General features: G+C 34.3%; 50 protein-coding genes, 1 other RNA gene and 1 riboswitch (2 of these 52 running past the window's edge). Of the genes, 37 read left to right on the top strand and 14 right to left on the bottom strand.

The genetic code is table 11. The annotated features are described in order from the left end of the window. From nusA to OA86_RS15645, 13 genes are all read left to right on the top strand, one after another. Positions 1 to 807: the 3' portion of a transcription termination factor NusA gene (gene nusA, locus OA86_RS04745; RefSeq protein ID WP_039349589.1), read on the top strand. The gene continues 441 nt to the left of window position 1, outside the view; the window shows 807 of its 1,248 coding nt (coding positions 442-1,248); its start codon lies beyond the left edge, outside the window; it ends in the stop codon at positions 805 to 807. 73 nt (positions 808 to 880) lie between these two features. Further along, positions 881 to 3,796 (top strand): translation initiation factor IF-2, encoded by a 2,916-nt coding sequence (gene infB, locus OA86_RS04740; protein WP_039349588.1) that lies wholly within the window; start codon positions 881 to 883, stop codon positions 3,794 to 3,796. 273 nt (positions 3,797 to 4,069) lie between these two features. Further along, positions 4,070 to 7,036: a SusC/RagA family TonB-linked outer membrane protein gene (locus tag OA86_RS04735; protein ID WP_052257387.1), complete on the top strand. Its 2,967-nt coding sequence runs from the start codon at positions 4,070 to 4,072 to the stop codon at positions 7,034 to 7,036. 19 nt (positions 7,037 to 7,055) lie between these two features. Next, positions 7,056 to 8,534, top strand: a complete 1,479-nt coding sequence (locus OA86_RS04730) for a RagB/SusD family nutrient uptake outer membrane protein (RefSeq protein WP_039349586.1) — start codon at positions 7,056 to 7,058, stop codon at positions 8,532 to 8,534. 142 nt (positions 8,535 to 8,676) lie between these two features. After that, entirely contained in the window at positions 8,677 to 10,686 is a 2,010-nt protein-coding gene (locus tag OA86_RS04725; RefSeq protein ID WP_311316316.1) for a putative porin, read from the top strand. A 5-nt stretch (positions 10,687 to 10,691) separates the two neighbouring features. After that, on the top strand, positions 10,692 to 12,278 hold the full coding sequence (gene bshC / locus OA86_RS04720) for a bacillithiol biosynthesis cysteine-adding enzyme BshC (protein ID WP_039350477.1): 1,587 nt from the start codon (positions 10,692 to 10,694) through the stop codon (positions 12,276 to 12,278). A gap of 38 nt (positions 12,279 to 12,316) precedes the next feature. Then, complete coding sequence (locus OA86_RS04715; RefSeq protein WP_126340455.1) at positions 12,317 to 14,290, top strand: LysM peptidoglycan-binding domain-containing protein; 1,974 nt, start codon at positions 12,317 to 12,319, stop codon at positions 14,288 to 14,290. 115 nt (positions 14,291 to 14,405) lie between these two features. Further along, positions 14,406 to 15,281 carry an ACP S-malonyltransferase gene (gene fabD, locus OA86_RS04710; protein ID WP_039349584.1) on the top strand — a complete coding sequence of 292 codons (876 nt, stop codon included), beginning with the start codon at positions 14,406 to 14,408 and terminating at the stop codon, positions 15,279 to 15,281. Positions 15,282 to 15,284: 3 nt separating this feature from the next. Beyond that, on the top strand, positions 15,285 to 16,190 hold the full coding sequence (locus OA86_RS04705; protein ID WP_039349582.1) for a GYDIA family GHMP kinase: 906 nt from the start codon (positions 15,285 to 15,287) through the stop codon (positions 16,188 to 16,190). 128 nt (positions 16,191 to 16,318) lie between these two features. After that, positions 16,319 to 17,923 (top strand): phosphoenolpyruvate carboxykinase (ATP), encoded by a 1,605-nt coding sequence (gene pckA, locus OA86_RS04700; protein WP_039349581.1) that lies wholly within the window; start codon positions 16,319 to 16,321, stop codon positions 17,921 to 17,923. A 254-nt stretch (positions 17,924 to 18,177) separates the two neighbouring features. Further along, the gene (locus OA86_RS04695; protein WP_039349580.1) at positions 18,178 to 18,987 is read left to right on the top strand and encodes a M48 family metallopeptidase; all 810 of its coding nucleotides are present in this window, start codon (positions 18,178 to 18,180) and stop codon (positions 18,985 to 18,987) included. A 409-nt stretch (positions 18,988 to 19,396) separates the two neighbouring features. Then, complete coding sequence (locus OA86_RS04690; RefSeq protein WP_039349579.1) at positions 19,397 to 19,990, top strand: hypothetical protein; 594 nt, start codon at positions 19,397 to 19,399, stop codon at positions 19,988 to 19,990. Between the two features lie 159 nt (positions 19,991 to 20,149). Continuing rightward, complete coding sequence (locus OA86_RS15645) at positions 20,150 to 20,335, top strand: GldL-related protein (RefSeq protein WP_039349577.1); 186 nt, start codon at positions 20,150 to 20,152, stop codon at positions 20,333 to 20,335. A 337-nt stretch (positions 20,336 to 20,672) separates the two neighbouring features. Here the strand turns inward: OA86_RS15645 and OA86_RS04680 are convergent, their stop codons facing one another. The 4 genes from OA86_RS04680 to OA86_RS04665 form a co-directional block, all read right to left on the bottom strand. Next, positions 20,673 to 21,389 (bottom strand): hypothetical protein, encoded by a 717-nt coding sequence (locus OA86_RS04680; RefSeq protein WP_039349570.1) that lies wholly within the window; start codon positions 21,387 to 21,389, stop codon positions 20,673 to 20,675. An 86-nt stretch (positions 21,390 to 21,475) separates the two neighbouring features. After that, positions 21,476 to 24,349 (bottom strand): type I restriction endonuclease subunit R, encoded by a 2,874-nt coding sequence (locus OA86_RS04675; RefSeq protein WP_039349567.1) that lies wholly within the window; start codon positions 24,347 to 24,349, stop codon positions 21,476 to 21,478. 6 nt (positions 24,350 to 24,355) lie between these two features. Next, positions 24,356 to 25,546: a restriction endonuclease subunit S gene (locus OA86_RS15250; protein WP_052257386.1), complete on the bottom strand. Its 1,191-nt coding sequence runs from the start codon at positions 25,544 to 25,546 to the stop codon at positions 24,356 to 24,358. Between the two features lies 1 nt (position 25,547). Further along, the gene (locus tag OA86_RS04665; protein WP_039349564.1) at positions 25,548 to 27,236 is read right to left on the bottom strand and encodes a type I restriction-modification system subunit M; all 1,689 of its coding nucleotides are present in this window, start codon (positions 27,234 to 27,236) and stop codon (positions 25,548 to 25,550) included. A gap of 455 nt (positions 27,237 to 27,691) precedes the next feature. Between OA86_RS04665 and OA86_RS04660 the strand changes: the two genes are divergently transcribed. The 6 genes from OA86_RS04660 to OA86_RS04635 all read left to right on the top strand — a co-directional run bounded on the left by OA86_RS04660 (position 27,692) and on the right by OA86_RS04635 (position 32,625). Continuing rightward, positions 27,692 to 29,035: a site-specific integrase gene (locus OA86_RS04660; RefSeq protein WP_039349561.1), complete on the top strand. Its 1,344-nt coding sequence runs from the start codon at positions 27,692 to 27,694 to the stop codon at positions 29,033 to 29,035. Beyond that, on the top strand, positions 29,035 to 29,331 hold the full coding sequence (locus OA86_RS04655; protein ID WP_039349558.1) for a helix-turn-helix transcriptional regulator: 297 nt from the start codon (positions 29,035 to 29,037) through the stop codon (positions 29,329 to 29,331). The genes OA86_RS04660 and OA86_RS04655 overlap by 1 nt, the downstream gene beginning before the upstream one ends. Before the next feature lies 1 nt (position 29,332). After that, positions 29,333 to 29,438: riboswitch (SAM-I-IV-variant riboswitch) on the top strand. A gap of 123 nt (positions 29,439 to 29,561) precedes the next feature. After that, a complete protein-coding gene (locus OA86_RS04650; RefSeq protein ID WP_039349554.1) occupies positions 29,562 to 31,085 on the top strand; it encodes a hypothetical protein in 1,524 nt (507 codons plus the stop codon). 1 nt (position 31,086) lies between these two features. Next, positions 31,087 to 31,608: a hypothetical protein gene (locus OA86_RS04645; protein WP_039349550.1), complete on the top strand. Its 522-nt coding sequence runs from the start codon at positions 31,087 to 31,089 to the stop codon at positions 31,606 to 31,608. Between the two features lie 7 nt (positions 31,609 to 31,615). Then, positions 31,616 to 32,413, top strand: a complete 798-nt coding sequence (locus tag OA86_RS04640; protein WP_126340454.1) for a hypothetical protein — start codon at positions 31,616 to 31,618, stop codon at positions 32,411 to 32,413. A gap of 2 nt (positions 32,414 to 32,415) precedes the next feature. Beyond that, positions 32,416 to 32,625, top strand: coding sequence for a hypothetical protein (locus tag OA86_RS04635; protein ID WP_039349544.1), 210 nt, complete (start codon positions 32,416 to 32,418; stop codon positions 32,623 to 32,625). Between the two features lie 304 nt (positions 32,626 to 32,929). On the opposite strand, the gene OA86_RS04630 is transcribed toward OA86_RS04635, so the two are convergent. The 5 genes from OA86_RS04630 to ssrA form a co-directional block, all read right to left on the bottom strand. Beyond that, positions 32,930 to 33,937 (bottom strand): retropepsin-like aspartic protease family protein, encoded by a 1,008-nt coding sequence (locus OA86_RS04630; protein WP_039349542.1) that lies wholly within the window; start codon positions 33,935 to 33,937, stop codon positions 32,930 to 32,932. 54 nt (positions 33,938 to 33,991) lie between these two features. Continuing rightward, entirely contained in the window at positions 33,992 to 34,411 is a 420-nt protein-coding gene (locus OA86_RS04625) for a hypothetical protein (RefSeq protein ID WP_039349539.1), read from the bottom strand. A 314-nt stretch (positions 34,412 to 34,725) separates the two neighbouring features. Continuing rightward, positions 34,726 to 35,115, bottom strand: coding sequence for a hypothetical protein (locus OA86_RS04620; RefSeq protein ID WP_039349536.1), 390 nt, complete (start codon positions 35,113 to 35,115; stop codon positions 34,726 to 34,728). Between the two features lie 67 nt (positions 35,116 to 35,182). Next, on the bottom strand, positions 35,183 to 37,504 hold the full coding sequence (locus tag OA86_RS04615; protein WP_039349534.1) for a T9SS type A sorting domain-containing protein: 2,322 nt from the start codon (positions 37,502 to 37,504) through the stop codon (positions 35,183 to 35,185). Between the two features lie 457 nt (positions 37,505 to 37,961). Then, positions 37,962 to 38,360, bottom strand: a transfer-messenger RNA (tmRNA) gene (ssrA, locus tag OA86_RS15510). A gap of 645 nt (positions 38,361 to 39,005) precedes the next feature. On the opposite strand from ssrA, the gene OA86_RS15245 reads away from it, so the two are divergent. From OA86_RS15245 to OA86_RS04585, 5 genes are all read left to right on the top strand, one after another. Next, on the top strand, positions 39,006 to 39,803 hold the full coding sequence (locus OA86_RS15245) for a hypothetical protein (protein WP_052257385.1): 798 nt from the start codon (positions 39,006 to 39,008) through the stop codon (positions 39,801 to 39,803). After that, positions 39,803 to 40,567: a carboxypeptidase-like regulatory domain-containing protein gene (locus tag OA86_RS04600; RefSeq protein ID WP_052257384.1), complete on the top strand. Its 765-nt coding sequence runs from the start codon at positions 39,803 to 39,805 to the stop codon at positions 40,565 to 40,567. Before OA86_RS15245 ends, OA86_RS04600 begins: the two co-directional genes overlap by 1 nt. 74 nt (positions 40,568 to 40,641) lie before the next feature. Continuing rightward, positions 40,642 to 41,373, top strand: a complete 732-nt coding sequence (locus tag OA86_RS04595) for an SIMPL domain-containing protein (RefSeq protein WP_039349513.1) — start codon at positions 40,642 to 40,644, stop codon at positions 41,371 to 41,373. A gap of 109 nt (positions 41,374 to 41,482) precedes the next feature. After that, the gene (locus tag OA86_RS04590) at positions 41,483 to 41,737 is read left to right on the top strand and encodes a type II toxin-antitoxin system Phd/YefM family antitoxin (protein WP_039349510.1); all 255 of its coding nucleotides are present in this window, start codon (positions 41,483 to 41,485) and stop codon (positions 41,735 to 41,737) included. Between the two features lies 1 nt (position 41,738). Then, complete coding sequence (locus OA86_RS04585; protein WP_039349507.1) at positions 41,739 to 41,996, top strand: Txe/YoeB family addiction module toxin; 258 nt, start codon at positions 41,739 to 41,741, stop codon at positions 41,994 to 41,996. Here the strand turns inward: OA86_RS04585 and OA86_RS04580 are convergent. Both OA86_RS04580 and OA86_RS04575 read right to left on the bottom strand, forming a co-directional pair. Further along, on the bottom strand, positions 41,987 to 42,499 hold the full coding sequence (locus tag OA86_RS04580; protein ID WP_039349504.1) for a GNAT family N-acetyltransferase: 513 nt from the start codon (positions 42,497 to 42,499) through the stop codon (positions 41,987 to 41,989). The genes OA86_RS04585 and OA86_RS04580 overlap by 10 nt on opposite strands. Then, positions 42,496 to 42,717: a PspC family transcriptional regulator gene (locus OA86_RS04575; protein WP_039349501.1), complete on the bottom strand. Its 222-nt coding sequence runs from the start codon at positions 42,715 to 42,717 to the stop codon at positions 42,496 to 42,498. The genes OA86_RS04580 and OA86_RS04575 overlap by 4 nt, the downstream gene beginning before the upstream one ends. Positions 42,718 to 42,872: 155 nt before the next feature. On the opposite strand from OA86_RS04575, the gene OA86_RS04570 reads away from it, so the two are divergent. The 8 genes from OA86_RS04570 (at position 42,873) to OA86_RS04535 (ending at position 48,705) form a co-directional block, all read left to right on the top strand. Then, positions 42,873 to 43,490, top strand: a complete 618-nt coding sequence (locus OA86_RS04570) for a hypothetical protein (protein WP_039349499.1) — start codon at positions 42,873 to 42,875, stop codon at positions 43,488 to 43,490. A gap of 54 nt (positions 43,491 to 43,544) precedes the next feature. Next, entirely contained in the window at positions 43,545 to 43,739 is a 195-nt protein-coding gene (locus OA86_RS04565) for a four helix bundle protein (protein WP_052257383.1), read from the top strand. A 209-nt stretch (positions 43,740 to 43,948) separates the two neighbouring features. Next, entirely contained in the window at positions 43,949 to 44,239 is a 291-nt protein-coding gene (locus tag OA86_RS04560; RefSeq protein WP_039349498.1) for a winged helix-turn-helix domain-containing protein, read from the top strand. A gap of 75 nt (positions 44,240 to 44,314) precedes the next feature. Next, complete coding sequence (locus tag OA86_RS04555; protein ID WP_039349495.1) at positions 44,315 to 45,694, top strand: DUF4153 domain-containing protein; 1,380 nt, start codon at positions 44,315 to 44,317, stop codon at positions 45,692 to 45,694. A 1-nt stretch (position 45,695) separates the two neighbouring features. Next, complete coding sequence (locus OA86_RS15240; protein WP_169743940.1) at positions 45,696 to 46,223, top strand: hypothetical protein; 528 nt, start codon at positions 45,696 to 45,698, stop codon at positions 46,221 to 46,223. 99 nt (positions 46,224 to 46,322) lie between these two features. Continuing rightward, a complete protein-coding gene (locus OA86_RS04545; protein WP_039349491.1) occupies positions 46,323 to 46,826 on the top strand; it encodes a hypothetical protein in 504 nt (167 codons plus the stop codon). 398 nt (positions 46,827 to 47,224) lie between these two features. After that, entirely contained in the window at positions 47,225 to 47,971 is a 747-nt protein-coding gene (locus tag OA86_RS04540) for an AAA family ATPase (RefSeq protein ID WP_052257381.1), read from the top strand. Beyond that, a complete protein-coding gene (locus OA86_RS04535; protein ID WP_039349490.1) occupies positions 47,971 to 48,705 on the top strand; it encodes a YggS family pyridoxal phosphate-dependent enzyme in 735 nt (244 codons plus the stop codon). Before OA86_RS04540 ends, OA86_RS04535 begins: the two co-directional genes overlap by 1 nt. Positions 48,706 to 48,807: 102 nt before the next feature. Here OA86_RS04535 and OA86_RS04530 read toward each other — a convergent pair whose 3' ends face one another. The 3 genes from OA86_RS04530 to tilS all read right to left on the bottom strand — a co-directional run bounded on the left by OA86_RS04530 (position 48,808) and on the right by tilS (position 53,206). Further along, positions 48,808 to 49,608, bottom strand: a complete 801-nt coding sequence (locus OA86_RS04530) for an alpha/beta hydrolase (protein WP_039349488.1) — start codon at positions 49,606 to 49,608, stop codon at positions 48,808 to 48,810. A gap of 170 nt (positions 49,609 to 49,778) precedes the next feature. Further along, positions 49,779 to 51,872: a protein-disulfide reductase DsbD family protein gene (locus OA86_RS04525; RefSeq protein WP_039349486.1), complete on the bottom strand. Its 2,094-nt coding sequence runs from the start codon at positions 51,870 to 51,872 to the stop codon at positions 49,779 to 49,781. A gap of 26 nt (positions 51,873 to 51,898) precedes the next feature. Next, positions 51,899 to 53,206, bottom strand: coding sequence for a tRNA lysidine(34) synthetase TilS (gene tilS, locus OA86_RS04520; RefSeq protein WP_039349484.1), 1,308 nt, complete (start codon positions 53,204 to 53,206; stop codon positions 51,899 to 51,901). Positions 53,207 to 53,295: 89 nt separating this feature from the next. On the opposite strand from tilS, the gene OA86_RS04515 reads away from it, so the two are divergent. The 5 genes from OA86_RS04515 to OA86_RS04495 form a co-directional block, all read left to right on the top strand. Next, entirely contained in the window at positions 53,296 to 54,132 is an 837-nt protein-coding gene (locus tag OA86_RS04515; protein WP_039349481.1) for an OmpA/MotB family protein, read from the top strand. A 99-nt stretch (positions 54,133 to 54,231) separates the two neighbouring features. Next, complete coding sequence (locus tag OA86_RS04510) at positions 54,232 to 54,879, top strand: O-methyltransferase (RefSeq protein WP_039349479.1); 648 nt, start codon at positions 54,232 to 54,234, stop codon at positions 54,877 to 54,879. A 16-nt stretch (positions 54,880 to 54,895) separates the two neighbouring features. Further along, the gene (locus OA86_RS04505) at positions 54,896 to 55,606 is read left to right on the top strand and encodes a C40 family peptidase (RefSeq protein WP_039349476.1); all 711 of its coding nucleotides are present in this window, start codon (positions 54,896 to 54,898) and stop codon (positions 55,604 to 55,606) included. 127 nt (positions 55,607 to 55,733) lie between these two features. Continuing rightward, a complete protein-coding gene (locus tag OA86_RS04500; RefSeq protein ID WP_039349473.1) occupies positions 55,734 to 56,972 on the top strand; it encodes a 3-deoxy-D-manno-octulosonic acid transferase in 1,239 nt (412 codons plus the stop codon). Positions 56,973 to 57,225: 253 nt separating this feature from the next. After that, positions 57,226 to 57,671: the 5' portion of a sigma-70 family RNA polymerase sigma factor gene (locus OA86_RS04495; protein WP_039349470.1), read on the top strand. The gene runs 196 nt beyond the window's last position; only the first 446 of its 642 coding nucleotides appear in the window; it begins with the start codon at positions 57,226 to 57,228; its stop codon lies off the right edge, out of view.

The raw sequence follows: 57,671 nt of genomic DNA, 5'->3' as shown, positions 1-57,671 counted from the left end.
ATTCGTCACAAACATGTTATTTTGTTAGACGATGAGGATAATGAATTTATTTTACCAAAAGAAAATCAAATTCCTTCAGACTTCTTCAAAAAAGGAGAAAACGTTAGAGCGATCGTAGAAAGTGTTGATTTTAAAGGAGCGAAACCTCAAATTATTGTTTCTAGAACTGCACCTAAATTCTTGGAGAAATTGCTTGAACTTGAAATTCCTGAAATTCAGGACGGAACAATTATTTTGAAAAAAGTAGTTCGTATTCCGGGAGAAAAAGCCAAAATTGCAGTTGATGCTTATGATGACAGAATAGATCCTGTTGGAGCTTGTGTCGGAGTAAAAGGCTCCAGAATTCACGGCGTTGTTCGCGAATTGAAGAATGAAAATATTGACGTGATTCAGTGGTCGAAAAACCCTGAGATCATGGTCAAAAGAGCTTTGGGAAACATTACCATTAATAAAATTGATATTAATTTAGAAACCAACTATGCCATGGTTTATACGCCGGTTGAAGAAATTTCCCGCGTTATCGGTAAAGGTGGACAAAATATCAGACTGGCTTCCTGGTTAACTGGATTTGAAATCGATGTTTACAGAGAAGCAAGTGAAGATGATGACGTTGAATTGAAAGAATTTGGTGGTGCGGAAGAAGGAGACATCGAACAGTGGATCATCGATGAATTCACGAAAGTTGGTCTTACTACTGCAAAAAGTATTATTGATAAAGACACAGATGCATTATTGAAAATGGTGGATCTTGAAGAGGAAACCATCGAAGAAGTAAAACAAATCTTAAAAGCTGAATTTGAAGACTAAACTTCAGAAAAGCTTACAATGAAGTTAAAATAATTAACTTTACCGAAATTTAAAATAAAAGTATAAAATATACATGCCAAAAATTAGATTAAACAAAGCAGTTAAGGAATTTAATATTTCGATGACAAGACTTGTAGAATTTCTACAGTCCAAAGGAATCGTAGTAGAAAGTAACCCGAACGCTCAATTGGAAGAATCGGCATATTCTGCATTAGAAGCGGAGTTCCGCAAAGACGGGGAACAAAGAAAGGCTTCTCATGAGGTGGTCATTGCAAAAGTTCCGGAAGAAAAACTGGAAATTGAACCAACAAAACCTGAGGTAATTAGAGCCAAATCAAGCGCAAGACCTGAAACTAGAATTTTGGGGAAAATCGACTTGGAACCTAAAAAGCAGGAAGTTCAGGAAACAAAACCGGCTGAACCGGCAGTGAAAGTGGAAGAAGTTCCGGTACAGGAAACTCCAACTGTGCTTACAACTCCTGAAAAACAGGAATTTAAGATTTTAGATAAAATCGATCTGTCTCAAATTGAAGGCAATAAACCCAAAACATCAAAAACAACTTCTCCAAAGAAAGAGGAAGCTAAACCTGCCGCGAAAGTGGAGGAAGTTCCCGCTCCGAAAGAAGAAGCTCCTGTTGCAACGGTAGAAACACCAGCTGCTACAGTTGATGCTCCTGCTGTTCCGGCATTAGAGATAATTCCTTCCGATGGTGAAAACCCAGAATCTACAAAAATAGAAACGGTTTACCAAAAATTAGGAGGAGTTAAGATTTTAAAACAGACTGTAGATCTATCACAATTCAATAAACCTAAACCTTCCGCAAATAGTGCTGCGGCTAAGAAAAAAAGAAAACGTATTGAAAAACCGGGAACTCCGGGAACCAGTACGCAGGGTGCGGGTAGCAATCAAACTCAAGGAAACAGACCTCCAGGTGCAGGTGGAAACAGACCTCCGGGACCAGGCGGGAACAGACCTCCAGGACCGGGACAAAATAGACCAGGAGGAGGATATCAAGGTGGTAACAACCGACCTTCAGGACCAGGAGGTTCCAGAAGAGGAGCGCCTACAATGCCTGTTGAATTAACTGATGAGCAAGTTAAAAATCAGATTAAGGAAACTCTGGAAAAACTTACGAGTAAAGCTGGTAAGAATAAAGGAGCTAAATATAGAAAAGAGAAAAGAGTTTACCGAAGAGAGCAAGATGAGCTTCAACAGGAAATCGATGCAGCTGACAGAACGCTAAAAGTAACAGAATTTATTACTGTTGGTGAATTGGCAAGTTTGATGAATGTGAGTCCGACCGAAGTGATTTCTGCATGTTTCTCTTTAGGAGTGATGGTGACGATGAATCAGCGATTAGAAGCAGATACGCTTCTATTAGTTGCTGATGAATTCGGCTATAAAATTGAGTTTTCTGATGCTGATCTGGAAGAGTCAGTGGTTGAAGAAGACACCGATACTGCTGAAGATCTTAAAAACAGAGCGCCAATCGTAACCGTAATGGGTCACGTTGATCACGGTAAAACATCTTTACTGGATTATATCAGAAAAACAAATGTAATTGCCGGTGAATCTGGTGGAATTACACAGCATATTGGAGCTTATAACGTGAAACTGGAAAATGGTCAAAGAATTACATTCCTTGATACACCGGGTCACGAAGCCTTTACCGCGATGAGAGCGAGGGGTGCACAAATCACCGATATCGCAATTATTGTAATTGCTGCGGATGATGATGTAATGCCTCAAACGAAAGAAGCAATTTCTCACGCTCAAGCTGCGGGAGTTCCTATGATCATTGCTTTAAATAAAGTAGATAAGCCAAATGCTAATCCAGATAATATTCGTCAGCAGCTTTCTGCGATGAACGTATTGGTAGAAGAATGGGGTGGAAATATTCAGTCTCAGGAAGTATCTGCAAAAATGGGTAACAACATGGATGCCTTATTGGAGAAAGTTTTACTTCAGGCAGAAATGTTAGAATTAAAAGCGAATCCAAATAAAAATGCACAAGGTGTTGTTATTGAAGCTTCTTTGGATAAAGGAAGAGGTTATATTTCAACAATCTTAGTACAAACCGGAACTTTAAAAGTAGGAGATTATGTTCTTGCCGGTAAAAATCACGGTAAAGTAAAAGCAATTCTTGATGAAAGAGGAAAACCACTTGAAGAAGCAGGCCCATCAATCCCAATTACTATTTTAGGTTTAGATGGAGCGCCAACTGCTGGTGATAAATTCCGGGTTTTCGAAGATGAAAGAGAGGCGAAAACAATTGCAACGAAAAGAGGTCAGTTACAGAGAGAACAATCGGTAAGAACGAAAAAACACCTTACTCTTGATGAGCTAGGAAGACGTATCGCTCTTGGAGATTTCAAAGAATTAAACATTATCTTGAAAGGTGATGTTGATGGTTCTGTTGAAGCACTTTCTGATCAATTGCAAAGTTTATCAACTGAGGAAATCAGTGTAAACATTATTTATCAGGGAGTTGGTCAGATTACCGAATCTGACGTATTGTTAGCAGCTGCTTCAGATGCGATTATGATCGGTTTCAATGTAAGAGCCGGTGTCAACGCAAAAGAATTGGCAGACAAAGAAGAAATCGAGATCAGAACGTATTCAATTATCTACAGAGCAATTGATGAGGTGAAAGAAGCGATGGAAGGAATGCTTTCCCCTGAAATTAAAGAACAGGTGATCGGTAATGTAGAAATACGCGAAACTTTCAAAATCACGAAAGTTGGAACGATTGCAGGTTGTATGGTTCTTACAGGAAAAGTAACCAGAAATTCGAAAATCAGATTGTTGAGAGACGGAATTGTGAAATTCGAAGGAGAACTTGAAAGTTTGAAACGTTTCAAAGATGATGTGAAAGAAGTAACCAAAGGTTATGAATGTGGATTGAACATTAAAGGATATAACGACATCGAAACCGGTGATATACTGGAAGTCTATGAAGAAGTATCTGTGAAGAAAAAACTGAAATAAATTTTTATCATAATTATAAAGCCTGCTGAGAAGCAGGCTTTTTTATGTGATTTATTGAAGTGATCTTACAAATGATTTTGATTGTTGTTTTTTGGCCTAATAATTAAAATTAAATTCTTTAGGTATTTTTAATAATAATATTCAAAATAATCAATGCATTGCTAGAGAACCATTAAAGATTTTAAGTTTATATAGCCTAATTGAAAATTTTAACTTGTATATGTTAAATAAAATTAACATATTTGCGACATTAAAATATTAAATAATGTTAATATGTATGTAAAATTACGAGTTTTAACCATTGGAGTATTGTTTTTCGCAGGACAATCTGTAATGGCTCAAAAAGCAAAAAGAAGTGATACTACAACTAAAACTAAAGAAATTGAAGAAGTTGTATTAATTGGAGGAATTAAATTGGACCCTGCTCAAAAAGTGGGTGCCTATAATGTGGTTTCTAAAGCTAATTTTGAATCTACGCCATTTTCCTCTGTAGATGAGGTTTTGAACGGCAGAGTTGCTGGTCTTAACTTTTCTTCTGCCAGTGGAGATCCAGGTTCTTCAAATATGATTACCATCCGTGGTGTAAGTTCACTTATCGGTACACCAAATCCATTATATGTAATTGATGGAGTTGTTGTAGGAAAAGGTTCAGATAATGCATCCATGATGGAATCTTGGAATCCGCTGGCTTCGATAGATCCAAATGCAATTGAAAATGTATCTGTTTTAAAAGATGCTTCTGCTACTGCATTATATGGTTCTAGAGGTGCAAATGGGGTAATCTTGATTACGACTAAGAAAGGGAAATATAATCAGAAGACAAAATTTGAATTCTCTACGGAAACCGGGGTTCAGGATCGTGCTTTTGATAAAATGAAATTGATGACCGGTGATGAGTACCTGAAATATGGTGGAATCTTAATGTGGAATTCACAAGGTGGTAAAGGTATTGCGCAAACTTTCAATACATTAGAGGAAGCAACACAATATTATTTGGATAACTATATTCCAGATGATGAACCGATCAAAAAATCTAGAGAGTATACCAATTGGTCCAAAGAAGTAAACAGGGTTTCTTCTGTCGTAAATACTTATAACTTTGGAGTAAGCGGCGGCGGTGCAAATACTTCTTTCAGAATCGGGGGTTCTTATTATCAAAATAGTCCTTTGGTTAAATCATCTGGCTTCGACCGGTTGAGTATAAATACAGCCATTGACCATAAAGCTTCTGATAAATTAAAATTTGGTTTAAATTTAAATTATTCCAACATCATTAGAAATACCTATTTTGGTGGTAGAGCTTCTGCAAATCCAGTAACTTCTACGATCATGCTTTCTCCGTTCCGTTCCGTTTACAAAAACGGCGTTTTTAATCAAGACAGTTGGGAGAAAGATGCTAATGAAATGACAGCAGGTTTTAACCCAGTTTCCATCTTACAGGAAACAGGTCAAAGATCCGTTATCAACTCCTTCATTGGATCGGTGAATATGGATTATCAGTTTATCAAAAATTTCTATTTTAATTCCCTTTTCGGATTGCAGGCGCAATTTATGACGGAAAGACAATTTGGATTAAAAGGGCATCCTGTTTACATCGGAATGACCGAAGATCAAGGATTTTTTGGTGATGCACGTACTACCATTCTAGATTGGAACTGGTCGAATACTTTGAGCTACCGAAATATATTCAATGGTATTCATAATGTTCAGGCTTATGCAGGTATGGAATATCAGGATCACAGTTATAATAATCTCTATGCATTCTCTCTTACGATGAATGATCCTAGACAATATTTTCAGTTTGCAGATAAAGTAATTACTACAAATAGTGACCTTGCCTGGAGACAGATCTCCTATTTTGGAAGATTAAATTATACACTTGATAGTAAATATACCTTATCAGGACAAATCAGAAGAGATGGTAACTCCACGCTTGGAGACCAAAAATGGGGGAATTTCTGGTCAGTAGGAACTTCATGGAACGTGTTCAATGAATCTTTTGCACCAAAAGCATTTTCTTCCCTAACCTTACGCGCAAGTTATGGCGTGTTAGGAAATATTCCTTACGCAGATCAGTGGGGTTCTCAGTATGATGCTTATGCAACATTGGGATACAACTCTCAAATCGGATATGGTGGAAATGGCGGTTACGCAGGAATCTCTAATCCAGGTAACTCTTCATTGGAATGGGAACAGTCAGGACATTTAGATATCGGTGCTGATTTCGGTTTCTTCAATGACCGATTAAAGTTTTCCATGGATTACTATGACAAATTAACAAAAAAAGCAATATTCTACGCATTTCCTGCAGCTGAAACGGGAGGGCCTAGTGAATTTTTTGCAAACGTAGGAGACATTAGAAACAGAGGTTTCGAGATCGTTATTGACGCGGTTCCTATTCAAAATGATAATTTCAGATGGTCTATTAATGCAAATGGTTCTTACGGAAAATCAGTAGTTGAAAAATTAAATGTTGACCGATATGAATTTGCAGGAGGTACATCAGATTCAAGTAATGAATTAGTGGCTTTAGCACCTGGTCATCTTTTAGGTGAATACTATACTTGGTTATGGGCAGGAGTTGCGAAAGCAGATGATGCCGCAAACAACATTAAAGCAGGAGACGGTCTTTGGTACACAGATGGGTCACAAACCGCTGTAACAAATGTTAAGACCAAAGCTGAAAAAGCTTGGTTAGGCAAAAATGCTTTTCCTACTTACAACGTTGGTTTGACCAATGAATTCAAGTACAAGAATTTAACTTTAAGTTTTTTAATTTCAGGTCAGTTTGACTTCTTGGTTCAAAACGGAGTGCATTCTTACACCATTCACGATGGTAGATTCCCTAACAGAAATCAAATTGCAGAGGCACTTTATAACAGTTGGACCGATGCTCCGGGAGCTGAAAACTTCAATGCAGATAATCCAAAAGCTTTATTGAATAACCCAAGTGAATCAAGACTAGAATCTTCCAGATTCCTTAACAAAGGGGATCATATTAGATTGAAAGAAGCAAGACTAGCTTATTCATTCGGTGAAGTATTTAAAAATGCTACAGGAATCACCAATTTTACTGTGTATGTTCGAGGTACAAACCTTTTAACCTATGCTTTTGATAAAGAACTAAACTATGATCCAGAATCTACATCAAATTCTTGGTCTTGGGTAGGAAAAGGAAGATACTGGTATTCTTCACCAGTAATCAGAACAATGTCCTTTGGTATCCAAATAGGTTTTTAACAATAAAAAATAAATTAAAATGAAAAAATATTTTTTAATTATATCCACATTAACTCTTTTATTTACATCGAACGCGTGTAGTGACAGAGATTTAGAATTATTCCCTCCCAATTTAGACGAAATTGGTAATATCGGCACAGAACTTAAGTTACAACAACTCTTAAATGGAGGATATCTTACTATTTCATCTGCAAATATATTAGGTGTTAAAGCCATGGTTTTTGGTGACCTTATGGGGGATAAAATGTTCGTTAACTCTAACCCTTCGTTTTTAAATACCTATAATTTTAACTACAATTCTTCACAACAGGGTGATCTTGGTGGTTTTTACGATGGTTTATATGCAGTAATTGCAAATTGCAACTTGGTCATTAATAATGAGGTCGTAGCAAGCAGTCCAAATGTGATAAGAATGAAAGGAGAAGCAAAAACTTTGAGGGGACTTGCTTATTTTACCTTACTAAATTATTTTTCTGCGTCACCAGCTTCTGGTCTAAATCAGGATTATGGCGTGCCTTTAGTTTTAACAAATTATGATGCAACGCTCCAGCCTGCAAGAGCTACTGTTGCGAAGGTTTATGATCAGATTATTGCAGATTTAAAAGATGGAATACTTAATGCTGATGATGCGGGAAACCGTTTGACCTTAAGTAAAACCGCTGCGAAGCTATTGCTGTCTAAAGTATATTTAACACGAAAAGCTTCGGGAGACGCAGCATTAGCGTTGCAATTGGCTACAGAAGTTAGAGACGCAGCAATCAGTGAGTCTGGTACTTTTGGCACCGGATCTGTAGTTCCGGAAGCAACTTACACTTCTTACTATTCTGCTATCGACGATACAGTTGCAGAACAACAACCGGAGACTGTTTGGGAACTTGATTTAACACCAGATACCCAAAGAGTAAATGGTATCGGTGCTAATATTTCACTACCAGGTTATTACAGCCGGGTAGATCCTAAAAAATGTTTCTTATTTAATCAAACGTTTTATGGCAGTTTTGGCGCAAATGATATCCGTAAAGGACCGGGATCGGTGGCAAGTTTATTAACGCAAGTTGGTGCTCCACTTTTATCTACGGATACTCCAAGAGGGTACTGGACAAATAAATATCCTCAAATTTCCACTGAAGGGCGTTACTTAAGAAATATCAAGATTTTGAGATTCTCTGAAGCATATCTTAACAGGATTGAAGCATTGCATTTAACCGGTCAAGATGGTCAGGCGCTAATCGAATTGAATCAATTTGCTTTATCTAGAAAAGGTTCTACGTACACAGGAACAGATATTCTTGCAGATATCTTAGCAGAAAGAAGCAAGGAGTTTTATGGCGAAGGTCAAAGATTCTTAGATTTGAAACGCTATAACTTACCGTTAGCTAGACCTTCAAACTGTACAGTTTGTGATCTTGCGGCAACAGACAAACTTTTCGTTTTCCCAGTTGCACAAACGGCTTTGAACAGTAATAAAAACTTAACACAATATCCAGGATATAATTAAAATCCTGCATAGATAATTATCTGAGGACTGTAATTGTAAAATTACAGTCCTTTTTTTATTACAGAAGACCTCGCTTATCGATTTTAAAAGCCTCATTTTTTATTTACTCATATTTCTTACATTTGTACTCCAAAGTAAATTAATGAAACGCAAACATCGATCGTATTATAAACTGAAAATTAAAGGCGTTCCATCAGACCAAAAAAAAACGAGCATTCAACCGATGAAATATATCCTTCTTTGTCTTTTATTCTGCGGTTATTTTTTCAAGGCGCAGGTCCTGAACAAGACCGATTCCAACAGAGTTAAACCTCAAGATACTCTAGTCATCGATTCGGGAAAAAAAGATTCTCTCCAGATCTTTAAACCGACGATTTACGATTACACCTTTAAAACCCAGTTCTCCGAAAAGAAAATATTCGATACCGCTTTCACGCCCGATAAAACATTTATCTTTTCCCAATATAATAATAGAGATAATTTCGGTAAAATTCAGTTTGGCAATACGGGATCAGGATTTCAGGATCTAGTTTTTGAGGTCAATACAGAACAAAATCTTTCCCTACTTCCGACCAGAAAGTCTTCTTTTATTTTGGGCATCAACGATATTAAATATTACGATGTGAAAACCCCAACCACAAGTTTTATTTATCATAATGCTTACAGCAGTGGTGCCACTTTACAGACGACCTATACCCAGAATGTTGGTAAGAATTTTAACTTTGCCGTAGAATATATGGGACTTCGTTCTCTCGGTTTTTATCAGTATTCACTTGCATCGAGCAACAACGTGATCTTTTCCGGACATTATCTTTCGGAAAACAAAAAGTATGAAGCTTACGCCCATTATATTCATCAAAATATAAACAATCAGGAAAATGGTGGTGTTTCAGATATTGATCTTTTTCTCAATGGCAGCAGTAATTTTAACAACCGTCTAAATCTACCCGTTAATCTTACAACCTCAGATTCGCGCTTTGCTTACCGAAGATATTATTTCAGTCAGCAATTCCGACCGTTTGCCTCGGAGAAATTCCCGTTTAAAATTCGGCATACCATTTTTCATCAGGGAAATAAATATTACTACACCCAAAATTCCCTCGAACCTTATTATTTTAACAGTCAGTCAGATTTAATCGATTATCCGTACTCTTCAAAAAAATATTCCGAAAATCTCAGCAATACCGTAAGTGTTCTTTTTGATAAAGAAAATTTCAAACTTGATGCAGGTGTTCGTTATCAAATAATTAAACTGGGGATTGGAGACGCTTTACCGGCTTACTTAAATATTCCGCAAGAACTTTCTGAAAATCGAGTCGGCGCCGTCGGAAATTTATTAGTTAAATTATGGGATAAAGTAGAAGTCAATTCAAACCTCGAAATTTCCAGTGGTAAAGCTTTCGGAAGTTATATCCGTTCTCAGAATTTACTGAAATTTGAACCTATCAAAGATTATTTCGTCAATGCGAAAGTGAATTTTCAAAGTGCCTCGCCAAGTTTTAACTTGTTGATGAATCCGTCTGTTTACAGAAAATATAATTTTTATCTGGAGAATCCAAAAAATGAAACGACAACTCAGATTGGTGGAGACGTCAATTTAAAATGGTTTCAAAGCAAGCTTTCCGCAAACTATTTCCGCATCGATAATTATACCTATCTCGATGCAAATGCACTTCCGCGACAAAGTAATGCGTCGCTCAATATTTCCCAGATCGGTGGGGAAGCGACTTTTTCTTACGGTAAATTTCATTTGAATCCAAAAGTGCTTTTTCAAAGTGCCATCAATAATAAAAATCTTTTACCGATGCCCAATTTTATCGGTAGAGCCAACCTCTTTTATCAAACCAAAGCCTTTAAGAAAGCTGCAGAAATTCAAGCTGGTGTAAAAGTGTATTATTTTACCAAATTTGCGTCCCGAGAATATTTCCCGATTCTGAATGAGTTTATATTGCTTAATTCGAATTCTTATGATATTGGTGGTCAGCCGATTGCCGATGTTTATTTTAATATGAAAGTGAAGCGAATGTTCTTTTTTATAGAGGCACAACATTTGAACACTACTTTCATGAAGAACAAATCTTTCACCGCACCCAATTATCCTATCTACGATTTCCGCGTAAACATTGGAATAGTTTGGTATTTATTCTCTTAATTATTTTGAAAAAAATTGCAAACATTTCCTTTTTAGACATTGAAAGTATTCCAGTACTCATCAAAGATTTTCTATTGCAGAAAATCCCAGGTTTTGAAGAAAGTACTTTTGATTTAAAAAATATTGAAAAACAGTTTCAATTAAAGGACCAGTCTTTTTCAGTAGAAAATAGAAAGGTTCTATCAGAGGTTTTACAAGAACAACATTCAGGATTTCAGTTATCTGAAAAACAGGAATTGAATTTAAAATTGATTCAGGAAGAAAATACTTTTACTGTGACAACCGGTCATCAGTTAAATCTATTTTCCGGTCCCGTTTTCTTTATTTATAAAATTTTGCAAACCATCAAACTGGCGGAATTTTTAAATGAAAAATTTCCGAAAAGAAAAACGTTTCCAATTTTTTGGATGGCTTCTGAAGATCATGATTTTGAAGAGATCAACCATTTTAAGACGGAAAATCATTACTACGAAACGCAGGCAAAAGCTGGCGGCGTCGTAGGAAATATAGTTTTTGAAGACGATTTCTTTATTTCGGAATTTGAGAATGAATTTAAAGATTCTGTTTTTGGAACTGAATTGATCTTGCTTTTGAAAAGAGCCTACAAAAAAGGAAATTCTCTTTCTCAGGCAACGAGAATTCTGGTGCAGGAATTGTTTGCAGATTACGGTTTATTGATTCTAGATGGCGATAACACGTTGTTAAAGACTGAGATGAAAGCGATTTTTAAAAATGAATTGCTTCAACAGGATTTAATTGAGACCACGAAAGAAACCGTAGCTTATCTAACAGAAAATTACGGAAAAGTACAGGTCAACCCGCGGGAAATTAATTTGTTTTATCTCACCGAAACTCGAAATAGAATTGAATTTGTTGACGGTCAATTTCATATTGTTGACACCGATAATTCCTTTACACAGGAAGAAATTTTAGCAGAACTGGAAAATCATCCGGAAAGATTTAGTCCGAACGCTTTAATGCGACCTGTTTATCAGGAAACAATTTTGCCCAATCTCGCCTATATCGGTGGAAATGCTGAAATCATGTATTGGTTAGAATTGAAAAATTACTTTTCTAAAATCGAAACGCCTTTTCCAATTTTGATCCCAAGAAATTCGATGCTCTTTTTAGCTGAGAAAACTTTAGATAAAACGAAGAACTTCGGTTTAGAAATTAAAGACTTCTTTCGGAATTTTGCAAGCGTTACCAATGAAATTCTGCTGGAGAACAATCAAATTCTTCCACTTTTAAATAAAGATGAATCTTTTCTTGAAAAGCATTTTGAGGATTTGGCTGCAAGTGCGAATTTAACAGATAAAACTTTTGGGAATTTGGTTCGGGCAGAAAAAACGCGACAGTTAAAATCATTTGACCGAATGAAAAAAAGATTGTTGCGCGCTGAGAAAATCAAGCAAAATGAAAAACTTGAAAGGCTGGAAAATTTATTTTTAAAAATTCATCCGGGCAAAATCTGGCAGGAAAGATCTTATAATTTTTCTGTTTTCTATGCAGATTTCGGAAAGGAATGGCTTCAAAATTGTTATGATGGAATCGACGTGCAAAATTCGGAATTAATTATTTTTACCATTTAATTTTAAAGCACTATTTTTGTAATTATTTACTATAAAACATGATCAAAAAACTTTTCATATTCTCCAGTTTAATCGCTTTATCAGCGGTCTATGCTCAAAAAACGCATACCGTTGTGAAGGGCGATAATCCCTATAATATTTCTAAGAGATATGGCATGACCATGGATGAATTGGTGATGCTGAATCCAAAAGTAAAAGGGGGAAATCTTGCGCTGGGCGAAGTTTTAGTCATCAGTAAAAGTGGTAAGACTGAAAAAGCAGCCTCAACAGAAAAAGTGGTTTTGACTCCTTCTTCTGCAAGTGGGAAACTAGGTAAAATTGTTCTTCAACCGAAACAGACGATTTACGGAATTACGAAACAGTATCAAATTTCAGAAACGGAGCTAAGAAGACTCAATCCAGAACTAGATTCGCACATGAAAATTGGTGATGAAGTAACTTTACCAGCAGAAAGTATTAAAAAGTTTGGTGGAAATCAAGCTGTTGCTGTATCGCCAATAGAAGTGAAAACTGAAGTTGCGAAAAAAACTCAAACTCCTGTAAAACCAGAAATTCTAGTAGAGAAAGAAAAAGTTGCTCAAGTTTCAAATGAAGATTCTTACGAAATTCAGGCGAAAGACAATTACTATAAATTAAGCCGAAAGTTCAATCTTTCACAAGCTGATCTCTTTGCATTGAACCCAGGTTTGGAAGCGAAAGGTTTACAGCCGGGCGAATTCATTAAAATTAAAGGAGGAAGCAAAACAGTTGCTGCTGTTGTATCCAGTGAACCAAAAACGACTGAAGTTTCAAATCCAGTTTCTACAAATACGTATTCTGATATTTCTTCTTCCGATGATTATGTGACTTATACTGTTGCAAACGGAGATACAGTTTTCGGGATCTTAAATAAATTCGGAATCACGCTGGATGATTTATTAACACTGAATCCGAACCTTTCTCAAGGATTGAAATCAGGAATGGTTTTGAAAATCAAAAAGTTAAGTGCCGCGTACATTAAAAAATCTGGCGACATGCTAAATGTGGTAATTATGTTGCCATTTGGTTTTGATACCAATGATTCAAAATACAGAACGATGTCTCTTGATTTTCTTGCAGGTGCTAAATTGGCTATTGAAAGGAATGCAGCGAAAGGTCAGAAATTAGATGTGATAGTGATTGATGCGGGCAACGAAGCCAGTTTCAAAAATTCTTTAGTTCAAATCAATGCGAAAAATACCGATCTAATCATTGGTCCATTTTTTAAGTCAAGCGTTTTACAGGTTTTGGACTATGTAAAAGACACGAAGATTCCTGTCGTTGCGCCTTTTGCAAATTCTGATGAGTTACTGAAATATGATAATTTAATCCTTGTTGAGACCAATGATGCGGTTTATTCAGACCGTATTGTAAAGGAAGTGAAAGATGTTTACTCCGATCAAAAAATATATATCGTTGCCGATGCTGACAAAAGCAAAGCGACTTATTTGAAAAACAGACTTGAGAAGGAATTAAAGAATTCTGTAGTCGTAATGGTAAATTCTTCGCAGGATATTCAGTTGGATAAAAATATGATGACGGGCAAAAGTGCTCCTGTAATTGCAATTTTGGTTGATGACAGCGATTCTGCCGGAGATGCTTTTGCAAATAAAATGATCGCTTTATCCAAAGAAGTTGAAAATTTAAAAGCCTTTAGCATGTCTTATTCTCCGGTTTTTGAGAAGAAAGTAGATGAACTCAGTCAGGCGAATTTGGTTTATTTAATGGATAGAAAGATCAACACTGACGGCGATTTCGAGAAAGAAATTTTAGCGGATTTTAAAAAGAAATACTGCAAAACTCCTTCTAAATATGCGGTGATCGGTTTTGATGTTGTAAATGATATGTTAAGCCGCGAAAATAAAAAGGGTGAAATTTTCAAACAGATGAATAAAGTGCAGACGCAGTTAGCAACTAAATTCGAATTTGAAAAAACCAAATCTGGCGCTTATGTCAACAAAGGATACCGCGTTGTGCGATTAGTTCCTAATTAAATTTTATCGAAATGATGCTTTAAAATTTGCAGTATTTATTACTGAATAAAGCATTCAGGGATGAACGGAAAATTATTCTGTCGCCCGAAAAATTAAACTGTTCTAAAAAATAGATATGAAAGCACTAGTATTTCCTGGGCAAGGTTCACAATTTGTGGGGATGGGAAAAGAATTATACGATTCCCGGAAAGATGTAAAAGATTTAATGGAATCAGCCAATGAAATTTTAGGTTTCGATATCGTTTCTTTAATGTTCAAAGGAACAGACGAAGATTTAAAGAAAACTGAAGTTACCCAACCATCCATTTTTATCCATTCTGTTGCAGTTTTAAAAACAGTTAACGGTTTAGGAGCTGAAATGGTAGCAGGACATTCTTTAGGAGAATTTTCAGCTTTGGTAGCAAATGGCGTTTTGTCCTTCGAAGATGGTTTGCGATTGGTTTCTGCTCGTGCTAAAGCCATGCAGGAAGCTTGTGATGCTAATCCAAGTTCGATGGCAGCGATTCTCGGTCTTCCCGATGAAAAAGTAGAAGAAATCTGTGCACAGATCGAAGGAATCGTTGTGCCTGCAAATTATAACTGTCCCGGACAATTGGTGATTTCCGGCGAAACTGCCGCTGTAGAAATGGCTTGTGAAAAATTAAAAGAAGCGGGTGCAAAGCGAGCTTTGATGCTTCCTGTAAATGGTGCGTTTCATTCTCCCTTAATGCAACCTGCTCAAGAGAAATTATCGGCTGCAATACAAAATACAAAATTCCGGAAAGCGATGATCCCTGTTTATCAGAATATCACGACCACCGCAGTGTTGGATCCCGAAGAAATAAAGATGAATTTGATCAAACAGTTGACAGGTCCCGTAAAATGGACACAATCTGTGCAGAATATGATCAAAGACGGTGCAACAAATTTTATAGAAGTTGGTCCTGGAAAAACTTTACAGGGTTTGATCAAAAAAATCAATTCCGAAGTGACTACTTCTTCAGCAAATTAAAAAATGGCGGGTAGAATTTTTTCACCGGGAAAATTATTGCTCACTTCAGAATATGTCGTTCTCGACGGCGCTTCAGCTCTTGCTATCCCAACAAAATGGGGCCAGGAGTTTTTTTTTGAGGAAATTGAGGACGGTGAATCTTTAATTTACTGGACCGCTCTTCATCAACATCAACCCTGGTTGGAAATTAAAATTGATTACAAAAAAGAAATAATTGTATCCACGAATATTCCTGATTCTGCGGAATTTATTTTAAAGGTTTTAATGAAAGTGAAAGAACTTTCAAAAGTGCAGTTTCAACAAAATTCATCTTACGCTATAACGACCAACTTACAATTTCCTTCTAATTTTGGTTTGGGAAGCAGCTCAACTTTAATGAATAATTTGGCTCAATGGGCAGAAATTGATGCTTTCAATCTTAACGAAACTTGCTTGGGTGGAAGTGGTTATGACATTGCGGTTGCGCAGGAAAGATCTACAATTGTTTATCAAAATTTACCGGAAAGAATAGTTCAGAAAGTTGATTTCAATCCATCTTTCAAAAAGGATCTGATTTTCATTCATCTGAACCAAAAACAAAACAGTCGGGAAGGAATTAATCTTTATCGGTCCAAAGAGAAATCGCTGGAGTTGATTCAAGAATTTTCGCAGATTACGCGTGATGTTCTTGAAGCGCGAAATTTAGAAGATTTTTCTGAATTAATGAATCTTCACGAAAAAAAACTCAGTCTTTTCCTCGGTATCGAAACAGTGAGCGAAAAATATTTCGAAAACTGCCCTTCTTTTGTTAAAAGTCTCGGAGCTTGGGGTGGCGATTTTATCATGAGTTGTAAATTTCCCGGTTTCGAAGACTATTTTCGGGGAAAGGATTTTGCGACCATTTTTACCTACGCTCAATTAATTGATTGATAATCAATTTGTTCTTATTTTAATTATTACTTGCAGATTCTGATGAATATCATTATTTTTAAAACATGGTTAGTGCTCATTAATCATTAATTTTGCAATATAATAAAACTCAGAAATATTAAGACGTTATGAAGAACATCAAAATCATCCAACAACTCCACAATCTAGGAATCACAGGATATGAAGAAGTAGCTTACAATCCCACATACGAAGAATTGTTTAAGGCGGAAATGTCTCCTAAAAACTTAGGTTTTGAAAAAGGCGCAATAACAGAATCTGGTGCAGTTGCTGTGAAAACCGGCGTATTTACAGGTCGTTCACCGAAGGATCGTTTTATTGTAAAAGATGATGTAAGCAAAGATACCATTCATTGGGACGGAAAGGTGAATTTACCAACGACAGCAGAGATTTTTGAAAGTTGTAAAAAATTGGTTTTGAAGCAGTTGTCTTCATCGAAAAAAATATATGTCGTTGATGCCTTTTGTGGTACAAATCCAGACACAAGACTGAAAGTTCGTTTTATTATGGAAGTTGCTTGGCAAGCGCATTTTGTTACCAACATGTTTATCCGTCCTTCTAACTTTGAACTAGAAACTTTTGGAGAGCCTGATTTCATAGTTATGAATGGTTCTAAAACAACCAATCCAAATTGGAAAGAACAAGGTTTAAATTCTGAAAATTTTGTAATGTTTGATTTGACGCAAAGAATGCAAATTATTGGCGGAACTTGGTACGGTGGCGAAATGAAGAAAGGAATGTTCTCTATGATGAATTATTACCTTCCACTAAGAGGAATGGCTTCAATGCACTGTTCTGCAAATGTAGGTGAAGACGGCGATGTTGCTTTATTTTTCGGTTTATCCGGAACCGGCAAAACCACACTTTCTGCAGATCCAAAAAGATATTTAATTGGTGATGATGAACACGGTTGGGACGACAATGGCGTTTTCAATTTTGAAGGTGGTTGTTATGCAAAAGTGATCGATCTTTCTGAAGATAAAGAACCCGATATTTTCAATGCGATCAGAAGAGATTCTTTGTTGGAAAATGTGGTAGTTAATGAATATGGTGAAGCAGATTATACCGATAAGTCGATTACAGAAAATACTAGAGTTTCTTATCCAATCTATTTTATCAACAAAATTGTTTTGCCTTCAAAAGCGGGACATGCGAAAAAAATAGTTTATTTATCAGCAGATGCTTTTGGAGTTTTGCCTCCAGTTTCTCTTCTTAATGAAGATCAGGCGCAATATCATTTCCTTTGCGGATATACCTCAAAATTGGCCGGAACAGAAAGAGGGATTACAGAACCGGAACCATCATTCTCGCCAGCTTTTGGGGAAGCTTTCTTATCGTTGCACCCAACAATGTATTCAAAAACATTAATCGGAAAAATGAAAGAACATGGTGCAAAAGCTTATTTGGTTAACACCGGTTGGAACGGAACAGGAAAAAGAATTTCTTTGAAAGATACTCGTGCAATTATCGATGCAATTATCGACGGATCAATTGACACTGCAGATAAAATTACAATTCCTGTAATGAATTTAGAGATCCCAACAGCATTACCAAATGTTTCAGAAGGAATTCTGGATCCAAGATCAACTTATGCAAACGCATCTGAATGGGAAGTGAAAGCAAAAGATTTGGCAGCACGTTATATCAAAAACTTCGAGCAGTATTGCGATAATGACGAAGCTAAAAAATTAGTTGCAGCAGGACCACAATTGTAAAAGTTATCGTTTTTAAAATATAGATTCCTTCAGTTTTTTGCTGAGGGAATTTTTTGTTTAAATCTTTTTAGGTAAAATTCTCACAAAAATAAAAATTAGTGTTTCTGTAAAAGTCAAGAGGCCAGTTAAGTAGAGATTTTATTCAACTGTAAACGGCAAAGTTTAACATTAAGTTTTCGCAACAGTTCATCATTCGGTCAAAAATTCAATAATTTTTCCTATTTTTATTGGAAGTTAAATTATAAAAAAATCATATGAAAAAAATTTTATCTACTGTATTTTTAGTTGCAGCAACTTTAAGTGTAAGTGCTCAGATCAACCTGGGGAAAATGACTAAAGCTGCTTCAAAAGGAGTAAGCGCACTTTCATTTTCTAATGCTGATGCTCAAAAATTAGCGAAAGAAGGAGTTGCCTACATGGACACTCATAATAAAGTGGCGGGAGCGAAAGATCCTTACTCGATCCGCTTGAAAAAGTTATTCGCAAAACATCAAAATGAAGATGGTCTTCCTTTAAATTACAAAGTTTATTTAGTTTCAGATATCAACGCTTTTGCTTGTGCTGATGGAAGTGTTAGGGTATTTTCTTCCCTTATGGATATCATGACTGACGACGAATTATTGGCGATCATCGGTCACGAAATTGGTCACGTAAAAAATGAAGATTCAAAAGATGCTGTGAAGAGCGCTTATCTTCGTGCCGCTGCGATGGATGCTGCTTCTGCATCATCCGGAAAAATTGAAGCATTGAGTCAAAGCCAGTTGGGTGAATTTGCCAACAGTATTTTAGATGCTAAACACAGCAAGAAACAGGAAAGTCAGGCCGATGATTATTCTTATGACTTTATGAAAAAGCATGGCTACAACGTAGTTGGAGCTTATACTGCTTTCAAAAAATTAGCTTTATTGGGTGGAAGCGCAAAAGCTACTTCTTTTCAAAAGATGATGAGCTCGCATCCTGATAGCGAAAAAAGAGCGCAGAACATTAAAAAAAGAGCAGAAAAAGACGGTGTTTGGAAAGATCCAGGCGAAGTGACGTTGCCTACAACTAAATTGAAGAAATAAATTTTTATTTATTGAAATCTATGTCCCTCAACTTTGTTGAGGGATTTTTTTTTATAATTTTTTTAAGCAGCTTCAAATATTATTACGAGCTGAAATTGTTTTATAAATTGAACTGTTATTTGGTAAAAGTTTAAGCAAATTCTGAAATTTTCAAACCTGTCAATTTATTTCCTACATTGTAGAATAAAAAAAATCGTGATTTTTGATTAGTCGGAGACATTAAAGAATGTAGAACATTTACCTTGATTGTTATATTCTGTGAACTGGCGATGTATTTTTCACTGATAAAACAAAACTCTGCCGATTATAGAATAGAAATTTTTAAGGCGAATGGAATTATTGTAATTTTTCTGATTGCCACGTATTTCTCCAGAAAATTTAAAAGTCAAAATACATAAATCTTAAAAAAATGTGGTGGTATTATGTTTTAGTTTTCTTCGGAGCCTTGATATTTGACATCGTTCCCTTTCCCTTTCCACCGGCATTTACAGTGATGGTATTTTTCCAGATCATGTTTGGACTGAATGTTTGGTCGGTCATTGTAGTTGGTGTTACAGGTTCGGTTTTGGGAAGATATATTCTTCTGCTTTATTCGCCCGCAATCGCAAAAAAATATCTTAAAACTTCCAAAAATAAAGACATCCAGTTCTTGGGAGAAAAAATGAATGAAAATAAATGGAAAGGTCAACTCTTCATTTTGGCTTATTCCTTATTGCCACTTCCAACAACACCGCTTTTTCTGGGAGCCGGAATATCTAAAATAAAGCCGATTTACATTATTCCTGCTTTTATTATTGGAAAATTTACAAGCGACACGGTTGCTTTACATTTAGGACAATATGCATCGGAAAATATTCAAAGCATCATCGATAATACTTTTTCCTGGCAATCTGTTGCAAGTTTGGTTTTAAGTTTAGCGCTTCTTTTTTTTCTATTCTTTATCGACTGGCGAACTTTAATTCAAAAAAAGAAAGTAATGCTGAATTTCAAAATCTGGAAATAGATGTGATTATTTCCATTAATTTAAGGCCGGGAAATTATGAATAATTTACTTATCTTCGATTGGTTTTAAAAAGGAAACTGAGCTTAGGTTCAAAGACTATAAATTAGCAGTAGCACTGAAATTAACTATAAAATTCAATAACAAATAAAATTCTCAACTTTGAAAAAAATATACATTGTCTTAATTTTCGCACTAGGATTGATTCTTAATCTTCTTGGCGCATTATTTAAAATTACGCATTGGGAAAATGGTAATATCCTTTTAGCAGTTGGATTAAGTTTGCAGCTGATCGCCGTTGTTTTATTCTTATACAAACTCTTTACTTCCCCGCGATTTAAAAATTAATGATTAGGCGAAAAATATTTTGTGAAGAGAAAAAGAATAATTATTAAAATAAAAATAACCCACTGAAAAACAGCGGGTTATTTAATTAAAATGTGGAGTTGGAGGTACTAGCTACATTGGTTTGAATAATTATAAACTGGTTTCCTTTAGGTAATCAGAGATTAGATAGTCTGAAAACACTAAGCTCAAAGGTAACGTCCTAATTTTCAAAAATCACTAAAAATAGTTCGACCAGTCAATGTGGAGAAATGGTGGAACCTAAATCTGCATCTTTATTTTGATGCAGGCATTTGGTAAATTAAACAATTCTCCTTAAATTTATAAATGTGAATTATTCTTAGATTGAGGGGCTAGAAGTTTGAGTATTGCTTTTGTTATCTAATAAAGAAATAATCTCACCAAGAAATGCAAAGATGTCATTCAAACTTTCGGTACATAATTCAGGTGATATAAGATTTATTTGGATTTTTTTATGCTTCTCTTCAATTTTAATTCCTTTATAATTTTTGCATATTTCTTTTATCTTATTTACATCACTAGTGCTACTGAGAGCTATTTCACCTTTCTGGTGAGCGAACTTATTTCTTACAAATTGATAATCCTTTATTTTCGACCAACTTTTAAGTGATGTAATCGGTAGATGTTCTGTTTGTGTTAAATATATGTTTACTTTATCTAAATCTGAGTTTCCTTTTAAGTCTTTAACTCCGAAAGGTATACTATTTCTTTTTTGATGGAAGGAGCAAATTTTATTTAATTCGTGTTCCAAATGCATTATAACAAGAGACATAAAAGAACTTCTAAAGTTATTCGTAAAAATGGAACCAAATTTCATGTTTTCGTCAATTAAATTATCATGCAGGAAATCTAAATATTCAGCGTCTTCTTTTTGATTTTTTTTTAGTTCATGAATTTCGTTGTATTTAATTTCAATTGCAGAGATTTTACTACTTACAAATTCCTCATATTCTTTTAAATAATCTTCCAACTCAATTACTGTAATATGATGAGAAAGTTTAAAAATCGAGTAGGGCATGGGTTTGCTTCGGCTCATTTTGTTATGTTGTTAATCGAAATTGCAGCTTTTTTATAGTTATCGAATAATAATACTGTTAATTCGGAAAGTTGATTAAATTATAATTAAACAAATCCACTCACAAATGTATTAACAAAATCCATGATGCGATGAGAAATTCTTTCAGTGGTTGCTGACCTTTCTTTCAAGGCTGGTCTATATAACATTGTTCCTACGATATCTTCTCTTAATGGCTTCTTGTTCGTGTATAAGTATTCTCCGATGATAGATTCTAACTTTTCAGTGTCTAGTTTCTCATCTGCTCCAAGTCTCTGGATGGCATCTTTCCGTTCTCTTTCTACATAACCTTCAAACTCATCCTGAACAGTATCAGAATCAGTAATGTGAGGCAGATTCTTTTCAATGAATCTTTCAATCAATTCTTTCTTGCTACGTAGAGTGACCTCACTGCTCAACATATCCATTATCACCTGAATTTGTTTCTGTTTATCCTTGGATTTAGAATCAACCAATTTTGCAAGGAGCTGAAGAATGTATACTACGTTGACCTCATCACGATGAATCAGTTCTACTTCAAAATCTAAATCGTCAAGGATTGATTCCTTTTGACCTGTTGTACTTCTTCCGTCATATAAATCCAGATACTTGCTTTTGTAGTCTTCAAATTCCTGCTCTGTCATGTGCAATGCAGTACTGTCAAACTCTGCAAACTGACCCAGCTTATTTCGAATTCTCATTAGTGTACGGAACAATTTGATGAATTCTGCCTGTGAGTCTTCATCCTGTAAATCGTTCACACTTTGAACTGAAGGAACCAGCTCCTTTAATTCATCATAAGCCTCATTAAACTTCTCTATTACATCTTCCAGTGGAGGCATGAAAATATCCTCTTTGGCATTCTTATCAGCAAACAATGCAATGGCTTCATCTGTTGCATCTTTCAGGTTTCGGAAGCAAACAATATTTCCCTGTGATTTCAGGTCGTCATAGATTCGATTAGTTCGGGAAAATGCCTGGATTAAACCATGATGCTTAAGGTTTTTATCAACGTAAAGGGTATTAAGTGTCTTACTGTCAAAACCAGTAAGTAGCATGTTGACAACAATTAGTAAGTCAATGTCTTTATGTTTCACTCTTTTGGTGATGTCCTCGTAATATCTATAGAAACCATTACTTTCTTTGGTGCTAAAGTTCCCTCCGTATTCCTGATTGTATTCTTGGATTACGTTTTCTAACCAACTTCTTACATCTTCAGTTTTGTATTTGGTTCTAGGTTCTGCAACCATTTCCAGAGCCTCATCATCGTCATAAAGTTCATCATCTTCATCGTATTCTGTCCCAGTGGAAGTTCCTGAATCGTCATCTTCAGGATTAGCTATGTAAGTGAATATCGTAGCAACCTTAAGGTTGTGTTTTCCCTGGCTTTTAAGCTCTTTAAATAGCTCATAATACGCTCTGGCTTGCTTTGCTCCTCCTACACAAAGGAATGCGTTAAAAGAGCCGTTATGAGTCTTTCTTTGGTGATTGTCAATGATGTAGTTAGTATTGTTTTGTAATCTCTTTGGAGCATTCATTGCCTCAACTTCATCAATAGCAGAAATGTCTTCATCAGAAATTCCACCTTTCTTCTTAAAGGTGCTAAAATACTCAATGCCAAACTTAAGAACGTTCTTATCTCGAATAGCATCTGTAATTACATAGCTGTGAAGTTTTTCTCCGAATAAATCTTTAGTAGTTCTTTTACCTAAATCATTGGTGCTGGCATTTTTTTCAAAAATTGGAGTTCCTGTAAACCCAAACATCTGGCAGTTTTCAAAGAAATCGTTAATGGCTTTATGCGTTCCTCCAAATTGGCTGCGGTGGCATTCATCAAAGAGAAAGATGACCTTTTGTTTCTTCAGGTTTTCAAGCTGGGAGAGGTATTTCTTTTTCTTTATCGCTGTATTCAACTTTTGTAAAGTAGTAACTACTAGTTTGCTATTTCCTTGAAGTTGTTTTACAAGATTAATGGTGTTGGTTGTTGCATTTACGGAATCCTTTTCAAAACTATTAAACTCTTTGGTAGTTTGATAGTCAAGGTCTTTTCGGTCAACTACAAACAGGATTTTATCCACATCTGGATTCTCCGTAAGAACTTGGGCTGCTTTGAAAGAAGTTAGCGTTTTACCACTACCTGTAGTGTGCCATATATAACCATTCTTGGTTGTTTCCTTTACTTGATTAACAATCGCTTCAACAGCATAGTATTGATACGGTCTCAAAACCATTAACCCCTTCTGGGTTTGATTCATTACCATATACTTAGTAATCATTTTTGTGAGATGGCAAGGTTCTAAGAATTCACTTGCAAAAGCATCTAATTCGGTAATGATTTTATTCTCTTTGTCTGCCCAGAAAAAGGTTTGCTTAAAGCTTCTTTGTTGAACTGTTCCATTACAGTAGTACTTTGTATTTACTCCATTGGAAATCACAAATATCTGGATGTACTGAAATAATCCATACCCAGCTTCGTAAGAGTGTCTTTGGTAGCGATTGGTTTGATTAAAAGCTTCTTTCAGTTCTAATCCTCTTCGTTTTAACTCAATTTGTACGAGTGGTAATCCATTCACTAGAATAGTGACATCATACCTGTTCTTGAAAGAGCCTTTCATCTCAATTTGCTGGGCAACCTGAAACTCATTCTGGCACCAAAATTCTTTGTTGATTAGTTCTATCGTTTTATTTTCTCCCAGGTCGTTCATGAACGGAATTCTTTCTCTGAGAGTATGTGCTCTCTGGAAAATACTTCCTTTGTTAATGTAGATGAGAATTTGCTTGAAATCCTTTTCAGAAAGTTTGACCTTGTTGTGGATTTCAAGTTGGTTTTTCAGATTGATAAGAAGTTCCTGTTCATTTTTGATGACCACTTTTTTGTACCTCAACTTTTCAAGTTGGGATATTAAATTGTTCTCAAGGTGTTGTTCTGGTTGTATCGTCATGTCTTTCTACGCAAACATTTCTTGTAATAGTTCTTTCTTCCACAGTTTTGTACTTTTTATTTCGCTCTTTACAAGAGCGATTTTTTCATCAATTTTCTCTAGTAAGCTAGCTATTTTCTTTTGCTCTTTCAAAACAGGAAGTTTTATCCTGCATTCTGAAATTTCCCCCAAATTAATTTTTTTTGGAAACGCAACGTGAATAGTTCGTTCCCAAAGCTCTTTTTGAAAAAAAGGACTTTTTATAAATTGATTTAAATATGCAGAATCTATATGTTCGGAACATTTTAGAAGGGCTAGACTTACATAAAAAGATGCATTAGCATCCCAATTGATTAATTTTGAAGTTCCAATGTCTCCAATTCTCGTCATTAAAATATCACCTTTTTCAAGTTTTACCCTTAAATTTTCTTTGTCAAAAACCTCTTTGGTGATAAATTTTGTTTTGGAAAAATTATCAGCTGTAACGTGTTCAACACTATAAAAAGGAATACCTTCAGAAACGTAAGTAGGTGTTTGATGTGTTCCATCATAAATTTTCACGAGTTTGCCAATTTTAATTTCTTCCCAAGCAGGAAAGTCATTTCCATTATCATCTTTAAACATCAGCTCTTTTGAAAAGAGTTTCTTCATTACTCCTGACTTATACTTTTCAAAAAGTTCTTTTTTTTCATTAAGAAATTCTATTCTATTGTCAGCCTTCTGCATAAAATCAACTATTTTTTCTTGCTCTTTAGTTGATGGAAAAGAAAATTCAAAAGATTTTACAATTTGCGATGATAAGTTACCTTGCCCTCCTTGGAGATACGTTTGAAGTATTTGACTCTTGTCTCTCAGCAATAAATAAAAAAGATAATTAGTGTTTAGTGTTTTTGGTCTAATGCATAATACTGCTTGATTAATTGCTCCATTAATTTTTGAAATAGCTACTGCACCGCTAGTTGCTCCATATAGTGCGTACAACAAATCGCCTTTCTGAACTATTTTAGCAGATGAATTATCAAGTCCATCTTGAGTAATAAATTGTGCAGTTTTATTTTTTGATATTTCCCCTGACCTTATGAACGGGATATTACCTTTAAAATACTTTGTATTGGATGTTAACGGAGTTCCTCCTGAAAAAAAGAAACAATCTTCTACCAGTTTTAACTTGGTAGGTTTACTTTGAAATTCAGGAAACCTTAGTTTTGGTTCTTTCATTTTAAAACGGTGTTGATATTCCTAACTCTGTGCAGTACTTCGAAAGTTCTGAATCGTTTGCAATTATTTCTTTTTCAAGAGCTTTAAGTTTTTGGGCAATTTCTTCGATATCAATTCTTTCTTCGATTTCAAAAACATCTACGTATCTGGGTACATTGAGATTATAGTCATTCTTTTTAATGTCTGCAAAACTTACAATCGCACAAAACTTATCAATATGTTCTCTCTCGTAATAAGCATTAACGATACGTTCTACATCTTCGTCTCTAAGTTCATTTTGATTTCCTATTTTAACGTAGTTTCCTACCGCACTTGCATCAATGAATACGATGTTATCATCAACTTTTCTACATTTTTTCAGTACGATAATACAAGCTGGAATAGAGGTTCCATAAAAAAGATTTCCTGGTAATCCTATTACAGCATCTATTGCATTTAATTTATCAATAAAATACTTTCTTATAAGTCCTTCACTAGAACCTCTAAAAAGGATTCCGTGAGGAAAAACAGATGCTAGAGTTCCATTGTCACTCAACTGATAATACATATGTTGAAGAAATGCAAAATCAGCTTTAGTCTTTGGAGCTAACTTTCCAAACTGGCTAAATCTTTCATCTGTATTATGGAGAGGGTTGTTGTCGGCTTTCCAATGTGCTGAAAAAGGTGGGTTGGCAACAATAGCCTCAAATCTTTGTTCGAGGTGTTTTGGTTCCTCTAAAGTGTCATCATTCTCGATATCAAATCTGCTGTAATGAACGTCATGTAAAAGCATATTCATCCTTGCAAGGTTGAAAGTAGTTCTGTTCATTTCCTGTCCAAAGAATTCGGTTACATCAGTTTCTTTGGCAACTCGAAGTAGGAGGGAGCCTGAACCACAAGTGGGGTCATAGACGTTTTTCAGTCGTTGTTTCTTGTCAGTAACGATTTTAGCAAGGATTTTCGAGATTTGTTGGGGGGTGTAAAATTCACCTGCCGACTTTCCAGCCGTAGAGGCAAACTTTGCAATCAGGTATTCGTAGGCATCACCTAATACATCAGAATTAATATCCTCCAGCTTAAAGTCAATCTCCGATAGTTTGGTAATTATCTCAACAACGATTTCATTTCTTTTGTCTGGAGTTCTACCAAGTTTTGTTGAAGCCAAATCAATATCTTCAAATAGAGCATCGAAGTCTTCCTGGGATTCTGTACCCATCGTGCTTTGCTCAATCTTTCTTAAGACGGCTTCTAAATCTTCTATGATGTGACTACTTGGTCTGTCAATTAATTCAATTTCAAAGTCTTCTTCGTTAACTTTAGTTTTTACGGAACCAAGTGCTTTGGTGTTTCCATTCACACGAATTAAAATATTTGAATAACCTCTAATCGCTGTGGTGGCATTGTTAACTCTTTGCCCTCTAACAACTAGAAAGTCAAATAGTTCTTCTGGCTCTAGGAAATAGCCGAGAGATTCTAATGTTTCCTCTTTGATGGCTTCCAGCGTTTCTTCGTCTTTAACTAAATAATAATCCTCCACTTCTTCTCCTTTCAGAAGGGAATTGGCTTTCAGATATAGTTTCTCAGAAAGGTATTTGTAAAAGATAAATCCTAATATATAATCTCGATAAGCATCTGCATCAATTTTGCCTCGTAGAGCATTGGCAATATCCCATAATTTCTGCTCTAGTAATCGTTTTTGTTCCTCTGACATATGTAAAAAATAAAGTTTTAAATGTACTGAATTTAGGGCAGTCTGCAAAGTCCTCACGTGTGTGCGCAGGAATTTAAATAAAAATAGAATAATATTTGTGTTAAAGTAAGTTAAAGTTTTGTTTATAAAATTTAATTTTATTATGTTTGTAGAGTTATTAAGAGTAGACGTTTTTTGACATTTAGAATCTTTAGAATGTGGGGTTAGAAATAATCTCCGCAGCCAACCTCCAGAGCAATTACTGGGAAGGTGGTGTAATTCCTTTATTGGAATAGATTCGGCTATACACAGCAAAAATTAAAGCTTTGAGATTTCTTTTCTCAAATAATACTTTCATGTATTCCTTTACACTTTATTTATATCTGGTAGTCGATGATTTCCAGGGTTTTTGCATTGTCTGAAATGACAAGATTCTTACTGTTTTCATATTAAATAATTAAATAAAAATATAAAACATGATAAGTGTAAAATACTATTTAAAATCTCCAAAAGAGTTGAAAAACACAATCCTGGTTAGGATTCGTGATGGTCGTAGGTTTGATTTCACATCTGCCACCGATGAGTATGTTAATCTGGAGGATTGGGACGCTAAAAATGGCTGTTGTCTCTCCTCAATCGAAGAGTTAAAAAATGGAAAGATGGTTTCGAGCCGTTCTGCTGAAACAAGAAATAGACTGTCAACTAACGTTCAGGTAAATCGTAATCTCATTAAGTTGTCGGAACTTATTGAAGATGAATATAAAAAATCCGACAAATCCAACATTAGTAAAGAGTGGTTAAGGAGAATTATATATCCTGAACGATTTAAAATCGAGGAGAAAACAGACCCAAATCTCTTAGAATACGCAAGTATTTACCTAGAAGAGAAAACTAAAGAATTTGAAAGAGGTAAAAGAAAAGAAGCTACGCTGACAAAGACAAAGTGTATCATTGAAATTTTAAAACGATTTTTCAGATATGAAGATACTGCTGCACCTATGATGACTGAGATTGACAGGAATTTTCAGCGATGTTATGATGATTATTGCATAGAGGTGGAAGGATATATGAATAGTTATAGCAATAGAACCTTTAAGGCTATCAAGACCATATGTTTTCATGCCTCAGCTAATGGATATCAAATCAATCCTGGAATAAGACATCTGAAAATTCAACTAAGTAGAACGGTATATCCAACTTTATCATTTGAAGAGTTGGAACTACTCGAAAATCATAATTATCAAAAACCTTACTTAGAAAATGCCAGAGATTGGCTTATAGTAGGTGCTTTTTGTGGTCAACGCTGTTCTGATTTTCTAAAATTTAATACTTCAATGATTGAGACTGAATTAGTTGATGGAAAAGAGACGTTTTTCATCTGTTTTACCCAGCAAAAAACGGAAAAACATTTAAGGCTTGCTCTGCATGAAAAAATTGTCAAGATATTAAATAAAAGAAATTGGCAGTTTCCTGGCAGTATTTCTTCCCAAAGATTTAACGAATATATCAAAGAAGTTGCAGAACTGGGAGGTATAACAGAGCCTTGTGAAGGTGGAATTTCAATGGTTGTAGATGAAAAAACAAAAAAAATACGAAAAGTTTTTGGTACTTATCCTAAGTGGAAGCTAATCACTTCGCATTTGTGTCGCAGGAGTTTTTGTACCAATTTCTATGGTTTAATAAGCACTACTGCTTTGATGACAGCTTCAGGTCACACCAACGAAAAGCAGCTACGAGAATATATCCAAGATGTGGATAGAAAGCAAGCTGAAAATTTTGCAAGAGAACTCAACTTAATTAACACAATAAATTTAAAATAATGAACGGAATAACAATTTTAGACAACGATACAGTTGTGGTGAAAGTAGACAAACTTCAACAAATGATTAATGATACTGTCTGGAAACAAATCTCAAGACTTGAACGCAGGTTTGAGGAGTTGAGTCAGCAACAAGATAAAATCGTTACAAAAAATGAAGCGATAAAAATGCTAGGAATAAGTTCTTCAACTTATGATAATTGGATAAAAAATGGAAACCTTGTCGGTCACAAAATCGGTGATAAGCCACTTCTCTATATGTCCGATATAAAAAAAGCAATGAAGCCAGTAAATTAATTTTTAGAATCAAGAGAACTGTTAAATCAGTGTCCAACCGTGTTGTCTGTCATTTTAAGCGGTGGGAAAATGATTCGGAGTCTTCGGGCTCAAATAAAATGATAGAACAACAATTCTCCAGCTTCGTTCTGAAGCATGAATCTTAATTCTATCAACCTAAATGTTTTTTTCAGAGGATTTTTCCATTGAAATGGAGTCCTCTATTTATTAATTAAAAAAATAGAATTTAAATGTCAAATTTCAAAAAAAAGTGGGCTAGAATCCCAAAATCAATTTTCCTTCCCGAAACTATTCTAAAGTTTTTTACTACTAAACTTAACGAAAATCCACCGAAATTTTGGATGAATGAAAAAATTGCAAAGTTCTACTTCCACGTTCTTTTCAGAAAAGTAACTTCAGATTGGGAGAATGAAACATTCGAAACTTACAGCTCGTTATGTTCGGAGATTCTTGACGATTACTCATCCAATTACAATAAGTACTTCGACTATTTTGTAGAGAATAAAATTTTAGATAAACTTAATCACAAGAATTTTCCTGGTCAACCGCCAAGATGTGCCCAATATCGGTTTTCAGCAAAGATTCGGCAGTTAATAGAACTAGATACCCAGTTTAAAATAGTGATGGTAGATATGACTGATGTTAAAACTCGGAATACAGTCATTGAACAACATATAATAGCAGATATAGTCAAGCATAGCGCACGGCACCTGGCAAAGTGGCTAAATAATAAACTTACCATTGACTATGCTGATGCTAAAGAGCTTGTAATGGAAGGCAAAGAATTCTCAAAATATCAAAAAATCTCATATTTGGCAGCCATCGAAAATTTAAATGCTAATAATATTTTTGCTTCACGAAACACAAAGACAGATAATAGAATTCATAGCAACTTAACAAATTTACCAAAAATTTTAAGACCTTTTCTCCGATATGACGGTGAAACTCTTGTGAATTATGACATAAAATCCAGCCAACCGTATTTTATGGTAGCTCTGGTTGAATTTCTATTGCAAAAAAATTCTACTGAGAGCGTTTTAGGAGAGATTGAGTGTAGTGATAGAGGTAGAAATAGTAATATAAATTTAAGTAGAATTATAGATAATAAGATTAAAGATAAATCTTTAATCTGGCAGAACCTACCTTTAGTCCTTTGTTCGTCAGCCTTTCAAAAGGATTATGAAATACTCAAAAACTGGATTTTAGATGGTAAATTTTACAGTGAAATGATGAAGATACTTTATCCTGTTAAACCATATACTGGACGATGGGAAAGAAGAGTTCCAAAAGTAATAGGTAAAGATGTGAATGGAAAAGATGTTACTATAACTATTTCAAAATTTTATGAAGTAAACAACATTGAGGAAGAAAAAGGTATGATAAAAGAGTCCGTCTTTAGCATATTTTATGGTGGTGAAAAAAATCCTGGTAGAGAATTCAAAGATTTTCAAAAACACTTTCCAGCCTTCTGCGAATTTCTTTTAATAATGAAAAAAAATGATAAGACAGATTTTCCAATTTTATTGCAGCAAATAGAATCCACATGTGTTATCGACTTTGTTACGAAAGAAATAGCAAAACGATACCCTGACATGCCCTTGTTTACTATCCACGATTCTATTGCAACCACTGAATCCTGGAGTGAGAATGTAAATCTTAAATCAATCATATGCACCTTAATTGAAGAATTTACCAATGTTCCTCCGATGGTTGAAGAAGAGCATTTTTGTTTAAACTGCTTAAAAAATAATTAGAATGGAAAATCAAATACTTCGAGTAACTTTTGGAGAAACCAATTACTTCACCAAAGTTTTAAAATATAGCCCAAAAGGGTTTGAGATAATCACACTTTTCCCTGTCGAGGGAATAAAATACACTGAAACCTCATCAGAAAACTTTGAGATAGTGAGTTACTTTGAGGAAAGAGTCTTGAAAGCCTACAAAGAAAAGCTCATTTTCGAAATTGAAATAGTTCGCAATCTGCAAGTAATTAAGCAAAAACTGAGAGAGCTGGAATTTTCATTAAGTATTTTCCTGGATGATGAACAATCCTCTGAAAAACAACAAAGGATTAGAAGAATTTTTGGTGAATCCTTTTTTAAGGATAACTTTCCATTCTTTGAATTTACCGATGCCATGGTCAATTATCTCTTAGAATATCTTGAATTTAGGAAAGAGGATATGACTCAAGGCAAACATGTCATTGCTGGCTCAGAAGAGCTCTTTTTAGAAAGCTTCGACAAAAAGACAATTCACTGTATAACTAACAACAAATGACCAATTTATGGAGCTTATTTTAATAACATTCTGTCGCTTTGATTTCTATATTATCAAAGTAACGATTCACACTAAAAATTACATAGAATTTGAGAGCGTGTATCCATTGAAAGGAATTATTGGGGATTACTTTTGTGAAGTGGAAAACTTTTTAGATGATTCTAGTATTCCAGAAATCAAAATGTTTGTCTCGTCAGTTATGGAGGCTTACGACAGCTTTACCAGGAGTATTGAGCCATTTAGCAAATACATCGAAGAAAACCGTGAATCTGATGAAGTTGACGAACTAAAACGACTAGCTGAGAAGTTTATTTCAGTAAATTATAACCATACAAGATTCCATTACTTTTCACAAATTACTGAAACCAACTTTACTGAAATGCACATCAATTATTTTCTTACCCAAACATATCCATTTAATAATGTCTTTAAGATGGATGATGATGCTAAGATAGTTGAAAATTGTATGAACCTGGTTTTGGAACAAAACATCAAGAAAGTGATTTCCATTCACTTTCACGATGATATCTATGCTGGTACGGAGGTGTCGAAAATAATTGAATTAGGCGTAGGTTGCTTCCCAGAGGAAAAGTTGCTTCAAGAGATGTTAATTTGCTATTATTCTTCACCTAGATTGGATACTGATAAAAACCCATTTCAATATGTTCAGTACTTCGAGGATAGATTTAACACCTTTACAGAAGATAAGAAATTAGAGCTCTTTGTTGTCTGCAATACTAACAAAGAACTCTTTATGTATAATCCACTACTTACCAAATTTTTTTTGGAGTATAAAAAACGTTAATCATGCAAGCCTATATTATTATAATACTACAAGAAACTTTTAGCAAATATTACGGACTTCAAGAAGCTTTACAATCTGAAGATAAATTAGTTGCAGACGAAGCATTGACGATGCTTTCGAAATTCACAGGTTTCAGGAAAAGTTATATACTTGAAAATTTGGATAAGATTCTCGAAATTAAAGCTGAGAAGTATAATGTGAATGCAGGATAATTAAACATGCATAGAAAAACTGCTGTAAGCTTTCTTCTACATTATTCTGATAACCGTTTTGAAGACTTTATAATGTGATTATTATTCTACAAAAAAGGATATAGCATTCAAAAACCCCACTTAAGATGATTAAGTAATTGATTGTAAGCGAATTGTATTTCAAGATGTTACTAATTTACCATTGGGGGTTTTTCTCAGTTTCACGTTTCAATACATGCAAATTGACGTTAAAAATTTGTTTATCTTGATAGAGAAATTTTACAATCTGGTCACCGTGTGTAAATCCTAAATTAAGTCGAGGGTTTTATTTTTCTAGTATTAATTTTTCTGAGCTGTTGTCAATTGACCATTTGCTAAATTTATCTAAAAAACTTTTCCCAAGTAGTAATGGGATATTTCCATTTCCTACAGAAGCAGTGACGTTCTTAACAGTGAAAGCTCCAACTTTTACTTCTTTTAGATTTATCCTTCTTTGAGTAACTATTGAGCCGTCAGCAATTTTGTAAAGTCCTGATTCAAGATAGTCTTCCTTTTTAATTAGTCCTTGTGAAATTAAATCTCTCTCAAAATTTGTTGACAGAGAAATTTCACTTGCTCCTGAATCTAATACAAATTGTTTTGTTAAACCATTAACGCTTACAGAAATGCTGTATGTCCCTCTATCCGAATTTAGTTTGACTTCATCTTTTATCTTATTTCCGATAATTACCGAATATAAGGCACTGAAATTTTCTACTGAAAATGGGTCAGAATCTTGATTTTGAAACTCAGGACTAACTTTTATTGATTCAATCAAATATTTAAATGCGTTAAATATCTTATCTCTTTTATTCTCATTTACGAAAGATAATTTAAATTGATATTTATTCTCAGCAGTTCCAGCAATTAGATAAGCTGTCTTACTATCTACAACATTATTTTTGAAACTTACTGAGTACCTCTTTCCTATAACATAATAACATGGCGAACTGTCGTTGCACTTAAAATTTATCAAAAACTCATTATTATAATCTATACTTTTACTTATATTAATTTTGTCAATTTTACCTGAATAAGCCCATTCAGTACCATATGAATTACCATTTTTACTAGAATCAGGAAAAAATTTATTAAGCTCACTATTAAAATCGACCCAATACTGATTGCTACTCTTATCTTGGGAAACTTTAAAATTTCTTTCAGAAGTAATTTTCAATTTAAACTGGTCCTGTAAATTAGTGTTAATGTAATTGATTGTTTCATCAATCGTTAGTTGTTGTGCAAAAGTAAAGGTAGATAGTATAATGCTTAACAGTAATAATTTGTGTTTCATTGTCTGATAGGTTTTGCTCCTTTTTAAAATAATTTCAAAATAATTTTGTACATCTTACCTAAAAATTTTATAATACCAATTGCCGACATCTTTTTTTATGTACTCCCAATTTTCACATATAGTCAATGCTAGTTTGAATGTAGCTCGATTTGATTTAACGGGATTTGCAGTTAGATAACCATAGAAGTTGCCGTCTGAATCAATGATTTTAGGTGGATTATTTCCCACTGGATTAAAAGGAGAATAGGAACTTACTGGACCGCCATAAGTTCCTACTTCATTCCAAATTGAAGTTGAACTAACTGGAGAGCCATAATTTCCTACTTCGTTCCATATAGAATTAGAACTAACATTGTTGCAATTTAAGCAACCTAAGTAAACAGCTTCGTTTTTACCACCATACAATTGTAAAGTTTTCTGTGCGTAAAATTGTGCAGATATCGATAGTATGCAAACAATAATATAAGCTCTCATAAAAGTTGTTTAATTAGGTTAAATTCATGCTATAATTTGTATTAGCAATATAGTGATTGTACTATTATTAGATGGATAGTAACAAATTCCTAGGTCATCTATGCAGTAAATATATGATAAATCCTTATAAATTGTAAGTCTCGATACAATCATACTATATGTTCCTAAAAAGAAATATCAATATTTTTACTTAAATAATTATTGTACAAAAACTTTTAAGATAGACTTGTTTTATCTTTTTATTAAGAGGGATTACAGATATTAAATTTTTGAAATCTAATATTATTATTTATCTAATTTGTTTTCTCTAAATATCAAAACTTCTTAAAGAATTCTTCCATTCTGTATGGCTCTTTGTTCAATTTTTTAAGTTCAATAAATTTTTTCGCATTTTTTATTAAATCTAAGACCTGCGTGTATTTAGGGATTTTATTAAATCTTTTTTTGTATGTCTCATATGAAACTTCCGATGATTTTATTTCAAATATATCAAGCATTTCACTCCATCCTTTCTCCTTTAGTTGCATGTCATGAGGAGACAACTTTTTTTTGGTTGGTTTAGGATTAATGACATTTGTTTTTTTTGCATTCCGAGCAATGATTAAAAGAACATTTTCTTTTTTAACTTTCTTTTTTTGAAGAGCTCTAAATCTTTGGTTTTGTCTGGAAAATATTAATGCAGTTCTAATTTTTCTTTTACTCATAATTAGAAAAGGGTGGTTGTGGCGTTAACTTTTGTTCCCCTTGGCGGAAATAATAATATGATGTGATTTATTCTTTAATAATTTTACTCATTTTTATTTCTCTACCATCTTTATCCTTAAAGACAATAAAATAAAAACCTTTAGGTAGTTTTACAATGTTGATATGAGATACTTTTTTTTGTGAAGCTACTTTTTGACCAGAAATATTATAAAGTGTAATATCCCCTTCTCCTGTAAAATAAATTATATCCTTAACTGGATTAGGATATGAAACAATATTTCTTTTATTATTACTTTCGTTTGTTGCAAGATTTTCTATATTAATGTATTTTGCGTAGGCTCCTCGTGAATTATTATATACAGTAACCAATTTATTATTATTTGAGAGTACTAATGAAGGATAATTTCCTTTTCCTGCATTGAAATTTGTATTTCCTACGGTACTCATATTATTTCCATCATAATTTAAAACCGATAATTTATCATTTGTTAAATTAACTATAAACAATTTATTTCCGATGGTTCTGAGTTGGGTATTGAAAGTTGAGACAAAGCTAGTTCCTACATTTTGCCAATTCTGACCATTAAACTTTATCAAATTATTATCTCTGTGCGAATATAGAATACCATTCATAATTTCAAGTGATTTTCCAGTTCCAATGAGCTCCCAAGAAGAAGTTGGAGTAGACAGCCTTGTTATATCTGAATCTAATGCAACATATATGATGTTTGGATTTATATTTCTTTCGACCTTCATGGACAAATTATTTGAGAGTCCACCGAAATGTTCGCTATAGGTAACGTTTTTCCAGCTAGTTCCGTCATATTTTTTTATAAAAAGCTGAAAGTCTCCACTATTATTAGGAGCTGTATAAGCTATAATTAATTCGTTTGATGAGTTGTAATCTAAAGAAAGAACTGTCCTGTACGGTGATGAAATTAAAGAATGAGGTGAAACAATATCTATCCATGAATTATTTTCAAATTTTTTTACTTTTATCCTATGATTTGGAAAAGAAGAATCACGTTCAACATATGCGATGTATAGTTGGTCAGCAGCATCCGAAATTAGAGATATAGCTTCTTTATCTGTCGCCCATAGATTGTCATTAATAACTCCACCAAAGTCTGTCCATTGTCCATTGAAGTATTTTTTAATTCGTAAACTATTGTTTTGAGTGGTGTCATTCGATAGGTAGTGATATTCTATATATGGCAAATAAATATTGTTTTGCTTATCACTAATTGCTGTGCCCATATTATCTAAACCTTTCGCATTATTATCTGTAATTGGTTCTTCACCTACTACTAACCAATTATTATTGCTTAATTTTTTCACAGTAAGCATTTTTCCGTTAGATACATCATCTTTGTATGCTATTAAGACGTTGTTATTTGAGTCAATAGATAAGGACCTGTAGTTGGTTGGTAGGTCATCAAAGTTCATGTAGCCTATCTTAGACCATTCTGTGGAGTATCTGTATACTGAAGTAAAGTCATAAGTAGTTTTACAAACAATGTAAATATTATTATTTGAATCGAAAGCAATATCAAAATCGTCAGACTCCGAATCAGAAAAGCCTTGATTGCCAATAGTATTCCAGTTACCTGCTGAAAACTTTAATAAAGTAGCTTTATTATTAACAGCCCCATCTTTATATAGAAAACATAATTCGTTGTTTTTGTTGAATTTAATTTTCACAGAAGATGCTATTCCATTTGTAAAGCTCCGATTCCCTAAATAGTTCCATGAAGAACCATCAAAGCTTTTAACGCTACCTTTATTACTATACAAACCATCGGTATACCCAACAAATGGTGTATTTGCATTGTCGAAGTCAAGACTAATTGAACTCGCAGAACCTTCTGAAAAACCATCATTACCTAACTGTTCCCAATTGGAGCCGCTATATTTTTTTAGGGAAGTCTTATTGCCATTTGTTGAATTAAGAAATGCGATATATGGTATGTTACTCTTGATTTTTAAATCGAAGGGATAACTTGTGTAAGAGGATGTGTTTCCCACTGTAATCCAATCAACTCCATCAAATTTTTTGACAATAATTGTGTTGTCTTTGTAAGAGACATAAGGATTATTGTTGCTGTCAAATTCCAACGAGATAAAGGTAACGGCTGCACCTGAAAATCCTGGTATACCAACAGTTTCCCATTTGTTATTTATAAATCTTCTAACTGTTATTTTTTTGTTCATCAATCCGTCAGAAAATGCAACATAAGGTACGTTATTGTTATCATGCTTAAGTTTTGAGTAATCAGCAACTCCATAGGAAGGTTGATTGAAATCATCAGGTCCAAGAGGTTGCCACAAATTTTGAGAGTAGGAAACCGTTGCAATCAACAGCGTTAAAATGTAAAGTGTTTTTTTCATTTATTATGTTTTTATTAAAAGTTTGCAATATGTCCCTAGTTTGTATTGTCCGTAGAATTTTAAGTCAGCTAAAGCCCCGTTTATCAAATTTCCACTTGTTTAGATTTACGTTATCATTTTCAATAATTTGATTTACACAAATATATGGAATTAATGAATATTACATTTAATTCAATTTTTTAGTAGGATTAAGGTCGAAAAATTTATAATTATACTAATTAGTTTTGGTATATCATTTTTCGAATATGTAAATATACCCTATCCATATACATGGCATCCCCGTATCATATTTTGATTTTTAAGCATACCCCCTAGTAAATCTATCAAACTTAAATGAGGGTAAAGAATCAAAAATATCAAACTTTTTTTAATAAAGTTTTCGATGTGGAGAACTGGTGGAGAAAGATTTGTTTAAATAAAAATAACCCACTGAAAAACAGCGGGTTATTTAATTAAAATGTGGAGTTGGAGGGATTCGAACCCTCGTCCAAACAAGCAACACATAAGACTTCTACATGCTTATTCTGCAGTTAATTTTCGATTGCAAACAGAGTACAGACACCCAACTTACAACTTATCTTCTGAAGTTTTCGTGAATTAGCCGAAGTAACTAAAACCTTATTTCCGCATTGCTATACCCCAGGATCAGACGTCGCGAAACAGAACTTCTGTGGGATATCTTACCTCCTTACTATCTTCGGGAGAGCGCTGAATCCTACTGTAATTCGGATTAAGCTGCAAGAGCAAACTCTTGGTCGCCAGTTAAAATTTTGTGACAAGGGATTAAAGAGATCGCGTCACGGTTCTCTGCATGCAATCTTACCCATTGATCTTGCTGTCGAAACCAGTCAACCCCAATTTTGTAAGACCACAAAGATAAACAAATAATTTTCAGAAATAAAATTCATTTTCAAACTGAGTGGAGTTGAAGTTTGGGCGTAACCTTCATTCCGCACCCTAAATTATTCTTCAAAGCAGAGGACCTTTCCAGCGGAATTCAGGTCGGGCTGTACGTTGCAATCTTTTTTGGGGAACTGAGCGCTCGCTTCGCTCGCGCCCAATTCCCCAAAAAAGGATTTCCACTGCCATCCCTTACGCAAGACTCAGTTTTTTATAGAAATTTAAAAAAATTAATAAAGAAATTCGTTCCCAAAATCGTTTCAAACTAACTCTTTCCTACCTAGAACGCTGTCACGGTTTCAAACCGTGACAGCGTTGATCCGATTTTCATCGCTTTTCATTTCATAAGTCAAATGTCTTTTAGTCATTCCTAAATAGCGTGATAAGGAAATCTTTGTCTCGTACTTAAGAGGAGATTAAAAAAAATCTACCCAAGAAGCAACCCCGTAAAACGCAATCATTAAAAACCTTAACAAAAAACAAAATCTAAAATTCAAAAAAAATCATAAAACCCCTTAAAACCGGTTAAAATTAATACCAATAATTCGCAAATCATTAAACAAGTGTTTTATAAAATTACTTTTACGTCAAATAAAACTGCATGAAAACAAAACTACTCTTTCTCTTCTTTTTTGTAATTTCAATTTCCGCCTTTTCGCAGGAATATATTTTCGGAAAAGTTTCTTCTGAGTTTGGGAATGATTTACAGGAAGTCACTATTCTCAATGTAAGATCCGACGAAAAAGCCTTCACCGACAAGCATGGAAATTACATGATCGCTGCGAAGTCTTTCGATGAATTGCGCTTTGTAAAAAGTGGTTACGATAGAAATTCAGTGAAAGTTTCTTCGCAAAATTATTCTCAACCACTCAATATATCGCTTTTGAAAACTCCTTATCTCATCCCGGAAGTAGAGCTCGCTTTCCATGCGACAGGAAATTTGAGAAAAGATATCAAAAATTTAGAACTTCCAAAAAGAGTAGTTGCTCTAAATTCGGATATGAGATCTTATATGAAAAGTCCGTTAACCGATGTTTTCCCCAAACTTTCTACACCATCAGCATTTGCGGCACCGAATTATAGTGCAGGACAAGTCAATATTTTAGGAATTGCTTCTGCGTTATCAGGGTTATTGGGCAAAGCGAAAAATCCTGCGCCTACGACCGCGTCTTATGCAGAAACCCAGGATTTTTATCGCTGGATAAAAAATACTTTAGATTTAAGTTTTTACACCGCTCGAGGTTTTGACGAAGAAGACATTGACCGTTTTTTAATTTATGCTGATGCATCTTATTCTTTAGCCAAAAAATACCGCAAAACTTTAGATGTTTCTGCCATCAGTTCAGATATGAAAATGGCTTATATTCAATATATAAAAACCCATAAAATTGGTTCTTGATGTTTAGAGTTTTTATAGTATTGCTATTTTGTATTTCGACAACGACTTTTGCGCAAAGAATTTCTGGTGTCGTAACCGACGAAGATCAGAATCCGCTTGCTGCGGTGATGGTTTTTAATCTGCAAACAGAAAAGAAATCTTACACGAATCTCAATGGTGAATTTACCATTGAAGCTTCTGCGAATAACGAACTCAGATTTATCAGGCAGGGTTTTGATCGAAATACAAAAATTATTAATGAGGGAGATTTTACGAGACCTTTCACGATTTCAATTGTAAGAACGGCTCAAGAGATCGAAGAAGTGCAAGTTTCGAAAGTCAGATTAACCGGCGATCTGAATACGGACTCCAGGAATCTAACCAGAATTGATCGGTCTGCGCAGGTTCAGCAAGCAGTCGGCGTTCCAGGACCACCCGAAAAACCTCGGGAAACTCCACCTCCGACTTTAGCAAAAGCTGGTATAATCAAATACGCATTGAGTAATTTAAATTTCAACACTTTATATAAAAATATTTCTGGTGATGGTCGAAGAATGCGGTCTTCATACAAATATGAAGATCTTCAGGATAACATTGCGTGGATCAGAGAAAGAGTGGGTGATGATTACTTCATAAAGATGGAAATTCCGCCAGATAAAATTTCCGAATTTCTTCAGTTTTCAATGGGTTTAAAACCAGACATCAATCGGTGGATCAGAGCTAAAAATCTGTCCAGAGTTCTTTTTGATTTAGAAGAAACTTTACCGAAATATCTTCATCGTTAATTGGAAGACTTTATGTTTTACTCAATTTTTTCACTATCTTTAATGTCTATTATTAACGTAAAAAACACACCTTCATGAACAGAAACATCATTGGAATCGCAATTGCCGCAGTTGGGTTCATCATCGGACTTGCCTTTTTAGGAAACGCGATCAAAAATAGAAACAAAGCAGACAATACCATTTCGGTTACTGGTTTGGGTTCCAATAAATTCACATCCGATCTTATTGCCTGGAGTGGAAATTTTTCCCGCAATAGTTTTGAACTCAAATCCGCGTATGACGAATTGGCGAATGATAAAAAAGTCATTGAAAATTATTTGGTTTCCAAAGGAATTGCAAAAGATCAGATGGTTTTTTCTGCCGTAGATATTCAGAAACAAATTAATTACGGAACAGACGCAAACGGAAGAAGCACTCAAACTTTTGCAGGTTATCAGCTTTCCCAAAAAGTTTCTATCGACAGCAAAGACGTTGCAAAAGTCGAAAACCTTTCAAGAAATATTACAGAGATCATCAATCTTGGAATTGAGTTTACTTCTTCACCACCCAATTATTTCTACACCAAACTCGGAAGTGTAAAACAGCAAATGATTGCCGATGCTACGAAAGATGCAAAACAACGCGCTGAAAAAATTGCAGAAAACTCCGGTGCAAAATTGGGGAATCTTAAAAAAGCAACGATGGGTGTTACACAGATTACTGCACCAAATTCCACAGAAGAATACTCCTACGGCGGAACATTTAATACTTCATCCAAAGACAAAGAAGCGAGTATTACGATTAAATTGGAATATGAGGTGAATTAAAAAGTCACTTTGTTAAAGTTAAAAATCATTTACAAGATTTCTTATTCGATCTCAAATTTGCTTTTTGATTATATTGTACATATATTTGTACAACATAAAATACAGAATCATGATAATTGCAAGCGTTTCAGACTTTAGAAAAGATATAAAATCTTATTTGGACAGGGTTGCAAAGAATTTTGAAACTCTAATTATTAATCGTGGAAAAGAGGATGGTATTGTAGTGATGTCACTTGAAGAATATAATTCATTGATGATTACTAATCACGAATTATCTTCCCGAAAAAATGAGCTGAGATTAGATGCAGCCATTGGAAAACTAAAAAGTGGGAAATCATTTTCTAAAAATTTAATAGAAGAGTAAAATGAAATATGTTTTTGTAGATGAATCCTGGGAAGATTACTTGTACTGGCAGAAAAACGATAAAAAGAAACTCAAACGAATCAACGATTTGCTAAAAGATATTTCAAGAAATCCTTTCGATGGTATTGGAAAGCCAGAACCTTTAAAGCATAAATATTCTGGATTTTGGTCTAGAAGAATTGATGATGAACATCGATTAATTTATAAGTATGAAGAAGATCAAATTTTAATTGCGAAGTGCAGATTTCATTATGACTGATAAACTTTAAGATATAGTTCGTTAATAATTCCTTTCACTTCTTCCACAAAAAAATTACTCATCAAAAATAAATTCATAGGATCTTTTCCCTCGCCATAACTTGGTTGCACATAATTTTCAGAAATAACCGAAAAACCATTTCGAACATAGAAATTAATTCTTCGTTCCGCCATTTCACCTAAATCTTTAGGTTCAGATTCTAAAATGATATCGCCAAATTTCTCCTTCAATTCCTCCAAGATCTGAGAACCTAATTTTAAATTCCGAAACTCTTCAAAAACTTCGAAATGTTCTAAAAAATGAAAATCCTCTAATTTCCAGAGAATTAAGTAACCAACGAAATCATCATAGTTTTTTACCGCAAAGATGAAACAGTCAGGATTTTCAATAAGCTCTAAAAACTGTTCTTTATCTCTTCGTTCATCTACAGGAAAAGTTTTTTCGTAAGCGGAATAGATCCGGGAGAGTTTTTTGCGCGTCTGCAATTCTTCGAGCCAGATCATAAGTCAAAAACACTTGGTCTTCTCGTCACAAACATATCTTTGATCCACAACGTAAAAGCCAGTCCCAAATAGATCAGGAAAAAAACGCCTGCCGTTGCGAAAGTAGAGTAGATAAAAAATACACGAAGTTTAGAAACGGGAATTCCCAGTTTTGCACCCATTCTTGTGAGCACGCCAAACCATTGTTTTTCTAAGTTGTGTCGAAGATTATTGAACATTTTTAAAAATATTTACTCAAAGATAATTAATTTCAAACTTTAAAGTCCACAGTTTTCTTACACAGAATTTAAAGTGAAAACATTTTTGAAATATTATAAAAAACAATACAGACTTATCAAAAAATAATATAACTTTGCAGTTCAAAGTACTTTTTATGGAGTCAAAAAATTTTCATGATGATCTTTCCCACATCCGAACGATGATGGAGAGAAGTTCCCGATTTATTTCACTCAGTGGACTTTCTGGAGTTTTCGCCGGAATGGCTGCTTTGATTGGAGTAACTTATGTTTATTTTCTTTTTCAACGAAACGGAATTGATTATTTTGCAGGAAGAAAAAATATTTTTCAACCAGAGCTAATTTGGCATTTGATCGCTGTAGGAATCGCAGTTTTAGTTATTGCAGTTTTGTCGGGATATTTTTTTACCGCAAGAAAAAGCAAAGAAAAAAATATTAAGATCTGGGACAAAACTACGCAGCGACTTCTCGCTAATTTTGCACTTCCCTTATTTGTCGGTGCAATTTTCTGTGTAGCATTACTTTATCATCAATTGTATGTGCTGATTGCACCTGCAACTTTAATTTTTTATGGACTGGCTTTGGTGAGCGCAGAAAGATATACGTTGACCGATGTAAAATATTTGGGATTTTTGGAAATATTTTTAGGACTGATTTCCTTATTTTTCCTTGGTTGGGGATTGGTTTTCTGGGCGGTTGGATTTGGAATTTTGCATATAATTTATGGAATTGTGATGTATAAGAAGTATAAGTAATTGGTTAGTTATTCAGTTAAATGGTTTTTGAAGTAGTTGTATAAATTTATTTTGATGGGAAGTATTATTTCTTTTAAAGATTTGATTGTTTGGCAAAAAATACATTTTTTAGTTTTCGGAACATATAACTTCACTATGATTTTTCCAAAAAGGGGAAGTTTTTGCGTTAACAAGTCAGATAGGAAGAGTAGTAGTTTTCTTGCCGCAAATACTGCTGAAGGTCTTAAAAAAAAGACTTTAGCAAATTAACTGAACTATATTTCATAGCTGAAGGTTCATTAGAGCAAGAAAAATATTTCTTACAAAAGATTCAATATAATGATGAAGAAAAATATGAAAATTTAAATACAATTAGTGAAGAAATCTCAAAATTGATAAATGAATATCCTAAAACTATAAAAAAAATTAAGGTCAAAAGCATTTAATAATTAATTCAAATACTACACAACTTTTTAGTAATGATCAACATTAACCAACTTAACAAAGAATTCGAAAGTCGGGTGCGATTAGGCATCATGTCGGTTTTGATGGTGAATGACTGGATCGACTTTACGGAGATGAAAAATCTTCTGGAAATTACAGATGGCAATTTAGCCAGTCACAGCAATGCGTTAGAAAAATCAAATTATATCGAAATAAAAAAAGAATTCGTCGGTAAAAAAACAAGAACCTCTTATCGTGTGACGAACTCTGGAAGAAAAGCTTTCGAAGACCATTTGAACGCCTTAGAAAAACTCATCGGAAAGTAAAACTCTTTTTTTTATCTTTTAACTTTGAAAAACAAAGTACTTTGAAATAAAATAATTAATATTAAAATCAAAATAATGAAAAAACACCACTTAATTTTGCTCACTACCGCATTATTTATCACGCTTTTCTACGGCGAAACAGCAATCGGAATTAATCTGGGGATTCTAGGAATTTCCTATTCAATTATCCTGCTGGTCGAAACACCAAAACAAAAATGGTCCCGAAATTTCCTCCTTCTTTTTGTCATCACCATATTTTCCAGTTGTGCTTTTGCCTGGTTTGGAGATTTTATTTCCGGACTTGCTCTTTTTACATCTCTATTTTTATTCGCTTTAAAAGCAAAAAATCGAGAATTGAAATCGCTTCTTGTAATTCCACTTTTCCTCGCAAATTTCATCACTTTTATTGGTAGATTTTTTAAGTTTGACGAGTGGTTTCCGAGGAAAAAAACGTCTGGAATGACGCAAAAGATCATTTCAGTTTTTGTAATTCCTTTCGTCTTCATAGCTATTTTCTTCGGAGTTTACTCTTTGGGAAGTGATCATTTTTCCAGCTTTTTTTCTAAGTGGGAATTTGATCTTAATCTTTGGGAATTTTTCTGGATTACTGTTTTAGGATTTTTTCTGGCCTTTACAGTTTGGAATTTCAAAATCTATGATTTGCTTTTCAACTTTAATCATCAGCTTAAAAATGATTTTGTGAACGAGGATATTACGCAAAAACCCACGTATTCTTTTTTGGATCTTAATGCCGAAAGAAAAAGTGGAGTAGTTTCATTTATTGCTTTAAATCTGCTGCTTTTAATTTTTATTGTAACCTTTAATTATGAACAGTTTGTAGAGATCTCGAAAAATCCCAACCAACTTTCCGCCGAAACGCACGAAAGAGTAAACGCAGTAATTTTATCGATCATCCTGGCAATTTGCGTGATCATGTTTTATTTTAAAGGAAATTTTAATTTTGATATCGAATCAAAATCTTTAAAAATATTAGCAAAAATCTGGATCCTACTCAATGCCGTTTTAGTGATTTCTGCAGTGACAAAAAATGCTGAATACATTCTGAATTTCGGTTTAACCTATAAGAGACTTGGAGTTTATGCGTTCTTGATTTTAGCACTCATCGGTTTGATTCTTACTTTTTATAAAATTCACTTCAGAAAAACAAATGCCTTTCTTTTCAACCAAATGTTTTGGTATTTTTATGGTACAATGTTAGTTTGTAGTTTCGTCAATTGGGGCGGAATTATTACCGGTCACAATATGGGCAGAAAAGATTTTGCTTTAAATTATCACCAAACCAACATTGATTACAGTGAAAAACAATTGCTGAACTATGCAAAACAAACCAAAAATGAAACATTGCGGAAACAACTTTTATTGGAAATAGAACTTAAACGCGAAGATTCTTTCCTCTCAAAAACTTTATATTATGAAACAACTCCATCGAAATAAAATGAAAATAGTACTTGTTCTATTACCATTTCTAATTTTGTCCTGCACAAAAAAAGAAGCGTTGATTTCCAGCTCATCAAACCAGGATTCCATGAAAACAACCAATCAAAACGAAGTAATAGATCCGGCTGATTCTTTGCCCGGAGTTGTAAATGTTCCCACAACCATTAAACCGAAAGAAATCTCAAAAACCTTCCGCGTAATCGATGGCGACAGCATCATTAAAACCATCAATGGCGACATGATTCCGCTCACCATCGACGATGAATTCACGACAGATCACCAGAAATTCATTTTGAAGATCAAAAACTTTAAAGGAAAAAAAATCGCTGGAAAAGTCACCTCAAAAAATTCAGATATGAATATTCGTTTCAATCAGATCAAATTCGCAAACGGCACTTTCGACGGACCTTTTGGTAGTGATATTGCGGCAGAAATTGATAAACCTGGCGAGATCTGGTTGATCATCGGTAAAAATTTAATGGCAGATGGAAAGCCAACCGGTAAATTCTCCGTCAGTTTAAAATAGAAATTGAGCTTTTATAAGGTTCCACAATAGTTAATCTTATGTTAAACGGCTTGATTGGTCTGATTTCTGGATAAGAGGCTTTAATTAAATAATAAAATTATGAAAAATATATTTTTATCTGCGATCGTTGCCACTGCAACATTAGCGAGTTGTTCTACGGTTTCTTCCATTTTACAGAATACTTTTCCCTACACCGCGACGGTTTTGGTGACTGCAGGTTCTTCTGCAAACGTACAGTTGTCCAATATTTCCGTTGCGCAAAGCATTAATCAAATTACCGATTCCGGTGCAAATGTGAAAGATATTCGCGTGACAAATGCCACGGTTTCTGTAGATTCAAACAGTAGTATGGGAATGTTCAGTTCTGTTAAAATATATATTTCCAATGGTGGAAGCAACGAGACTTTAGTCGCTTCAAGAGAATCCATTCCCGATAATGTAGGAAGTTCACTTTCTCTGGATGTCAACTCTTCTCAAAAATTCGATAAAGTGATGAAATCTGGTAATGTGCAGGCAAAAATGGTTTACGTTTTGAAAAAATCTCCAACCTCTGATGTTTCTGTAAAAACGTCAATTGGATTCAATAGCGTTCCTGTAAAATAATTTATTTTTTAGGAGCAAGACAGTATTTATTTGGCTCCAAGATTGTTTCCGGCTGTCCGCTGCAATCTTTTTGCTTAGGCAAAAAGGATTTCCACTTCCATCCGGGCTAGAATAAAGATCATTTTTTCTTATAAAATTAACCAGCAGTAATTATTGCTGGTTATTTTTTTAAAAACAGATTTTGAAGGTTTTATATAGTTGCTTTGAAAGTTTTATATATTTTACTGTTGATAGAACTGTTTTCAATGTCATTTTATTAATGTTTAATAACTAAAAAATATTTCTCTGTGTAAATCTGTGATATCAGTGAGAAAAAAAGCAGTGCTTATTTAATCCGCTCTGCATTTTATATTTCTCCGATATCGGGCAATCTCACTTATCTTCCCTAAATTTGACTTATGAATGTATTCGACCTTATCATTACCGACAAAGAAGTAGTTTCTCTGGAAGATGTTTTCTTGAATAAATACAATCACCAAAACATAAAGCAACTCATCAAAGAACATCAATATGTTGATGAACTCACCAAATACGGTTTGCCTGTCAATAATAAAATTCTCCTGCAGGGACATTCCGGTTGCGGAAAAACCAAGACGGCAAAAGCAATCGCACATTCCCTCGGAAAACCCATTCTCATTTTAAATCTGAGTAATATCGTAAGTTCCAGAATTGGAGAAACCAGCCAAAACCTCAAACAAATTTTTGATAAAGCAGCCCGCGAAAAAGCTGTACTTTTCTTAGATGAATTCGACCAGATCGGAAAAGAAAGAGGAAACGACGATAAAGATGTGGGCGAAATGCGACGATTGGTCAACACTATTATTCAGCTTATCGATTATTATCCAGCAAACGCTTTGCTCATCGCAGCAACGAATCATGCTGAAATTATTGACCAGGCTTTATTACGACGTTTTCAGTTGCGCATCAATTTTGAAATGCCAAATGCTGAAGTTTTAGATAAGTATTATGACAAGATTTTGCGTCCTTTTCCAGCAGAGATGCAAAACTTTGAACGGCAGTACAATATTTCTTTTGCCGAGGCCAAAGATTACAGTTACACCAAAATTAAATCTTTATTGATTGATAAATTTGAGCAACTTGATAAGCTAGATCAATTAGAAAAACTGGAAAAATCTGTAGAATAATGGCAGAATCTATTTTAGAAAACTTAGCCGTAATTCTGAAAAGAATAGAAAATTCTTGTCGACAAAGCAATCGTAATCCGAATGAAGTTCGTTTATTGTTGGCTACGAAAACAGTTTCTGCAGATTATATTAAAATTGCAATCGAAGCCGGTCAAACCTTAATTGCAGAAAATAAAGTTCAGGAAGCAAAAGAGAAATACGAATCGTTGAGATTAATTCCGCACGAAAGCCATTTTATCGGACATCTTCAAACCAATAAAATTAAAGACCTTCTAAAGTGTGATATTTCCTGCATTCAAACACTCGATCGTTTGGATTTGGCACAAAAACTTCATAATCGATTATTGTACGAAAACAAAACGATGGAAGTTCTGATTCAAGTCAATACTTCTAATGAAGACAGCAAATTTGGTACATACCCAGATCAAGCTATCGAACTCATTCGGCAAGTTGCTGAACTGGAAACTTTAAAAATAAAAGGATTAATGACGATTGGTTTATTTACCGCGGAAACAGAAGAAGTTCGAAAATGTTTCAAATTGCTCAAAAAAATTCAACAGGAAACGATTTCTCTCAATATCCCAAATGTTGAAATGAAAGAATTATCGATGGGAATGAGTGGTGATTTAGAAACGGCAATCGAAGAAGGTTCAACAATCGTAAGAGTTGGAACTGCTATTTTTGGACAAAGAATTTATCCCGACAGTTATTATTGGAACGAGAACAAGGACTAATTAATTCTATTTAATTCAACAAAAAAATAACCGACAATCACTGCCGGTTATTATTATATCAAGATTGTAAGTCTATTTTCTATTAGTCTATCCTCTTTTCATCTATCTCGCAATCATCTTATTCATACTCGCCAGGATTTTGGCACTTTCATATTTCAAGCCATATAAATGTTCACCACTGAATTCTATAAATTCTTTTGGTTCAGTTGCGTTCGAAAAAACCACCATTCCCTGTGCAAAAGGAACATCCTTGTCTTCTTTACTGTGAATGAAAAGTTTTGGAATTTTCGTGACAGATTTTATATCTTCCTTCGCAGCATAAGGCGAGACGAAACTGTTTTCTAAATAAGCTTTGTATTCAGGTGCATAAACTGCAGCAATATCGCCAAATGAAGAGATGGTCCCTTCTAAAACCAATCCAGTGATTTCATCTTGATGGGTTTTTGCCAAATGTGCCGCGATCTGGGTTCCAATAGAAGCTCCGTAAATAATTTTCTTCGTGTCTTTTATTCCTTCTTTTTTTGACACAAAGCTGAAGATCTTTTCTCCATCTTCTGCAATGTTTTTATGAGTTGGTATTCCTGTAGATTTTCCATAACCACGGAAATCGATTAGTACGACTTGAAAGTTATCTTTCAACAAAGGTGTAATGATGGGTGCATAAGAAGTTACATTTCCACCTGCGCCATGAAAATAAAATACCGTCGCTTTTGGTTTCGCATTGGATTTCAAAATGACCGCATTGATGGTATCATTTTCCACTGCAAATTTTACATTTTCAACGTTTGTCCACTCAATCGGTTTCAGTGCTTTTCCAGGATAATAAAATTTGTCATCCATTTGCGCGTTGATGAAAATGACTTTGGTAACAAGTAAGATAAGTAATAATAGTTTTGTCTTCATTTTGTTTATTTATAGTGCGAAGGTAAAGGGCTTGCTTTATTTCTCAAAAATAATAATACTCAACGGTAATTTTTATATTCCGAATCGTTTTTTTTTAAGAAAATCGTAAGATTTGTCCAAAAAAATAACCGACAATCACTGCCGGTTATTTTTATATCAAGACTAGAAGTCTATTTTTTATTTTTCTTGAAATATTCAATCCCGCATTCCAGGAATTTTTTGAAATCCTCTTTCGGCATATAACCAGAGATCGGCGTATTGATCACTTTCCCATCTGGAGTTACCAGAACATAATGCGGCTGCGAATTATTATTGAAATTAATTTGCTGAAACAAACTCCATTTGTCACCAATCGTTTTTACTTTTTTCTTTTGTCCATTTCCCATATCGATTGACGTTTGCTCTCTTTCCGGCAAAGCTTCTTTGTCATCAACATAAAGAGAAGCGAGAACAATTTCGTTCTGTAAAATCGGTAAAATATCGGGTTCGCTCCACACGAATTCTTCCATTTTACGACAGTTTTCACAACCATATCCTGTAAAGTCAATCAAAACTGGTTTATTTTCTTTTTTCGCAAGTTCGATTGCTTTGAAATAATCATGTTCTGGATGCATTCCTAAAATACCATCTTTTTCGTCGTGAAGATAACTAACATTAATCGGAGGCAAAATTCCACTTAAATATTGCAGTTTCGGACGTTCTCCTGGAAATAATCCCTGAATTAGATAAATGATAAATCCGATTCCTAAAACGCCAATAACTTTTCTCGTTGTAGAGATCTTCGCTTTTTTATCATCATGTGGAAATCTAATTTTCCCAAACAGATAAAGAACCAAACCAATAGAAATTAAAATCCATATTGCGATGAATAATTCTCTTTTAAGGAAGAATGTTTTTGAAACCAGATCTGCTTTTGATAAGAATTTCAAAGCCAAACCTAGCTCGATAAAACCTAAGAAAACTTTCACGGTATTCATCCAGCCGCCAGATTTCGGTAAACTTTGCAAAGCTTGCGGAAACAATGCCAACAATCCGAAAACGATAGCCCAGCTTAATCCAAATCCTGCCAAAGCAAACGTCAATAACATTGGAATATCTGCGGAACCTGTTAATGAACTTCCTAATAAACTCCCTAAAATCGGACCGGTACATGAAAATGACACGATCACCAAAGTTAAAGCCATAAAAAAGATCCCGATAATTCCACCTGCATCTTCTGCTTTGGAAGATTTATTCGCAATGGAACTTGGTAAGGTGATGTCGTAATAACCGAAGAAACTTCCGGCGAAAAATATAAAAATGATGAAGAAGACAACATTCAACCAAACACTCGTAGAAATTTGATTGAAAACATTTCCGGCAATTCCATCAATAATATGGAATGGAACGCTTAATAATACAAAGATTAAGAAGATAAAAAAGCCGTAAATAAATGCATCTCTTTTTCCTTTCGCTTTGTCTTTTGAACCTTTTGTAAAGAATGAGACCGTTAAAGGAATCATTGGAAATACGCATGGAGTCAATAAAGCGATCAATCCACCGAAAAATCCTAATAATAAATAAGTCCAGAAATTCTCAGAATTTTTTTCCTGTGCAATTCCGCAATCCGTTTCTGGATGCATGAAATTGATGGAAGCTACTTTCAAACCTTCCTGTTTTGTTTCAACTTTAGGATATTTAGGAGCTAGAACGGTTCCGGTTTTGCCTGAATTTGTTACATAAAAAGAATCTCCTGCTTTTGCAGTTTCATTTTTGATATCATTAGATTTATCTTCTGTTGGAATTTCTTTCGCTGCAGTCGCGGTCGGACTGACTTTCTGATCAAATTCTAAAGTATTTGGAGCCAGACAAACGCGGTCGTTACAGGTTTGATAGGTGATTTCTGCAGAAACAGTTGCCGGTTTTGCACCATTCTTCAATTTAAATTTTTGCTTAAACTGAACTAAATCTGAATAATAAACGATTTGTGCACCGAAAGCTTCAGAAAACTCATCGTGTTTTTTACCAACTTCTATAACTTTTCCGATGAGGTCGATTCCCTCTTTGGAAGTCAGTTTCATTTGGGTCGGAATCCCTGAATCTGCCGGTAGATCCTGAGAATAAATGTGCCATTTAGGTTCGATCGTCGCAGTTAAGACTGCTTCGTATTCATTGTTCGGCAGCGAATTGATATTGTATTTGAATTTGACGGGATCTTTAATTTGTGCCTTAATTCCCTGAAAAAGGAAAAGGACAATTAGAATAAACCAATTTTTAAATTTCATTTTTTACTTTACTTTTTAGCGACTTATCATCGCTGTAATTTTACCTTAATAATTTCTTTAGATTCTTTCGTTGCAGCAAATCTTCGGTCCTGGCGAAAAGGAAGAATGCCCAAAACATCGTTGTTTCCATCGCACAAAAGCCAGATTTTTTGCTGGGCTAAAATAGGAATTTTTTCATCCTTAAAAAACTTTGAGATTTTCTTTTTACCTATCATTCCAATAGGATAAAGAATATCGCCTTCTTTTTTAGGTCTTAATTTTAAAGGAAACTGAACTTTTTCCGCATCAAATTTCCAGTTAAAACTTCCGAGTTTTTTTATTTCTGACTTTATAGGTTCGGGGAAATTCAATTCATTTGCATTATTTAATTCTAAAATAATTTCTTCAGGATCAACTTCTTCATCTTCATTTTCGAGTTTTCTTAAAATTAAAGTTTCGCGGTCGATCGTCAATTGATATTCATTAGAAATGAAAATTTTTCCAACTTCTCCTTTTCTGATTTTTCTAATTTCTTTTTCTTCTGAAAAACCGTATTTCCGCAGGATCTCAAACTGAATGTATTCGCTTTGTTTGAAGAACGAATATTTATTTATAGTGAGATACGAATCATTTTCAGAGATAGTTTCCTTTTCGATTTTTAAAACCTGCTCCTGAACAAAATCTTTCGTCTGATTTAAGTAAGAAATGCTTTTTCCAAAATTTTCCAGGAAGTTTTTATTTGTTTCCAAGAGCTGCGGCACAACTTCATTTCGGATTTTATTCCTGAGATAATCGTTTTTTTGATTGGAGACGTCTTCGCGGAATTCAATATTATTTTCTTTCGCAAAAGCATAGAGTTCTACTTTGGAATATTGAAGAAGCGGTCTTAAAATTTTATGATCATTCGCCGGGATTCCGCTCAACCCTTTAATTCCAGATGCTTTTGAAAGATTGATGATAAAAGTTTCCAGTTGATCATTCAAATGATGCGCAGTAACTATAAAATCTATGTTTTCTTCCTCTTGAATTTTTCGAAAAAACTCATAACGCAAACTTCTCGCCCAATCCTGAATTGAATTTTTAGGTTGATTATCTTTCTCAGCAACTTCGTAAAGATGAAAGGGGATTTCACTTTTTTTACAAAGGTCTTCAACCAAGCTTCGATCTTCATCAGAATCTCTTCCACGTAATTTGTAATTAATATGGGTAACTTCAAAATGCACATCTGCACTTTCGAAGAGATACAGCAAAACCATAGAATCGACACCGCCACTTACGGCGAGTAGAAATTTAGCTTGTCGATAATCGGGGAAAAGTTTCTCCAAAGATTGCTGAAAAGTCTTTAAATTAAGCAATTTTTAAGGTTTTTTTAAGGAATATTTAGCAAAGATAATTCTTCTATCTAAATTGCTTTCTCTATTTTTGAATCATTAAATAGTAAATTATGAATATAGGAAAAATCGGAGCGATTCTGGGAGTTGCAGTAATGCTAACTTCTTGTGTAAGCCAAAAAAAGTTTGATGCTTTAAATGAAAATTACAATACGTGTATTACCAATGTTGGTGAGAGACAGCGTGAGATTCAGGATCTGAAAGGCGTTAACTCTGGATTGTCTAGTGAGAATGCACTTTTGAAAGGTCAGAATGATGCATTAAAATCTTCGCTTGATGCTTGTTTATCGAACAGTGGAAAAGGTTCTGCTAACATTGATAAATTGATTGGAGAGATCAACTCTTCCAACAAATACATCAAACAGTTGATTTCTACCAATTCAAAGAACGACAGTTTGAATTTAGCTTTGTCCAATAAACTAAAACGTTCGCTGGATAATATCGCAGATGGTGATGTTCAGGTGAAAGTTTTGAAAGGAGTGGTTTTAATCTCTTTGTCTGACAACATGTTGTACAAAACAGGAGACTACAATGTTTTACCTGCTGCACAGGATGTTTTAGGAAAAGTAGCGAAGGTGATCAACGATTATGACACTTATTCTGTATTGATCGAAGGTAATACTGATAATGTTCCTTTGAATGCTTCAACTTTACCAAAAGACAACTGGGATCTTTCAGCTTTGAGAGCAACTTCAATGGCTAAAATTTTACAAACCAAATTTGGCGTGAATCCGGCGAGAATTACTGCGGGAGGACGAAGTGAATATAACCCGAAAACGACAAACGCATCGGTTTCTGGAAGAGCGGAAAACAGAAGAACGGAGATCATCATCATGCCTAAGTTAGATGAATTCATGAAATTAATGGATATTGCACCGGTGAAAAACTAAGCAATTATCTTTTAGATATTGATAAAACGTTGTTAGAGCTTCATGTTCTGGCAACGTTTTTTATTTTAAATGTTTAAATTTGAATTAAATTATTATTAAATGAGTTTTTTTGAAGAAAAATGCCCGGAAATGGATCGCTATCTGGAAAATCATACCTCTTCAGAACCGGAAATTTTGAAAAGATTGCGAAAAGAAACTTTTCAAAAAACGACACAACCGCATATGCTCTCCGGATCTTTGCAAGGAAGATTTCTGGCTATTCTTTCAAAAATGAGTAATCCGACAAACATTCTGGAGATAGGAACTTTTACAGGTTATGCCACCTTATGTTTAGCAGAAGGTTTAGCAAAAGAAGGTAAAATAACTACTTTAGATGTAAATGAAGAATTGGCTTATTTACCCAGAAAATATTTTCTAGAAAGTAAATTTTCCAATCAAATAGATTTTCAGCTAAAAGATGCAAAAGTATTTTTAAAAGAAACTGGTGAAGTATTCGATTTTGTTTTCATCGATGCGGATAAAGAAAATTATGTAGAATATTTTAAACTCATCAAAGCCAGAATAAAAAGTGGTGCGGTTATAATTTTTGACAATGTTTTATGGTACGGAAAAGTTTTGGAAGAAAATTCAAAGCAAAAATCTACGTTAATTATACAGGAATTGAATGAGATGGTCTCAAAAGATGAGGATTTTGAAAATCTTATTTTACCTTTGCGAGACGGTCTTCATTTAATTCAAAAAAAATAAAACTTTAGAACCAAGCATGGATAAAGGAATTTGTACAGTTTCAGTTGCTGCAATTCGGGCAGAACAATCGCATCGGTCAGAAATGACGTCACAGATTTTGTATGGAGAAACGGTAGATATTCTTGAAAAATCAGCGAAATTCATTAGGATAAAAATGCATTTCGATGGTTATGAAGGCTGGATGGATGCGCAACAGATTGCTGAAATTTCTGAAGAATATTTCCTTGAAAGAAAAACTGAATTGGTCAAGAATACTTTACAAACTTATAACACTTCACAAGGTGTAATTCTTTTATCGATAGGAAGTGAAGTGAATTCTGAAAAAACGGAGCATTCTTTTTTAAAAGTGGAAACTGTTTCAGAAACTGCCCAAAAATTTCTAAATGTTCCTTATCTCTGGAGCGGAAGAAGCTTTTTCGGTATTGATTGCAGTGGTTTTACCCAATTAATTTATAAAGTTCACGGAATTTCGTTGCCTCGAGAATCTCATCAGCAAGCAGAAATTGGCGAAGTTTTGAGTTTTGTCGAAGAAAGTAAACCTGGGGATTTAGCTTTTTTTGAAAATTCCGAAGGACAAATTACCCATGTTGGAATGATGCTGAGTAATAGCGAAATCATTCATGCTTACGGAAAAGTTCGTATTGATTCTCTGGACTCGACGGGGATTTTCAATAAAGAATTAAATAAGCATACTCATAAACTTCGGTTTTTGAGAAGTCTATTTTAAATTGAATAATGGTTGCGATCTCAAAACGATAAGTTGTTTGCCAACTATCTCGAATATAAGTAAAATTGCCTTGTTCAGCGCTATTGCTTTTGAAACTATAAAAAACTTTTTCAAATTTTTATAATTAATGTTTGTTTACAATTTATTTATTCGTCTGCTCATTTCTGCCATGAAAATTGGGGCTATTTTTAATTATAAATTAAAGAAAAGTTTAGCGGGACGAAGACAAAGTTGCGCTATTGTAAAATCTAAGATTTCCCCGGACGATAAAGTGATCTGGATGCATGCAGCAAGTTTGGGCGAATATGAACAGGGACTTCCTGTACTGGAAAAACTAAAAATTAAATTCCCAAGTCATAAAATATTGATCACTTTTTTTTCACCGTCAGGATATGATAATGTCATCAAAAAAAATACAATTGCAGATGCGATCTGTTTTTTGCCTTTTGATACGGAAGATTGGGTGAAAGAATTTACGTCCAACTTTAAAACAGATATTTTCTTTACTGTAAAATACGATTACTGGTATCATTTATTAGAAAATTTAAAAAATAAGGGTGCAAAAATATTTGTGGTTTCTGCCCTTTTTTATGAAACTCAAATATTCTTTAAAGCTTATGGAAGCTGGTTCGTCAATCAACTGAAAAAGAATGTGGACTGGTTTTTTCATCAAACGAAACATTCTACTGCTTTGGCGAAAGGAATTGGCTTAAAGAATTCTTCAACATCAGGAGATACGCGTTTCGACAGGGTAAAACAACTTCGAGATGGCGACAATTTGGTAAAATATATTGAAGAATTCAAACAAAACAAAACGACATTGATCTTTGGAAGTTCCTGGGAATCTGAAGAGAGACTTGCAGAAATTATCGCCTCAAAAAATAAGGAGGTAAAATTGATCATTGTGCCACATGACTTAAAAAGGGTCGAACGTTTACAAAGTATTTTCCCGAATGCAATACTTTACTCGCAACATGAAAATACTCCGGAACTGAAATATATGAACAGTCAGGTTTTAATTATCGACTGTATCGGATTGCTTTCTAAAATTTATTCTTACGGAAACTTAGCAATTGTCGGCGGCGGTTTTCATTCAAAAGGTCTTCACAATATTTTGGAAGCAGCAACATTTGGAATTCCGGTTTTCTTCGGAAATCAATACACCAAGAATCCTGAAGCCGACGAAATGATCGCCCGAAATGGTGGAAAATCTTTCGAAGATGAATTTTTTGCGGCGCCTTATATTTTAGGTTTGCTAAATGATGAAACTTCTTTACGGAAGATGGGAAATAATGCCCGAAATTTTATTGAAGAGCAGCCTGTTTCTTCTCAAATTATCCTGGATCAGATTCTTAAAAGATTATAGATTTAAAAATTTTGTAACCTTTTAGCTTCAATCGGACTCTATTACAATAGAAATCGATGATCAAACACATCTTTTGTATTCTAAACTGACTTTCATAAAGCCAAAATGCGGGTATAAGTAATTTAAATTTGGCTAAGGATAATTGTTTATCTTTGGTAATAAGCTGGAAAGTTGCACTTTATGCGTTGATTTTTTGATAGTTGCGATTTCTGCTTTCTAATGATCTGTTCAATTTAATAATCGATTAAACCAGATGGAAACTCAAGCACAATATTCAGATCAGGAATTAATTCAAAAGATTTTGGGAAAAGAATCGGGACTTTTTGAAATAGTTATCCGAAGAAATAATCCTTTTTTATATCGGATCGGGAAAATGTATCATTTCAGTCACGAAGATACGCAGGATTTAATGCAGGATTCGTATGTTCAGGCTTATACGCATCTCAGTCAGTTTGAAAACAGATCCTCTCTTAAAACCTGGCTCTCGAAAATTATGGTTCATGAATGTTACCGAAAATCGAAGAAGTTTGAAACTACTCATACAGAATCTCTCGATAATAATCTGACGCTTTTAGAAAAAAAAGGCACTCTAGAAACTACTCATAAGGTTATGAACACAGAACTTAATAGCATAATCGAAAAAAGTTTGCTTCATATTCCGGAGGATTACAGAACCACGTTTACATTGCGCGAAATTAA

Origin of the sequence: Kaistella jeonii (assembly GCF_000812865.1) — a bacterium.
Taxonomy (GTDB): domain Bacteria; phylum Bacteroidota; class Bacteroidia; order Flavobacteriales; family Weeksellaceae; genus Kaistella; species Kaistella jeonii.
Note: the sequence above shows the minus strand (reverse complement) of the source record. Positions and strands in the feature narration are given on the sequence as shown.

Bases quoted from the DNA above. Each gene is read 5' to 3' on its own strand.
- OA86_RS04565 (WP_052257383.1), top strand. From the start codon at position 43,545: ATGGGAAGTATTATTTCTTTTAAAGATTTGATTGTTTGGCAAAAAATA.
- OA86_RS04625 (WP_039349539.1), bottom strand. From the start codon at position 34,411: ATGAGAGCTTATATTATTGTTTGCATACTATCGATATCTGCACAATTT.
- OA86_RS04680 (WP_039349570.1), bottom strand. From the start codon at position 21,389: ATGAGCCGAAGCAAACCCATGCCCTACTCGATTTTTAAACTTTCTCAT.
- OA86_RS04675 (WP_039349567.1), bottom strand. From the start codon at position 24,349: ATGACGATACAACCAGAACAACACCTTGAGAACAATTTAATATCCCAA.
- OA86_RS04645 (WP_039349550.1), top strand. From the start codon at position 31,087: ATGGAAAATCAAATACTTCGAGTAACTTTTGGAGAAACCAATTACTTC.
- OA86_RS04665 (WP_039349564.1), bottom strand. From the start codon at position 27,236: ATGTCAGAGGAACAAAAACGATTACTAGAGCAGAAATTATGGGATATT.
- OA86_RS04615 (WP_039349534.1), bottom strand. From the start codon at position 37,504: ATGAAAAAAACACTTTACATTTTAACGCTGTTGATTGCAACGGTTTCC.
- OA86_RS04575 (WP_039349501.1), bottom strand. From the start codon at position 42,717: ATGTTCAATAATCTTCGACACAACTTAGAAAAACAATGGTTTGGCGTG.
- OA86_RS04730 (WP_039349586.1), top strand. From the start codon at position 7,056: ATGAAAAAATATTTTTTAATTATATCCACATTAACTCTTTTATTTACA.
- OA86_RS04555 (WP_039349495.1), top strand. From the start codon at position 44,315: ATGAAAAAACACCACTTAATTTTGCTCACTACCGCATTATTTATCACG.
- OA86_RS04540 (WP_052257381.1), top strand. From the start codon at position 47,225: ATGAATGTATTCGACCTTATCATTACCGACAAAGAAGTAGTTTCTCTG.
- OA86_RS04650 (WP_039349554.1), top strand. From the start codon at position 29,562: ATGTCAAATTTCAAAAAAAAGTGGGCTAGAATCCCAAAATCAATTTTC.
- OA86_RS15245 (WP_052257385.1), top strand. From the start codon at position 39,006: ATGAAAACAAAACTACTCTTTCTCTTCTTTTTTGTAATTTCAATTTCC.
- OA86_RS04500 (WP_039349473.1), top strand. From the start codon at position 55,734: ATGTTTGTTTACAATTTATTTATTCGTCTGCTCATTTCTGCCATGAAA.
- OA86_RS04570 (WP_039349499.1), top strand. From the start codon at position 42,873: ATGGAGTCAAAAAATTTTCATGATGATCTTTCCCACATCCGAACGATG.
- OA86_RS04535 (WP_039349490.1), top strand. From the start codon at position 47,971: ATGGCAGAATCTATTTTAGAAAACTTAGCCGTAATTCTGAAAAGAATA.
- OA86_RS04580 (WP_039349504.1), bottom strand. From the start codon at position 42,499: ATGATCTGGCTCGAAGAATTGCAGACGCGCAAAAAACTCTCCCGGATC.
- infB (WP_039349588.1), top strand. From the start codon at position 881: ATGCCAAAAATTAGATTAAACAAAGCAGTTAAGGAATTTAATATTTCG.
- OA86_RS04510 (WP_039349479.1), top strand. From the start codon at position 54,232: ATGAGTTTTTTTGAAGAAAAATGCCCGGAAATGGATCGCTATCTGGAA.
- OA86_RS04620 (WP_039349536.1), bottom strand. From the start codon at position 35,115: ATGAGTAAAAGAAAAATTAGAACTGCATTAATATTTTCCAGACAAAAC.
- OA86_RS04655 (WP_039349558.1), top strand. From the start codon at position 29,035: ATGAACGGAATAACAATTTTAGACAACGATACAGTTGTGGTGAAAGTA.
- OA86_RS04635 (WP_039349544.1), top strand. From the start codon at position 32,416: ATGCAAGCCTATATTATTATAATACTACAAGAAACTTTTAGCAAATAT.
- OA86_RS04630 (WP_039349542.1), bottom strand. From the start codon at position 33,937: ATGAAACACAAATTATTACTGTTAAGCATTATACTATCTACCTTTACT.
- OA86_RS15240 (WP_169743940.1), top strand. From the start codon at position 45,696: ATGAAAATAGTACTTGTTCTATTACCATTTCTAATTTTGTCCTGCACA.
- OA86_RS04695 (WP_039349580.1), top strand. From the start codon at position 18,178: ATGAAAAAAATTTTATCTACTGTATTTTTAGTTGCAGCAACTTTAAGT.
- OA86_RS15250 (WP_052257386.1), bottom strand. From the start codon at position 25,546: ATGAAAGAACCAAAACTAAGGTTTCCTGAATTTCAAAGTAAACCTACC.
- OA86_RS04715 (WP_126340455.1), top strand. From the start codon at position 12,317: ATGATCAAAAAACTTTTCATATTCTCCAGTTTAATCGCTTTATCAGCG.
- OA86_RS04560 (WP_039349498.1), top strand. From the start codon at position 43,949: ATGATCAACATTAACCAACTTAACAAAGAATTCGAAAGTCGGGTGCGA.
- OA86_RS04595 (WP_039349513.1), top strand. From the start codon at position 40,642: ATGAACAGAAACATCATTGGAATCGCAATTGCCGCAGTTGGGTTCATC.
- OA86_RS04660 (WP_039349561.1), top strand. From the start codon at position 27,692: ATGATAAGTGTAAAATACTATTTAAAATCTCCAAAAGAGTTGAAAAAC.
- pckA (WP_039349581.1), top strand. From the start codon at position 16,319: ATGAAGAACATCAAAATCATCCAACAACTCCACAATCTAGGAATCACA.
- OA86_RS04515 (WP_039349481.1), top strand. From the start codon at position 53,296: ATGAATATAGGAAAAATCGGAGCGATTCTGGGAGTTGCAGTAATGCTA.
- OA86_RS04590 (WP_039349510.1), top strand. From the start codon at position 41,483: ATGATAATTGCAAGCGTTTCAGACTTTAGAAAAGATATAAAATCTTAT.
- OA86_RS04530 (WP_039349488.1), bottom strand. From the start codon at position 49,608: ATGAAGACAAAACTATTATTACTTATCTTACTTGTTACCAAAGTCATT.
- OA86_RS04600 (WP_052257384.1), top strand. From the start codon at position 39,803: ATGTTTAGAGTTTTTATAGTATTGCTATTTTGTATTTCGACAACGACT.
- OA86_RS04735 (WP_052257387.1), top strand. From the start codon at position 4,070: ATGTATGTAAAATTACGAGTTTTAACCATTGGAGTATTGTTTTTCGCA.
- OA86_RS04725 (WP_311316316.1), top strand. From the start codon at position 8,677: ATGAAACGCAAACATCGATCGTATTATAAACTGAAAATTAAAGGCGTT.
- fabD (WP_039349584.1), top strand. From the start codon at position 14,406: ATGAAAGCACTAGTATTTCCTGGGCAAGGTTCACAATTTGTGGGGATG.
- OA86_RS04525 (WP_039349486.1), bottom strand. From the start codon at position 51,872: ATGAAATTTAAAAATTGGTTTATTCTAATTGTCCTTTTCCTTTTTCAG.
- OA86_RS04585 (WP_039349507.1), top strand. From the start codon at position 41,739: ATGAAATATGTTTTTGTAGATGAATCCTGGGAAGATTACTTGTACTGG.
- OA86_RS04705 (WP_039349582.1), top strand. From the start codon at position 15,285: ATGGCGGGTAGAATTTTTTCACCGGGAAAATTATTGCTCACTTCAGAA.
- OA86_RS04505 (WP_039349476.1), top strand. From the start codon at position 54,896: ATGGATAAAGGAATTTGTACAGTTTCAGTTGCTGCAATTCGGGCAGAA.
- OA86_RS04690 (WP_039349579.1), top strand. From the start codon at position 19,397: ATGTGGTGGTATTATGTTTTAGTTTTCTTCGGAGCCTTGATATTTGAC.
- OA86_RS04640 (WP_126340454.1), top strand. From the start codon at position 31,616: ATGGAGCTTATTTTAATAACATTCTGTCGCTTTGATTTCTATATTATC.
- OA86_RS04545 (WP_039349491.1), top strand. From the start codon at position 46,323: ATGAAAAATATATTTTTATCTGCGATCGTTGCCACTGCAACATTAGCG.